The organism is Cloacibacterium sp. (assembly GCF_047601505.1).
Classification (GTDB): domain Bacteria; phylum Bacteroidota; class Bacteroidia; order Flavobacteriales; family Weeksellaceae; genus Cloacibacterium.
Map to the genome: position 1 here is coordinate 2,593,409 of NZ_JASGJD010000001.1, position 57,671 is coordinate 2,651,079.

The window sequence follows — 57,671 nt, forward strand, 5'->3', positions numbered from 1 at the left end:
TAAAGAGAATGAAACCATCCTAGATTGCTCTTTGTGAGATATTTTAATTTCTGTATTATTAAAATAGCTCGTTGCTTTGTAAGGACTTGTATAAAAAATATCACTAAACGAAACTTTTGCAGTGAACTGATTTTTCAAGAATTTTTTTTGAAAACCTACATCTACGCTGGCAATGCTCTTGGTAAGAATATTTCCACTTACCATTTGCGGAGTATAAAAAGCATTAAGACTCATAGAATACTCTTTTCCTAAATCTATTTCCTGCTCTGTTTGAAGAACAAACGAAGGTTTTTCAATTTTAAAATAAGGAGATTTAGAAATGGTATATGTCAACAGAAGGTTATTACTTGTAGTCCACCATTTAGCAATTTTCAAAGGAGCACTCAATGTTGCGGTGTAAACACCAGAATTACCTGCATTCGCTTTTATTATGGTAAGTAATTCTTCTCCGTTATTTTGAATAATTTGTGAAATAACATCTTCTGTATAAGAATATCCTAAAGCAGTATAATATTTACCACTCCATAATCCTGATATTTCAAAAGAATTGGTGTATTGCGGTTTTAGATAAGGATTTCCTGTGGTTACCGAATAATTGTCTATATAATATTTGTACGGATTCAAATCAAAATAAGAAGGTCTCTTAATTCTTCTATTATAAGAAAAGCCCAGATAATTGCTTCCTTCTTCATTCAAATTTCTTTTCAAAAAAAGTGAAGGGAAAAAGCTAAAATAGTTTTGTGAGATTTCACCTTGTTGACTGCCGTACAAACTTGCATCTACTACTGTTTGCTCGCCTCTCGTTCCTAATTGGTATTCTGTTTTTCCCCAATTTCCACTAAAATTTACAAATCCAGCATATACTTTTTCTCGATAATCAAAATTAAAATCTAATTCTGGCGTAGAACTCCAAACAGAATCAAACGCTTCATAAGAATTGGTATTGTCTATTTGAGTAGAAGTAGCTTTAGCACCAAATGCTAAATTTTTACCCGACTTAAAATTCCAACTGTATTTTCCTTCCGCCGTCAGTATTTTTGCTTCACTTGGATAATGGAAACGAAACAAAGTATCGCTAACAATGTTATTGTAAATATCATAATTTTTACTACCACTATAGCTGTTTCCTTTTCTTTTATTGTAAGTATAATCTGCTATAAAAGTAAACTTAGAACCCAGAGTGTCTGTTTTTATACTATAATTAAGTCCTGTATTATGATATTGTGTATCCGAATCTGTAGGAAAACTTCCTATCGATTTAATGTTTTTAGAAACATCTGGATAAATAATCTGCGAATACGATTCTGAAGCACTTTTAAACTTACTAAACTGCCCAGTGTAAGAAATTCCTAAAAATTGTTTTGACGAAATATCATACGTTGCACCAATTTTTACTCGATTACTTTTATTTTTCTGTACATCATTAACCGATTGGTTATACTTACCATTTTCGGGGAAATCTCGTTGCTGTGTTAATTCTTCAAAATTTTTGCTATTGTTATAAGAATAGCTTGCTGCAAGCCCTAGTTTTCCTTTTTTGAAATTCAAAGAGGCATAAGGATTATAAGAGGGAAACTTTCCTAAACCCAAAGAATTATCTGCACCAATATAACCGTTTAATCCTTGCTTGGTATTTTTTTTCAATACAATATTAATAATTCCTCCTGAACCTTCTGCATCAAACTCTGCCGAAGGATGAGCTATAATTTCAATTGATGCTATTTCATTAGAACGAAGATTTTGTAAATAATTTTTAAGATCGTCACCACTTAAATTCAGCATTTTACCATCTACCATTACCCTTGTTCCCCAAACACCATTAATGGATACTTTTCCGCTACTTACAAAAACTCCTGATGCCATTTTAAATAAATCCAATGAACTCTTTCCTGCTGTGGAAGGGTGCTCTGAAACATTCAGCACTACTCTATCAATTTTACGTTGAATAATAGGTTTTGATTTTTTGATTACCACCTCGTTAATATCGATGGTTTTTTCTTTATAGAGCTCAATACTCACATTTTGCGTAGTTTCTGTAAAAGAAAAAGCTTTGGAATAAGTAGCAAACTTGTCAGCAGTCACATTTAATACAAATTGACCTGATTCTGGAATAAAAATCTGAAAATTACCATTTTCATCTGCTATTTTCTCAATGCTGATTGTTTTTTCTTTATCATTATTCACTGTTAAAACAGCAAATGCAATAGGCTTTCCCGAAGAATCTTTTACCGTCCCGTTTACAGTAGTCTGCGCTTGAAGGATAGCATTGCTCATCAAAAGCACCAATACCGAATAATATAATTTCTTCATTTTCTATATTTATTTTTCAGTAAAAATAGAATCATGACTTATCAATTTCAATTTCATTCGGTAGAATCTATAAAACTTTCGGTGAAAATTGATTTATGAAGGGTGAAAAAAACTTCGGGAATAATATTTTTATAAGCTACTAAATGATTATTTAGCTTTAAATCTAGATTTATTATTCTTTATCAATACTCTCAGTACATTTCTAAAATATTTTAACATTGAAAATATTTAAAACAACTATTAAAGGGATAAATACTACTAAAAAAGCTAACGAATAAGCAAAATATTTAATGAGAATATTACTTTCTTTTCTGAAAATTAAAGCAATAAGTCTAAATATATAGCAAAATAAAGAAATGATAAAATTAATTACAACAATCATACTTACACCTTTTGCAACTACACCAACTTCAGTCTTCGGAAATATTAGCAACAAAACCAATTCTGCAAATACACCATTCGGGTATTTCAGACTATCAGAAGTGGATATGAAAAATTATACAATACAATAATAGTTTCTCAATTTATATTGTAAAAGAGTGATTTTAAATTATCATTAGAATCACTCTTTCAATACATAAAAGTATATTTTACAAGCTAAAAAAAATAATTATTTACATCTAAAGACACATTATTTTCATTTTTGTTGACTCATAATCCAAATATTAATTAATCCCAGCTCAGCATTACTTTCCCTATATGCTCTCCTTTTTCAAGGCATCGATGAGCTTCTATTACATCCCAATAAGGAAACGTTTTATAAACAACCGGTTTGAAGCATCCAGATTCAATTAGCGACCATACATTTTGATAGACTGCATTTGCTAATTGAGTTTTGTACCTATAATCTCTATCTCTAAGGGTACTTCCTGTTATGGTCAATCTTTTAGTCATAATTTCCCAAATGCTAAGCTCCACCTTATCTCCTCCTTCCGAATTGATATGAATTAAGCGACCTTCTTTATTCAGAATATTCAGATTTTTTTGAAAATAATCTCCACCCCGCATATCAAGAATCACGTCTACACCTTCATTCTTCAATTCTCTTTCAAAATCCTGTATTTTGTAATTAATACATAAGTCTGCTCCAAGCTCATAACAAAAGTCTGCTTTACTTTTCGAGCCAACAGTTGTCACCACTTTGATACCTAAAGCATGTGCAATTTGAATAGCTGTAATACCAATTCCGCTGCTTCCACCATGTACTAGTAAAGTTTCTCCAGATTGAATATGACCTCTCTCAAAAACATTTGACCAAACTGTAAAAATGGTCTCCGGTAAACTTGCGGCTTCAATAAATCCTAATCCACTAGGAACAGATAAACATTGCCCTTCATTAACCGTTACAAACTGCGAGTATCCACCACCTGAAAGTAAGGCACATACTTTGTCTCCAATCTTAAAACGAGTAACTTCAGAGCCACAAGCTACTATTACACCTGCTACTTCTAAACCCGGAATAATAATTGAATTTTCTGCTGGAGCGGCATATTTACCTTCACGTTGCAATATATCACTACGATTAATACCTGAAGCCTTTACTTCAATGAGTACTTCATTTTTTAAAGTATCTAAATTAGGAACATTTACAACTTTTAAAACATCTGGCCCTCCGAATTGTGTAATGATAATTGATTTCATTATTTTTTATTTTATAGTGGTAAATTATATTTTCCATACAACGCTTTATTTTCAATACTCTTAGCAAAGAGTGGCGTTTCTTCATGATTATGCGCATCAGATGCTTCCTGACGAGCTTTTGCAGCATTCTCTAATGTAATATTATTTTCTCTAATAAATATCAAAAATTCAAGTGTAGCAGTAGCATGGATTGTATTGGTAAATTTGCAACTATTTCCATCAATCTTTTCAGCTCTCAGCTCCCACAGCACTTGCACTTTAGAACGACCATTAGAAGTAATAGTATCTGAAAGAGAAAGCATTCGACAATAATCTGAGCTATATTCAGTAGCTACATAATGCTGAATGACAAGTGCCGTTCCCACATATTCTACATTAATAGACATTGGCTTACCTTCAAAATTAGTAGTAATACCTGCACCAATATGATTAACCGAACAACGTTGATACTCAGCATCTGGGAGATTTAATAACCAATCAGCAATGTTTACTTTTTCAATCGGAGCATTTATAATTGCTGATACGACAGATGCAGATAAGGCATTTTCTTTAGTTTGTAAAATTTCCATTTTTCTTAAATTTTAAATATTAATAATTTGATATGACAAAGTAAAACAATATCTCTTAATCTAGTAAACGACATTTTTCGATATAATTAATCGTTAATTTCGATTTAGAAAACTATCTTTGTTAAAAAAATGGAGCTACGTCAATTAAAATATTTTATACGAGCCGCTGAGTTGTCAAATTTCACTAAAGCTTCGGAAGAACTTTTCATTACTCAAAGTACTCTTTCACAACAAATAAAGGAATTGGAGAACAGTTTGAATATCTCATTATTCGACCGTATTGGAAAGCGAGTAAAACTTACTGAAGCTGGTGAAATAATGCTTCAATATGCAAGAAAAACGATTTATCAATCTGAAGAAAGCAAACAAGTTTTAAGAGACCTAAACAATCTAAAAACAGGTAAATTAATTATAGGATCTACTTATGGATTGACGCATATATTAATTAATTCTCTAACTTCCTTTAGCCAAGAATACCCTGACATACAAATTCAAATAGTGTTTGGTTCAACTTTAGAACTATTAAAAAAACTAAGAAATTATGAATTAGATTGTATACTTTCATTCCTTTCAAAGTCTAACAATAATTCAGATATAGAAACTGTAACACTTTTTACTTCAACATTGTCTCTCATCGTTCACAAATCACATCCTTGGAGTAGATTAAAAAAAATTTCTTTAAAAATGATAAAAGAAGTTCCCCTAGTAATTGCTTCTCAAAGCTATAGTATCCGTAATTATTTAGACGAAATTCTTACACAAAACAATGTAAGGTTAAATATACAAATGGAGATAAATGATATTCACAGTTTATTGAAACTTACCAATACCAAACGATGGAATACAATATTGATGAGTAGCTCTTTATTTGATTTTTCGGAGTTGAGAGCCATTCCTTTGGAAGAAAGAAATACCGAAAGAGAAGCTACAATCACTTTCTTGAAAGATATATATCATAAAAAGGCTATGCTAGCATTTCAGAAAGTTATATTAGAGAAAATTTAATAAAAACCCTCACTCATTTTAAGCAAAAAAACAGTTTCCAATAAAATAATAATTGCAGTCTTATTAACAAGAAGCAATTATTAAATATATCCCCTAAAAAAGGAAAACCCTTCTTCTGCAAACTTCTGCATTAGAAAGGTTTTTAATATAATATTTTAAAGAGTACTTAAATTATATTTTCTTTCCGATGAAAAAGACATAACCATAATATTCTTTAAATCGATCGTATAATTCTGATTCGTATCGTTGAGAGGTTATAAATTCTTCTACAGTTTTATTATTCTTATACTTCTCCAGAAAAACCTTTTGTAAACGTCTGGTTACAGCATAATAATTTGTCCAAACAGATTCAGGTAAAACAAATATTGCAATGGGTAAATATCCTGCTTTCTGCATTAGTCTTACTTTATTTGAAATAGTATCTATTTCAGGATAAGCTTTTTCCCAAAACTCTTGAATTTCAATAGGTCTTTCATCTGTAAACCACGTATTTTCTGTTACTGCAATATAGCCACCTTTTTTAAGATATTTCTTCCATTCATTCATTCCTCGCTCAAAACCTATATTATAAATAGCTCCTTCAGACCAAATTAAATCCAGCTCTTCTTCTTCAAAAGGCAAGCTTTCCATTGTTCCGACAATACCTTTTACCCTATTTTGAAGATTTTTATCTAATGCATTTTGGTTAAATTGTTCAATAAAATTATTCCAAATGTCGACACCAATAATTTGACAAGATATATTTTGTCCTAACACCATTGTTTGTCCTCCTGTCCCACAGCCAATATCAGCTATCTTAGAATGATCTGTTAAACCTTCAATAAAGCTCAATGCTTTAATTGTTATATTTGAGTTTCCAGGACCTTGTCTTTCGGTGCTTGAAAAATATTCATAGATTATATTTAAGTCAAAATCGTGAATTGTATGTATTTCGTTACTCATTGTTTCATTTTTTTTGTATTGCAGTAATACATTATTACCGCACGCTGATTATACTTTAATTATTACAATTGAAAACTTCTCGAATGAATGATCCGAGAATAAACGAATGAACAATCTATACTAGATGTATAAATTGTTTACAATACAATATCCAAGTTATTGGTTAACATTTTGCTAAATTACAAAAACATTAGTAAATTTAAGTATTACTTGTAACACATTTAAGCAACTATGATTTATAGTTGTTTATGTTCGACAAAAATGTAAATTCAAAATTTATAACTTTTTAATAGTTAATAAATATTTTGTAATTTTAATCATTAACAAAACAATAAACCATGAATTTCAAAATTGAACTCAACACACAAAAACGAGGCTCTAACATTGTTTTTCACAATATTATTTTTGACTTTTTTAAAATAAATATTGTAGAAAGACATAAAAAATCAAAACAATCACAATCCTCATTAGAATTTGCATTATTTAAAATCAGGACTATAAATAACAACATCATCAATACCAAAGAAGGCAATGCCAGATTCAAAATTAAAAAAAATCATTTAGAAACATACAAAAAATTAATTCAAATATTAAATTCTTACGAATATAAAAATAGACTTATTGATAGAAAAAATGCTGATCAAAAATTAGTTGACTTTATTTTAAGTTTAGTTATTTCTAATTATACGATATAATAAATTAAAATAGAGCTCATTGTTTTTAGAAATAATAAGTTAAGTTTACTATAATCACAAACAAAAAAAGCTAATTCTAAGCGAATTAGCTTCCATTCTTATTGAGCATTAAAATAAGTCAATTAATTTCTATATTCCTAAGAATTGATAAATTCAAGAATATCTTTATTAATCGTCTCAGCTTCTGTAGTTGGCATTCCATGAGGAAATCCTGGATAAATTATAAGTTTACCATTTTTTAATAATTCCGCAGCTTTTACCGCTGTTGTAGCATAAGGTACAATTTGGTCATCATCGCCATGTAAAACTAATACAGGAATATCTACAGTTTTAAGGTCATCTGTAAAATCTGTTTCTGAAAAAACTTTTATACAATCAAACTGAGCTTTTATTCCTCCCATCATTCCTTGTCTCCACCAATTCTCTTGAATTCCTTTTTTAACATCAGCTCCTTCCCTATTATATCCAAAAAATGGGAAAGTTATATCTTGATAAAATTGAGCTCTATGATGCTTTGTATTAAATCGAATATCATCAAAAACTGCCAAAGGAACACCATCAGGATTATTTTCATTTTGAATCATATAAGGTGTAATTGCGCTAACTAAAACAACTTTAGCCACTCGGTCTTTACCAAACTTTGCGGCATATCTTATTGCCTCTCCACCACCTGTAGAATGTCCAATATGAATAGTATTTTTTAAGTCTAAGAATTCTACTAACTCTGCTACATCTGCTGCATAGGTATCCATATCATTCCCTTTAAAAGTTTGAGTAGATCTTCCATGCCCTCTTCTATCATGTGCAATTACTCTAAATCCTTTTTCTAAGAAAAACATCATTTGAGCATCCCAATCATCAGATGTTAAAGGCCAGCCATGATGAAAAAAAATGGGTTGACCGGTTCCTAAATCTTTGAAATAAATTTCTGCTCCGTCTTTTACTGTAAACTTGTTCATAATTTTTAAATTTTAAATTGTTAATAATATTTTGATATGGCAAAATTGAGCTAAAAAAACAAAGGCATCAATGGACACTTTTCTCTTTGTATTGTACTTTTTTCCTAGTGATATAAAAATAAAAGCACAGCTTATAGCTATGCTTTATAATTAATTTATCAAATTTTAGAATTTTTTCTAAATGAGGCCGGCGACAAACCAGCATTTTTAGTAAAAAAGCGAACAAAGTATGCATCATCGTCATAATTTAAGTTATAGGCAATTTCTTTCACTGACATGCTTGTATAAAACAAAAGGCGTTTACTTTCCAGAATAAGCCTATCTTTAATTATATCATTAGGTGTTTTTTTACTGATAAGACTAATTTTTTTACCTAAATTTTTTGGGGTCATAAATAGCATATCAGCATAATCGGACACTTTATGATGAGTTTTATAATGTCGTTCTACTAACAAACTAAATTTTCTTAAAAAATTAACTTCTGTTTGCAAGTCATCATTTTCTAAATAATGTTGTTTTTTCCAAATTCTAGTAGATTTTAAAATAATTATTTTCAACAAAATTCTCAGCATTTCTTCAGTACTAGAATCTTCACTTTTCATTTCATTTTTTATTTCATTAATAATATTTTTAATCTCTTGAGATTGATTATCATTTAAAGAAATAAAAAGAATTTCAAAAACGTTATTATATAATATTCCATCACAGGCTACTTCATGATCATGAATTTCAATACAATAAAAATCTCTATTAAAATGCATTAAAGTAGCTTCTATGGCTTCACATGGCTTTATTACTATTTTAGGATTAACAAATAACAACGAATCTACATCCAACATAAATTCCTGAAAATCAACTTGTACAATTGAGCCTCTTGGAAAAAACAATATTTTTATGTCATTTTCAATAGAATTCCAAAATTCTTCATCTAAAGATTCTTTTGTAAAAGATATATTCCCAAAACGTTTATATGAAAATTGCTTAATCATAAAGTGAAATAATTAATAAAAATTTCAATTCATCTAACACTTGTTAACTTATTAATATTGAAACCTGAGCAAATATAAACTAAAGCAATCTTATTATAATATTAATTTATTGTCAATAAACATAAAATTGCTATAGAAATAATAAATAAAAATTTTATAGAATTGAACGTCTGTAATTTTTATCTTTGTTTATATTAATATTCAATATGGACTCTCTTTTTAGTAATACTTCTTGGGGTATAATTTTCATAATAGTTTTTTTGCTCACTACAATTATCTATTTAATTTATAACAACAATTCTCTTAAAAAACAAAAACATATTCTTACCGAGGAAAAAAAAGCATTAAAGAACCGTTTAAATACTATAAGATTAGATTATATAGAAACTAAATTAAGCCCGCATCTTTTTAAAAACATTCTCAACTCTGTACAATCTCATGCGTATCAAACTTATGTTTCACTTGATAAATTGTCTGGAGTTTTAGATTATATTTTATATGAAAGCAGTGAAAGATTTGTTTCTCCAAAAAATGAACTAGAATTCACTATTAATCTTATTGAGATTAACAAAATAAAGATGAATCCCCTTTTTAATTTCAGAATAAAAAATCATATTGATAAAGAAGATCCTACATATAATGAAAAAGTTTTAGCCCCGTTATTAACGGTAGATTTTATAGAAAACGCCTTTAAACACACCGATTTTTTAGCAGAAGATGCTTTTATTTATGTTTTACTTTCTCTTAAAAACGGGATTATTGAAATTAAAGTTCAAAACAGCATCTCCTTAAAATCTCCTTTAAGCAAAGACAACTCGGGTTTTGGAAGTGAATCTCTAGACCAAAGGCTGAAAATGATTTACAAAAAAAAATTCACTATTACCAAAGAAATCCACAACAATATTTTTACAGCACACTTAAAAATAGACCTTAATGACAAGTACAATCAAGTGCGTTATACTAGATGATGAGCTTTTAGCTATAAGTTATCTAAAGCTATTATGCGAGCAAATAGAAGATGTAGAAGTAATAAAGGTTTTTAATAATCCTTTAAACTTTCTGGCAGAAATAGAGCAATTGGATTGCGACTTGTGTTTTCTTGATATTGAGATGCCTGGAATAAATGGCTTGCAGGTTGCAGAAAAATTATTTGATAAGAATATAGTGTTCACTACAGCTTATAAAGAATATGCAGCAGAAGCTTTTGATTTAAATGTGATAGATTACATAAGAAAGCCCATCAAAAGAGAGAGACTTTTGCAAACAATAGAGAAAGTAAAAATTTTGCTCGAAAATTCTAAAAACAATTTTATTGAGTGGAATACCAATCTTGGAAAAAGCAGAATTTTCACCAACCAAATTTCTTATATTAAAGCTTCTGAAATTGATAGCAGGGATAAAGAAATTATTATGAAAGACCATTCTCATATTTTTTTAAAAAACATCAATTTCAAAACATTGTTAGAATTATTACCATCAAACGATTTTGCCCAAATAAACAAAAAAGAAATTATTGCTCTCAGATGCATTAAAGCATTTTCTTCAAACGAAGTTCTCACCAATATACCACAGCATGATGGAGAACAACTTCTAAAACTACATTTGAGCGAAGTATATAAAAAAAATCTCATAGAAAAATTTGAAAAATAAATTTCATTACATAAAAAAGCATCTTTATTGCATTTCACATTTCAAAATTTTACTGTCATTTTATTTCTTTTCACATTTGTATAGAAAAACAAGACGAAACAATGGAAAAGTACAGAAACTTCATTTTTTACATCCTAACAATAGCAATATTTTCAGGAGTAATTTATTGGTTTTTTATTCAAGGTAAAACTTTGGAATTAGGAGAAAATATTGTAATCAACGTTAAAGAGGGTTCTATGTGGAACAACTTTACAGAATCTTTCATGACGAACCTTCATCATCCGTTAGCATTATTACTTGCACAAATTGTTACCATTATTTTAACAGCTAGACTATTTGGATGGATTTGTATGAAATTAAAACAACCAGCGGTAATTGGAGAAATGATTGCTGGCATCGTTCTTGGCCCATCATTAGTAGGATTATATTTCCCAGAGTTTTCAGCTTTTCTTTTCCCAAAAGAATCACTTGGTAATTTACAATTTTTAAGTCAAATTGGGCTTATTCTTTTCATGTACATTGTTGGAATGGAATTAGACCTGAGCGTTCTGCGTAAAAAAGCCCATGATGCAGTAGTAATCAGTCATGCAAGTATCATTATTCCCTTTGCTTTAGGAGTTGGATTATCATATTACATCTATAAAGAGTTCGCCCCAAATGGAATTCAATTCAGCTCTTTTGCACTATTCATAGCTATAGCAATGAGCATTACAGCATTCCCTGTATTAGCAAGAATTGTTCAAGAGCGTAACTTACAAAAAACAAAATTAGGAACTATTGTAATTACATGTGCTGCAGCTGATGACATTACGGCATGGTGTATATTAGCTGCTGTAATAGCAATTGTAAAAGCAGGTTCTTTCGCTAGTTCTATTTATGTGATATTAATGGCTATTGCCTATGTATTTTTAATGATAAAAGTAGTGAGACCATTTTTAAAAAGAATAGGAGAATTACAATCTGGAAAAGGCATAATTAGTAAATCTATTGTAGCAATATTTTTCTTAACGTTAATTATTTCAGCTTATACTACAGAAGTTATTGGCATTCATGCATTATTTGGAGCTTTCATGGCAGGAGCAATTATGCCCGAAAACACTAAATTCAGAAATCTTTTTATAGAGAAAGTTGAAGATGTAGCTTTAGTTCTTCTTTTGCCTTTGTTCTTTGTTTTTACAGGACTCAGAACTCAAATTGGTTTACTAAACGATAGTCATCTTTGGATTATTACAGGCTTAATTATTATGGTAGCTGTAACTGGAAAATTTATAGGAAGTGCCCTTACTGCAAAATTCCTAAGAATAAATTGGAAAGATAGCCTTACCATTGGTGCATTAATGAATACTCGTGGTTTAATGGAATTGATTGTTCTAAATATTGGTTATGATTTGGGAGTATTAAGTCCAGAAATCTTTGCAATGATGGTAATAATGGCACTTTTCACTACTTTTATGACAGGACCTTCATTAGATTTTATTAATTACATATTTAAAGGTAAAAAATCGAGTATAGAAGAAAATGAAGATGAGAACAACGGCAAGTATAAAGTATTGCTTTCTTTTGACAAATCAGAATCTGGAGCTACCCTACTTAAGCTCGCTGACAATCTTACTCATAAAATGAATGGAAACAAAAGTATTACAGCAATGAATATAGCTCCTGTAGAAGAGCTACATCCTTTTGATATAGATAACTATGAAAAAGAACATTTTTATGAAGTAATAGAAACATCGCATCAATTAAAATTACAAGTAACTACTCTTTTTAAAGCATCTAATGATATAGAAGCTGAATTGGTAGATGCTACCAATAAAGGAAATTATGATTTTCTTCTCATTATGCTGGGAAAATCTATTTACGAAGGTACATTACTAGGAAAATTATTAGGATTCACAACTAAGATTATAAACCCTGAAAAACTTCTTAATACCGTAAAAGGCAAATCATACATCTTTGATAACTCTCCTTTTGATGATTTTACTTTAAGAATTTTGGATAAAACTAATATTCCTGTAGGGGTAATGGTAGATAAAAATTTTGAATCTGCTGATAAAATTTTTATCCCAATCTTCGATCTCAACGATTTTTACCTTATAGAATATGCAAAAAGGTTTATCAATAACAATGATTCACAAGTCATTATATTAGATGCCGCAGGGCAAATAAAAAAGAACATTGAAATTAGAGAACTCATCAGAAATATTGAACATATTGCACCAAACCACATCAGTCTTCATAACGAAAAGTCTATTGAAAAAGAATTCTTAAAATCTCAAGATTTAATGTTAATAAGCAGTAAAAGTTGGAAAAACCTTATTGATAGTAAAAGTTTATGGCTTTCTGACGTACCTTCTACCCTTATTATTTCTAATCCTTAATTAAAAATAATTCTTTTAAATTTCCAAAATATATTAAATTATTATTAATTAAAAAACGTAGTGCATTTATGCAAAAGAGATTTTTAAATTGTTAATATTATGGTTACTTTGTTTGTTAATCAACTGTATTACGGTTAAAGCTGTTATTTTCGCCAAAATTCTGATTTTAAAACTTTCAAAGTTTTAGCATAATTATTTCAATGCACTACGGCAATAACCTATAAATTTTCTTTTCAAAACATGAGAATAGCAATTACTGGAGCTCATCTAGTTGGAAAAACTACTTTAGCTGAAAAACTACAAGAATCTCTTCTTCATTATGAATTATATGCAGAACCCTATCATGAATTAGTAGAAATGGGATATATTTTTTCTGAATCTCCAACTTCTGATGAATATATAATACAACTAGAACATTCTATAAAACAAATTGAAAATAGTGAGAATGATGCTATTTTCGATAGATGCCCTCTAGATTTTTTAGCATATGCTCAAGCTGTAGATTACACATACAATTCCCAATCTATATTTAGTAAGGTTCAAAAAACCATGAGTAAGATTGATCTTCTTGTTTTTGTTCCTATTGAAATACCTGATGTAATTAATTGCTCAAACTTTGATTTGTTAGAACTCAGAGAGGATGTAAACGATATAATTAGAGACAATATCAATGATTTTGATATTGAAACATTAGAAGTTATAGGAAATCTACCCGAACGTTTAAACCTAATCCAAAAGAAAATTCAATCACTAAAATCGCAGTAATAAATTATCTATCTTAACCACAAAGCACAATAAAAAAGATTTCTTCTACTCCCCTACTTCGAGCCATTCTTTGAATTGAGTAACTTTCAATCGACTAACAATTGGTTGAGCTTCTGGTTCTACTTTAAGTTCTAAAATAACTTTTCTATTGAAATAAGGTTGAATGGTATTTATAGCATTCCTATTGATAAGCATTTGACGATTTATTCTGAAAAATAGACGTGGATTACATACGCTTTCAACATAATCCATTTTTTTAAAAACAGGATATCTCTTTTTATCAAATGTGTACAAATACAAAATATCTTGTTCTATCGCAAACATCGCAATATTTTCTATGAAAATTACAATTGTTTTATCTTTTTGTTGTGTAAGAAAACTATTTTGAAATAAAGAATTTTTATTGGAATTAATTGGTAAATCAAAGGTCACTTTAGATTTAAATCTTCCAGCAAGTTTCTTAAATTTTTGAAGTGCTCTTAGAATTTCTTCATCCTGAAAAGGTTTAAGTATATATTCTATTCCGTTATTTTTTATTGCTTGAAGCGCATATTCATCATAAGCAGTACAAAATATTATTGGTATATTAATATCTATATGTCTAAAGATTTCAAAACTATGACCGTCTGATAAATGAATATCAAGAAATATCAAATCTATATTTTGGTTATATTTTGCAAGATAAGAAACAGCCTCAGAAATAGAATCTATGGTTTTAATCACGATAAAATCTTTATCTGTTTCAATAATGTCTTGTAAAATTCGTGCAGTATGAAGCTCATCCTCAATTAATAAAACATTCATAAATTAAATAAGTTTTAGTTTTACTTCAAAAAAATCATCAGTTTCAAGCTTAATAATTCCATTAGAGATTTTGAGCAGCTCATAACGTTGTGCAATATTATGAAGTCCAAATCCTGAAGACTCTTCAATAGTAAGCTTAGGGAGTTTATTATTTTTTACAGAGATATAATTATTTGAATCTGAAGTAATTGTTATCTCCAATGGATTAGACAAACTTGTCTTATTATGTTTAAAACAGTTCTCTGCTAAAATTTGCAAACTCAGTGTTGGAAGTTGTCTTTTTAACAGCTCTTCATCAATGTCTATCATTATATTAATACCACCTCCATATCTTGTTTGTATCAAAAACAAATATGATTTAAGAACATCAATCTCCTCTTTAAGTAAAGTAGTTGACGTATTATTCAGAGTCAATGTCATGCGGTAAAAATTAGATAAATTCATCACAAATTGCTCAGAAAAAGGATTATTATTTCTAATCATTGTCCTCAAAGTATTGAAAGAGTTGAATAAAAAATGAGGATCTACTTTTGTGCGAAGTTCTTGAAGCTGAACTTTATAAATTTCTGATTTTATCTGTTCTTTTTCCAATTCTAGTTTAGAAATATTTTCATTAGCCTTAAGAGCATATTGAATAATTAAGAACAATACAGCCGCAAAAAATAATTTAGTAATAAAAGCCCATTTTATAGTATTGGGAATTTTGAATACAAAAAATACAAAAAGTGTATATACAATTATCGCAAATAAAAAAACAATTCCAGAGATTATCCAATTTCTATATTTTGTCTTAATTCTTGAGCCCCATAATAATAAATACCAAAGGATGTATATTACAAAAGATGCATAGAACCAACGCTCATAAAAAGTATAAAAATGGACTCCATTTGCCTCCGAATTAGAAAAAAAATTAAGCCCAGGCAATATTATTGCCAAAGCAATGGGTAAAATAGTATTGATTCTTCTTTTCATTCTTGGATTTGGAATAATGAATTATTGCAAAAGTATTATTCAAAGCTAATGAACATTTCTTTAAAATTAATCTTCATTTTTTGAAACTTCTGAATAAAATCCTGACCAATATTTCCATAAATTTTCCCTTTCTTTTCAGATTTATTAATCAATAAGAATACATTATCAAGATTCGTCTTTTTACCCGAAACTTCGAATTCTCTATTTATACGATATCCTTTTTGCTTATCATTTCCGCCAGCGCCGCCAAAATCTATTTCTGAAAGTTGATAATTTTGTTCAATAGTTTTTTGATTTTCAAAAAAATAAGGTCTGTACAGCAAAGTCGTATTTGCTCCAGTATCAAAAGTATAAGGATTTTCATCAAAAAAAATCAAAGGAATTAATCCGTCCAAAGCCATATTTTTAGATTTTTCAACATTAGCTTTTGTATTTTTTGAAACGATAAAATGATTATCTCTTGTAATTACAATCTCGTTCATTGCTTCAATAATTGGGAAACCTATAATTCCATTGATTTGATAAGCAATCTGTGGAAAAGCCAAATCAGCATCCTCAAAAACCAAAAAGACCACATTTTTTATCACTATTTTTCCAATTTTCAGTTCTTTACAAACCGCAGAGTGAGCCGTAACAACTTTTCCTGTAATGGCATTCACTTCTATTTTTGATGGGAAAATCTCTAACCCAAATTTCTTTGCCAAAGAATTTGTAATCACAGAAATATTGGCTCCCGTATCAAACACAAAATCTACAGAATCTTGCTTTACAGAGATATTGATGTTTTTTAAACCCGCTTTATCCTGTTTTAAAAGTAAATTGGTATCGTTATGAACAAAAACTTCTTGCTGAGGAACATTTTTAAGAGAATACCAAAGATTAAAATCATTTTCAAGGTCTTTCATTTGCTCTGTAGAAAGCTTTTTTGAGAATTTTTGTTGAATAATTTTAATAGTTTCAGCTGCTTTTCCGTATTGATAGAGTTTGATGAGATTGTCTTTTTTAGTGTAATATAATTTCTGCAACAAAGAATCTGGTACATTTTTCTGATTTAAAAGAATTTGTATATTTTTTTCGGAATCTTCCAGTTTATTAAAAACATTATCGAGAATCGCTTTGGAATAAGTTTGTTCTTCTTTACTAAATTCATTTTTATTTTCATCAAATAAATATTGAGCTTTCAGATAATTCTTTTGCTCTAACAATTGATAAATCACAGAAAAAGAATCCTCTTTTTGCTGTGCCGATATTGGCACTAAAGAAAAAAACAATATAATGAACAAAATTTTTTTCATACCTATTTTTTATTATTCATTATCATTTGGATTAACTACCGCTCTTACTTCCACATTACCACCAATCATTAAAATAGGACATTCTTTTGCTATGGAAACTGCTTCTTCAACGTTACCAACTTTTACAACAATATAACCATTAATAAATTCCTTAATTTCGGTAAAAGGCCCATCTATAATTACGTCATTTGATTTTACAGTCTTTGCTACAGATATGGATAAGCGGTTTCCTTGATTCGCCAGTTTTTCATGTGCAGCGATGCTTCCCATCCAATTCATCCAGTCAGTTTGTACTTTTTGTATTTGTTCTTTTGATGGTTTTAGTTCGGGATTTGCACTGTTTCTGAAAATTAAAACAAATTCTTTCATGATATAAAAATTTAAAGTTTAGTTTTATTATGATTAAAAATACTTATTAGAAACATTCTCAAAAAATCACTTCAAAGCTTCCATTCTTTCTGAAGCCAAAGTTGGTAATTCTAAATTTCCATATTGTTTATCAAAATTAAATTTTAGTGATGAAATTAACCATTTTTCATTCTCTAAAATTAATTTGACATTGTAAAAGCCTTCTAATACCCAAATATCTTGCTTTATAAAATGTTCTGCTTTTCCTCCAAAATAGATTTCTGCATCATTTTCATTTTTTGTTTCTTTAAAATAAAAAATTTGATGATTTGTGCGTTCAAAACCTGGTAAAAAAGAAGCCCAAGAGGAGACTACCTCAGAAGAACTTAATTCTGTTGCAGGATTACCGTTTATAGAAGAATAGTCAAGAAGAATCGTATCTCTCATCAATTTCTTAACGATTTCCCAATCTCTTTTGTCAACATTCTCAAAGAATGTTTTGATAATATTAATAATATTTTCCATTTTTTATTCTAAGACTAATTGTTTTTCAAAAAAACAGTAATAAACAATAACATATTTTATTTTTTCACAATTTTATGAGTACTAATTTTCCCATCAGATTCAACTATTTTCATCATATAAATACCTAAAGGAAGTTTTCTTAGGTCAACTTCAGTAATAGACATTTGTTTAAAAACAATCTGACCGTTAACATTATAAACTGTTACTTCTTTTACTTTTTGATTTGATTTGATATAAACTTTATCAGATGTGGGATTCGGATAAATATTTACTGATTTTTTATTAGAATTTATATCATCTGTTGCTAAGTTAACCGTACAAGATGCATCAAAAATATCGTCCTCTATTGTCCATCCTTTATTGGTTATTAATTGGTTTCTATACGTTTGACCTTCGCTACCATATTTTAAATTATTCGCACCAAGCGTTTTGTTGATTGGCATGGCAGAATTTTGCGCCCAACTTTTAAGGGTTTTACTATAATTTTCACAATTTAGACCAGAAACATTTAACATACTATTTAAATCTACGGCTGAATTATATTTCCAATTCCAACTCCCTATATTTTGATTGAATGCCGTACTATTAAAAAACATATAACTCATGTTTACCACATTAGATACGTTCCAATTGCTTAAATTTTGGTTGAAAGCCAATGCTCCAGCAAACATGGAATACATAGATGTTACTTTGGAAGTATTCCAATTGCTTATGTTTTGATTGAATTTATAGGCGCCAGAAAACATAGAACTCATCTCGGTTATATTTGATGTATCCCAATTCCCAATGTCTTGGTTGAATGATTCTGCATCCTGAAACATCTGATTCATTTTGGTTAATTTCGTGGTAACCCAACCGCTAATATTTCCATTGAATGCTGTGGCATTCAAAAACATTAAATTCATGTGGGTGACATTTGAAGTATTCCAATTTAAATTCTGATTGAATGCAATAGCATTGTTGAACATGTAAGACATATCTATAACTTTTGACGTGTCCCAATCCCCTATATATTGGTTAAAATTATCAGTAGCAGCAAACATATCAACCATTGTTGTAACGTTTCCTGTATTCCAATTGGCAATATTTTGGTTGAATGATTTTGCGGCCAAGAACATAGCAGACATATCGGTTACTTGAGAAGTGTCCCAATTTCCAACCGCTCCATTAAAATTTCTTGCTTTGTTAAACATTGCTCTCATTGATGTAACTTTAGAAGTTTTCCAACTATTTAAATTTTGGTTAAATTCAAATGCACTGCTGAATATCTGATCCATATCCGTTACATTTAATGTATTCCATGTATCTATATTTTGGTTGAATTTTTGTGCATTATAGAATAATGAGTTCATACTTTTCACCTTGGAAGTATTCCAGTTGCTAATGTTTTCATTAAAATTTATAGCTCCGTTGAACATTTGGTCCATATAAAGGACATTAGAAGTATTCCAACTGTTCATATTAGGAACCGCATCCAAACTTTGACATTTACGAAACATAGCAAAAAAATCAGTCACCCCTGAAAAATCAGGAATATCAGTAGCCGTAATTTTAAGATTTGTACAACCGTCGAACATATATCCCAAATTGGAATTCCAATTGACAGTTCCCCACTGGCTGAATTCAATTAATTTTTTAGCATCGTCTCCAGGAGAATCCGTCCCTCCCAATTTGAAAACTCCTGTAGGCGAAATTTTAACGATATAAATTCCTGCCTGTGGCATTACAACCGTGGTATTGTTTAATCCTGAGCCACTTCCTGTTATTGAGGAGTTCGTGGTGTTTTGATAAGTGTAATTAAACGCTCCCAATGCAAAGATTTTTATCTCCTTGGAGTCATCATTAAGAATATTTGTATTCCATTTTGTGATAATTGGATTTTGGGCATTTACAATTATCACTAGTGCAAATGCTAAAAAAAGAAAGATTTTTCGTGACATATTTTAAATTTTATTAGTATTTATATAACTCAACGATTAACTATTATAAATAGGGATATTTTAATTCTTTTTGGAAATTTATTTCAATTTTTCATTTTAATCATTTTAATTCTTTCCGAAATGAACAAATTAAAACTTTAGATGAACATTTTCAGAAGGCAGTTTTTTTGTCCAAACCAGAAAATGGTCAACAATCCCCAAATCGTAATAAGAATTCCCATATAATTGGTAATATTTTGATTTTTGAAATCTGTGAGGAAAACAATATCAATCGTAGAATGGAAAATAGCACAGATAAAAAGACTTCCTTTTGATGAGTTATAAAGCCAAGTGAGCAATACACTTCCTGTAAAAAGACTTAAAAGCCAACCCAATACTCCAAAAATATTCATCGATAAATATCCAGGTCTGTAGAGAAATAATGGTAAATGCCAAACTGCCCAAAAAATGGTAAGCAAAAAAGTAGAAAACAAAGCGCCAAATTTTTTCTGAAAACGAGGCAAAGCAAAACCTCGCCATCCTACTTCTTCTCCAAAACCGAAAAACACCAGATTATAAATAGAAAAAACTAAAAAATTAAACTGTGAAAATTCTTTAGAAAGCGTAATTTCAGAAAACTCTATAGGTTTTGAATCTATTAAAAAAGCGATAAATAAACTTAATAAAACCAAAACAAAAGGACTAAAAACAGCAATGAAAAGATAAAGCATAGGTTTAACTTTCCACATCGATTTCCAAAGTATTGCAACACCTTTCTTTTTCTCAAAAATCCAAGTACAAACAAATGAAGAAAGCAAAGGTCCTAATCCTCCTAAAGCATGCTGAAAAGAAAATTTCGGCAAATATTGAATTCCAAAAATAGGAGAATACAATGGAAACCAAATAAGCCAACTAAAAAAGTACGCCATTGTAAAATAAGTAACTAATGCTTTCATTCTCGCAAATTTCAGAGACAAAAATCTGTTATTTGAAGAAGAAATCCATTTACATTTGGCAAGATTTTTAATTATTTTTTACCTCTAATTCGGCTAAGGGAAGTTGGCGTAATTCCTAGAAAAGAGGCAATGTAATAATGTTGAATTTGGTTTTCAAGATTAGGGAAGTTTTTCCTGAACCATTCTAATTTCCCCTCAGCTGTTTCTTTCAAAAGAGTAATTTCTCTTTCTACTCGTCTCAAACTATCCATCATTACAACTGTATTTCCAAACATTTCGAGGTCTTTGTATTTGGGCATTTCCTGCTCCATCCTCATATTATTAAAAACCAAAATGCTTGCTTTTTCTGAAATAATTTGAAAATTATAAATAGACTGATGCTGATGTCCTCTCATTATTGCTGGAGTAATTGCACAACCATCGGTATAAAAATTCACCGTAATATCGTCACCTCTATTATTGTAAATAAAGCCTCTTACAATACCGTCTAAAACCACAAATTCAGAAATAATTTTTTGATTTTCTTTTTCTAAAAAATCATTTTCGGTATATCCAACAATTTCTGCGGTGTGAGATAAAGCTTTTGCTGTCTGTTCAGAAATTGGAAAATAAGCAGATAAAACTTTTTGAATTGTTTTAGTCATATTTGTTTTTATATGAAAGCAAAATTATCAAAAAGATTTTGAGATTCAAGAAATTAATTTAAAGTTGAAAATTATATCCAATTTCAAACCTCATCCCTTTAGAATTAACTTCCTGAATAGGCTTCGATTTTTTATTCAAGTCAAATGTAAAAATGCTCCAATTATTTCCCATTCCGTCTTCATAAAGTTTTATATTATTACGAAAATTATAACCTAAACCAACGGAGAATTGGTGATGTTTTGCCAAGGTATATTCTAACCTGCTCATTCCATACCAATTATTAATTCTTACAAAACGGCTATTTTCTTCTGTTGCTGATAATCTATAACTTGCTGCGTTTCCAAATATTTCATTGGTCCAAGAAAAATTTTCATTAATTGTATAAATTAGTTTTGGACGAATTGGCAATAAACCAGTCAGTTGAAGTTTTGATGTAATTTGATAATCTACAGAAACAAAAGGATTGAGTTGATGTCCGAAAAACTGTTTGCTGTAGGATACTCCCCAACCTGTAGAAAATTTATCATTATGCCTAATTGTATATCTCGCTCCTAAAGAATAGCGAAAATCTTCTCCACTAATATCTTTAAAATCTGAATAAACACCAACTTGACCAAAAAGATAAATCTTATACCTATCTTTAATTTGCTTTTGCCAGAAAAGATTGATATCTGTACCGTACAAACTTTTATCAAGTTCAGAATCTAATCCCGAAATATTCTGAGATTTGATATGCAATCTTCCACCTATCGTTTTTTGTTCACCTTTAAAAATTGGAAAGTTCAGAAAAGCATCTACGTTTTTTATATTTCCTCTTGCTGAATCATTCTTTATTTTATCATAACTGTATTCAACTCCAAAGAGGTCTGATTTCTTTTCCTGCGCTTGAATTTCAAAAATTGAAAATACACAAAGTAAAAAGAAGATGTTTTTTTTCATTGACTATTAATCTAAACTGTTATACATGACAAATATGAAAATTGTATAAACAAAGATTAGTTTTAATTGAATGAAATGAACAATTTAAAGACTGAAATGAACCTTCATAAAGAAAAGTTTATTCTTTTTCGAAAATAATTCCCCCTTGTAAATCCATTACAAGTTCTTTAACTTCACCATTATACCCAAGATTGAATTTGAAATCAAATTCTGGATTCATTTGCTGAGGAACTTCATTGATAAGTCTTGAAACAAAACTGTCATATTTCTGATGTTCTAAAACAAATTTAAAAGTTGGAAATATCGCAAATAGGTTGCCATCTTCCTGAGTTATTTTTATTGTTCCATAACCCTTGTTGCTATATTCTCCACAGTAATCATCCAAAGTATGTGTTGGTTTGAACTGCTGATTAATTGATTTTATAGCTACAGGTTTATAAACATCATAAACTTCCTTTTCATACTTATAAGGTTTACTTTCGTCTAGTCCCAACATTCGGATAGAAATCATATTGGCAATTGTATATGGCAAATCACTATTTTGTTGATTAGACAATACAACAATTCCGAAATTTTCTGCAGGAAAAAGAACTACGTTAGATGAAAATCCAGAGACAGAACCACCATGATCTACTTTAAAATGACCTTTAAATATTTTGGTATTCCATCCATAACCATAACCAAAAAGATAATTTTTTTGTTCTGGTTCTACAGGAGGATTCCCATTGATTAAAGCTCTAGCGCTCATTGCATTTCTAGCAAAATCTTTTGTCAAAATATCAATACCATCAAACTTTCCATAATTCAACCACATTTTCAACCAATTCGTCATATCATTTGCAGAACTATTGATAGCCGCGCCTGGTTTATCATTATTAGGAATTTGAAATTGAATCTTTTCAGGATTACCGTTATACATTCCGTAAGGATATGAAAAGTCTTTTTGTTTCAACATTTCATTAATGGAAGTATTGCTATTATCCATTTTTAAAGGATTCAACAATTTTTCTTTTATTATATCATCCCAACTTTTTTGCGACACTTGTTCAATAATAGCTCCCAACACAATGTATCCAAAATTACTGTATCTCCAACTGTCTTTTGGCTCAGCATTCTGTTTTAAATAAGGAAGTTTATTCAAAAGTTGAAGCCTATTTTCGGCAGGAAACAAAATATAAGAACCATCCAGACTTCCTAGCCCACTTCTATGGTCAAGTAAATCTTCAACAGTAATAATATTATTCATTTTGTCTGTTGAAAATTCTAAATGAGGTATATATTTTGAAGGCTTCTCATTGAGCTTTAATTTATCATCTTTTTCTAATATTCCTATAAGAGCTGCTGTAAAAGCCTTTGTATTACTACCAATCCCAAATATAGTTTGTGGTGTAACGGGGAGCTTATTCTCAAGATTTCTGTACCCAAAACCTTTTGAATAGATTACTTTATCATTTTTAACAATAGCAACAGATAATCCTACCGCTTTGTAATCAGTCATAATTTTTTCAATTTCTGAGTCCAAACCCTTTAAATTTTCTTTTGGAAGCTGAGCAAAATTCAGATTAGCAAAAATCAGAATCAAAAGATAAAATACTTTTTTCATTTTTATTTTTTTAGTAATGACAGTTAAATAGACTAATCTATTACATTATTCATAATCAAATCCAAGTTACAAATTTTGAATGAATAGACAATTTTCAATCATACAAACTCATTGAAATGAACATTTTAAAAAATGAATTGAACACTTTCGAAATAAATAAATGATAACTTTGAAAAATGAATAAAAGAAAAAAAAATATTATTTTAGTAGTCATTATTTTATTTATTTTGGGAATAGTATATATCCATTTAACAATTTATGCAACGCCAAAAACAAGACTACAATTGAAAGAAGATTATTCTGAAATGAAAGAAAGTCGTTTTCGTTATTATATCAATCTTCCTATAGATTATCAAAATCCCAAAGCTGGAAAATACAAAGGCTTCTACTTGCTGAGTCCACATTTCTTTGAAAATAAAAATATTACTTTTTTTCTTACAGATGGACAAATGGAACTTGTAAATACCAATACAAATTTTAGCTTTTTTGAAGAAATTTTAGGAGGAAGCTCCTATGTTTTGATGAGTGTACGTGGACAATCACCTACATTTTTTCCAGAAATATATAAAAATGGAAACACTGATCTTCTAATGGCAATGAAATTGTTAAATTCCGACCAACAAGTAGAAGATATAGAACAAATAAGATTAGAAATGATAAGAAAAAAATTACTCACTAAAGAGGACAAAATTAATATTTTTGGAGCGTCAGGTGCTGGTATTTTGGCTCAGCAATATGTTTCCAAATACGGTAAAAATGTGAATCGTGCTATTTTGGAATCAACAGGAGCTCCTGACATTTCACAAAAAATGCATATTCAATACTCCCCTAACTTTAAAGAGTTTAATCCTCAAGCTAATATTTTATTGGAAACTATTTTAGAAAAAAGAAAATTAAATTTGGCATCACTTTCTAATATTCTTTATCAAATTGGAAGAAACAAAACAAATCCAAAAACCGAACAGTTGAAAATACTACAAGATTTACAAAACAATGGATGTTTTCTCTCCTATCAATTCAAGCCTATGATGAACCTTTCATTTCTTAATTATCTGATAAAGTCTCCCAAAGAAATTGCTCCTCGAGTACGTTGGTTTGAACTTGTTGGGTACGATTTATTGAGATATAATCCAAAAAAAGGAATTAATCTTCTTTATGAAATCTCAGACAAAACGTTATCAGATTTTGTAAATCACTGTAAATTAAACCAATATCAACCAAAGAAATTTTCAATCAAAAGAAATTTTGATGGAGAAGTTCTTATTATAAAAGGAACAGAAGATGTAGTTTTTGGGGACTCTATAAATAAAGAAATCCAGAAATCATACCCTAATGCAAAATTAATTTTCTTTAAAGACGGGCATCGTATGCAAGAAAACAAGAATTTATACAAGAAAGCGCGTCTTGATTTTTTACAAAATGGTTTCAAAAATGTGAAGTAAAAAGTGAAATAATTTTTTAAACAATAATTTTTCCGTCTGCCATTTCAATAATTCTGTCACAATTGGCAGCAAACTCATCATCGTGTGTAACAGCAATAATAGTTTGACCTCTTTCTTTTGCCAAATCACGAAAAATATCAAAAACAATTTTGGTATTTTTAGAATCCAAATTTCCGGTAGGCTCGTCTCCCATAATAATGGCAGGATCATTAATTAAAGCTCTTGCAATAGCTACACGTTGCTGTTGCCCGCCAGATATTTTGGATGCTTTTTTATGTTCGTGACCTTTAATGTCTAATAATTTAAGTAAATCCATTGCTTTTTGCTCAATTTCTTCCTTAGAATATTTTTTCAGTTTCAATGCAGGGAGCATAACATTATCTAATACCGTAAACTCTGGCAAAAGATAATGGAACTGAAATACAAAACCGATATGCTCATTTCTAAAAGTGGACAGTTGATTTTGTTTGAGACCTGTAACCAGAGTATCATTGATGATAATTTGCCCTTCATAATCTGTATCCATTGTAGAAAGAAGATATAATAAAGTAGATTTCCCAGAACCAGATTTTCCTACCACCGCAACAAATTCTCCTTGTTCCACATCAAAAGAAACATCCTTTAAAACTTGAAATTTTTTGGGTTCGTAAAAATATTTGTTGATTTTATTTACAGATAAAGCTTTCATTTTATTTTAATAATAAAGAAAATAGTAATAGAGTAATTCGCACGAGCAATTATTAACACAATACGTATAAAACACCCAAACATTACGACACAATTTGGCATAGAAAAAAAGAAACAATACCATTACAAATAGTTTGAAATAAAAATTTTCTTGAACACTATTTTTATTGTTTGACATTTCCATCATCCTCTTAAAATTTCTACAGGGTCAACTTTTGATGCATTTCTTGCTGGCAAATATCCTGCGATAATCGTGATTATTAATCCGAAGAAAAATGCCAAAACGTAATCTTTAGGATTATAATCTATTGGCAATGTGGAAAAAGAAGCGATCTTGAAAGGAATCTTATCTACGATTGCCGAAATAAAATATCCCAAAATAAGTCCTACAAAACCTCCTATAAGACCAATAATAACTGATTGAGTAAGAAAAATCTCAACAATATCAATCCCATTAAAACCCATTGCTTTAAGAATGGCTATTTCTTTTATTTTCTCATTTACCGTCATATTCATGATGTTGTAAATCCCAAAACCAGCAACAATAAGAATGGTAAGAGAAACTGCAATTGCTACAATATCACGAAGGACATTAGCAGAATCTAATTGAGCGTTACCTTCTTGCCACGCTTCTACTTTATAATCTGTTATTGCAGATATTTTTTTTGAAACCTCTTTAGCTTTGTTATAATCTTTCAGATTCACCAAAATATCTGTAGCATAACTTCTGTTTTTTGAAAAAAGCTGTCGTGCCGTATGAATGGAAACTATAGCTCTGGTTTTATCTGCGCTAGAAGATCCGGTTTCAATAATTCCTATGATTTTAAAAATTCTAGAAATCCCATCAGATGTAATTACCGTAATATTGTCATCCATCCCAACTCCAAGATTTTGAGCTAGTTTAACTCCCAGAATAATACCATCTGAACGTTTTTCGAGGTCAAAAAAATTACCTTCCTTCATATATTTCGAAGTCTGAAACAATTGATCTTCACTCTCCACATCTACACCAGATAACGATGCATTAACTTTTGTAACTCCGTTTCTGATAAAAACATTCTGATTGAGCTGTTCTGATACTGCCGAAACTTCTTTCAGTTTAGAGATTGCCTCTTTTATTGTTGATGTATTTTTTATACCATCTGTGTATCGTATATTTTTGGCATTGTTTACAATAACCAAGGCATTTTTATCTTTTTCTGTAGGTTGCAGAATATTCTTTACTTCCGTAGGCAAATCATTATAAATCCTGATATGAGGCATAGAAGTAAAAGATATTTCAGTCTGCGCACTATTAACACCTGACATAAAACTATTCATAAAAACATACATCGAAATACCAAATGTAACACTCAACACAGCAACAACAAGCTGCTTGACTTTCGAGGTAAGATGTACCCAAGAAATTCTTCTATTCGTATTCATCTTATTAGTTTTTAGGTTTTATAAGCACCGTATTTTCAGAAATTCCACTGCGTATTTCTGTCCATTCATTATCTTTAGAACCAATCACAACAGCTTTTTGCTCTCCATTTTCTAATGTCACAAATTTTCCTTTTGAAATATAAGATGTTGGAATTACCAAAGCATTTTTTCTTTTAGATGTTTCTATATTTGCCTGAAGTTGCGTGCCGGAAAAAATAACTTCTGGAACTTTATCAAATTTTGCTTCAACAATATAAGATTGCTCCGTTTCATCAAAAGCTGGGAAAATTTTAGTAACAGTCGCCATAAAATTTTCATCAGGATAAGTATTGAGGTGAATGGCTGTTTTTTGCCCTAGTTTTATTTTGGCTATATCATCTTCCGAAACATAAAGTTTTATTTTAAAATCTCCACTTCCAATTTTTGCAATATTTTCTCCCTGTTTTACGAGTTCTCCTTTCTTTTTAAGAACATTCAAAACTTCGCCATTTTCTATTGCTTTGATGGTATAATCTTTCAATATGTCTTGTTGTTGGACAACTTGTATTCCGCTTCTTTTTTCTGAGAGTTCGAGTGCATTTTTTGCATCTTGATAGTTTTTTTGAAGTGCAATCAAATTATTCTGAGAAGCTTGATACTGGAGCTGTACTTTTTCCAAATCCAACTGAGAAACAGAGTTTTTTGTTCTCAAATCTTTGTATCGCAGAAAGTTTGTTTTATCTTGCTCTACCTGATGCAAAGCCTGATTAATCTGTGACTGAATCTGCAATAATTGCGGAGAACTTGCCATTGCATTTTTTTTGGACTGAGAAAGAACAGCTTCTGCATCTTTCAATTGCTCTGTCTGCACACTGTTTTCAATAGTGGCAATCAGATTATTCTCTGTTACTAATTCTCCTTCTTTTATAGGGATTTTCAAAATTGTACCACTTATATTTGCAGAAATCATGTACTCATCTTCTCTTTCGATATATCCGCTTGCAAATACGGCATCTTCTATATCTTTTCTTATGACTGATGTTTTTTCTGTTTTTTTACAAGAAAAAAGCATTAGTGTAATTAATAAAAAACTGATTTTGATAATTTTGTTTCTCATAACGCGCTATGGTTTCTGAAAATCTATTTTGCGGATGTAGATTTTGTATTTTGCCAAAGAAAAATCGGCAAGACTTTGTAAATAATTGTATTGTGCAGAAAGAAGGTCCGAATATCTATCCAAACGCTCATCCAGACTTATGATTCCGCTCTCGTATTTGTTTTGGATATGAATGTCGTTTTTTTCCTGAAGCGATAATATTTCTTTATTTTTTTCAAGATTCGTTACCGATTGGCTGTATTGCAATTTTAGAATTTCGTCTTCTTTATTCTTTGTCATTTGAATATTTTCTAATTGCAATTGCTGAATTTTAAGCTCTGACTGAGATTCTTTTACCTTTTGATTGATAGAAAATCCGTTAAAAACAGGAACATTCAGTTTTACTCCAAAAAACTGCTGAGGAAGATTGTTGGCATTAGAAAAATCCATAAAATAGTCTGTTGCCCAATTGTAATTGTATTGATAAACAAAACCCAATGAAGGATAGCGCAATGCCTCGTTCTGTTTTACGAGTGTTTTGGAAATCTCGATTTGCTTTTTCTGCAAAAGGATTTCTGGATGAATAGTATATAAATCAAAATCAATACTACAATCATTATCATTTCCATCATCTGAGATTTTCACTTCCTCACGAAGATTAAGAATGCTCTGCAATTGTTGATAAAGTTGTTCGATATTATTTTCTGCTGTTTTAACGTTTTTCTCATTTTGTAGATTTTGTATTGAAACCCTGTTAAAATCAGCTTCACTAATTATCCCTTTTTTGTATTTTTCCGAAGCATTATTGAGCATTTTTTTAGTAACACTTGCATTATCTTCATCAATTTTCAATGCTTTCTGAGCCAACAAAATAGAGTAATACAGAGAGGCCAACTGATTGTAAATATTAAACCTACTCAATTTTGTGTTTATTTCTCCAGCTTCAGATTGAAGTTTAGAAGTTTTAAGAGTAAAAATTTTCTGAAAATCAAGAACATTCCACTGCGCTTGTAAAGAAGTGGTATAAAGATAAGGTTTGCCAAATGTCATCTCTTCAAAACTACCTTCTGGAGCATTAGGATTAAGAATTTTTGCAGGAACCAAAGTTGGTTGTAAAGTAATATTGTCATTAAAACCTGCAGACATATTCACAGAAGGATAAAGAAAAGATTTTGCCTGTTTTTTTCGTATCGTGTTTATTTCCTGCTGTGTTTCGGAGATGCGGATGGTTATGTTGTGATTATCTGCATAACTCATCACCTCTTGAAAAGAGCCAAGAACAATCTGGCTCTTTACAAAAAGGCAAGACATCATAACAAAAACTACTAAAATAAATTTCTTCATTGATTTATAATCTTGTCCAGACTTGTGTTTTTGCCATCATTCCATAAGATGCCTTAATATTCAATAAATCATCTTTAGTAATCTGAGCTGAACATGAAGCTGTACTTGATTTTTTAATAATATATACTGTCCCGTTTACATAGTTATTTTCTCCACTTGGCTTCAATCCAGAGATTTGTTTTTTTCCAATGACACCCCCATTTTCAGCCTTTCTGATAATTGCATCATAAGAAGTACCATTTTTCACAAACTCTATTACTCTGGTCTTGTATTCATTTGTCCATTTTCCTAAGATTTTATATTCAGATGTTTGGGCTTTCATGCTCATTCCGAAGACAACTAATGCTAATGCAAAAAGTGTTTTTGTTGTTTTAAAAAAATATGTCATATTTTTATGCTTAATATTGATTAATAAATTACAACTCTTCTTGGTGTACGTTTTACAAAATATACTCTCGGTACTGGCTCTACAACCACTACTCTTCTAGGTGGTGGCACAACTACGTTAACGCTTACAACTGGAGAAACAACCGTAGGAATAGGTTCTACAAATACAACTTTAGGAGCAGGTACAACAACAATGTTAACAGAAACAGGTCTTCTTTTTGCAGAAACAAAGACCTGCGAATTGGCTGTATTAGATAACATCCCAAAAACTCCAATTAAGAAGAGTTTATAAAAATTAATTGTTTTCATTTTTAAATATTTTTATGAGTTATTGACAACAAAAATATTATCATAATGAAACAAACTTTTTCAAAATAATATTAAACTGAACATTAACAAGAATGAATTGACCATTTTAGTTGTTAAATATAATTATCATTAGGATATTTTCATAAAGAATTGTGATAAAACTCAAGCTATTTTTTGAAGGAAATTGAAAAAAAGAGTATTAATAAAATAACTAAATCCGCCACAAAATATATTGTAGCGGACTAGACAAATAAAAATATAATAATTTTAAAATATTTTTTTACAAAATAATCAAGTATAATAAACGCAGTAATTGCAAAATAGAATCTTATAAATTATTTACCTAAAACTTTCTTTGTTACAAATTCATTAAAAAAAGAATCTCGATAAATATTACCAATTGGAATTTCGTTTTCACCAATATAAACCGTATTATTATCCAATGAATCGATACATTTTGAATTAATGATGTAAGATTTACTCACCCTTACAAAAATACCTTTTGGTAATTGATCCTGAATGGTTTTAATATTCATTGCTGTAATTATTTTTTGTTTATGGGTGTGTAAAATCACATAGTCTTTCAGACCTTGAATAAAATAAATGTCCATAAAATGTATTTTAAACATTCTCCTTTCAGCTTTTACAAATAAATAATCATCTGCTGTTGTTTCTATATTTGTTGTATAATCATGTAATTTTATAAGATTAGAATAGCTTTTAGCTTTTTCAACAGCTTTTTGAAAACGTTCTAGCTTTATGGGTTTTATAAGATAGTCAACAGCATCAACTTCATAACTATCGACTGCATACTCAGAAAAAGCAGTAGTAAAAACGACAAGAGTTTCCTTTGGAATAGTACTAGAAAATTCTATCCCATTTGTACCAGGCATTTGAATATCCAAAAATATTAAATCTATTATGCTAGGATTATTTTTTAAAAACACTCCTGCCGACTCTGCACCATTAAAGGTTTGAATTAATTCTAAATCATCAGTTTTATCAACCAACATCTCTACGGCTTCTCTTGCCAAAGGTTCGTCATCTATAATAATACATTTTATTTTCATAAAATTTTAACTGTATAAAATATCAACATTTTCTAGACTCTAAATAACAAAATAATCATCAAAGATAACATGATTATTTTTCTCAACTAAATTCAGAAAAATTTGTGCTTCGTGAATTCCACTACAAAAGCGCTTTGGAATTTGAGATTCCAAATGCTTTTCAGAATTAATTCTAGAAGTTCTATTTACAAAAGGAGAAAATTCTGGAATATAAATTACAAAAGTATTTTTGGGAATAATTTGTAACAATTCTATACAATTTACGTCATTCATCTCAATATCAAAAAACACAATATCGATTTTATTATTTTTCAAAAAAAAGAAGCTTCTAAAATTGAATTGAATGTAGAAACTAATTGCATATTGTCTGTTTGAATAATTAATTTTTCTATAGACCTTTTCATGGAAAAGTCATCATTTACGATAATACATTTCATATTTTAAGAGTTAAAATAACAGAAAAAGTATCAACATCATTATTTATTTTTAATGAATGACTTAATGGAAATAAAAGTTCTAATCTTCTTTTAATATTACCAAGCCCAAGTCCTCCAGAAGTAGAGACTGCTTTTTGTATTGGCTTAGAATTTATACATCGAAAAATAAGTTCATTATCCTTTACCTCAAAAAAAACATTAACATATGATGACTTAGCAGAATCATTGTTATGCTTCACAGCATTTTCCACAAAAGAAATAAACAATAATGGTGGAATCTGTACTCCACTGAGATTTCCTTCTTTAGAAATGAAAAAACTGAAATTATCACGACGGACTTTTTCAAGATTAAGAAAGTCTTCTAAAAAACGAATATCCGAGGTTAATAAAACATATTCTCTAGCACTATCATACAACTGATAACGTAGTAAATCGCTCAATTTCATCAATATTTCTGAAGCTTTTTCTGGATCTTTCTGAGTTAGAACATAAGCGCTATTCAACATATTAAACAAAAAATGGGGATTAATTTGATTTTTTAATTGCTCCAATTCTACTAAAGCTTTTGATTTTTCCAATTCAAAAATCAACTGCTTATCTATTACCCATTTTTGAAATAATTTTATAGATGTTGATGCTGCAATAAGAATAAGAATAAGAATAAGAATGGAAAAAAGAGGTATATTAAGTCCCTCGTCATCAAATTTTTTCCCCTCATAATACGTTAAAAATATCTTTGTTAGAATGATTACAACTCCCAAAACACTTATAATAGTAAAGAAATACCATACATATTTATTCTTAAATAAGAGTTTCGGAACCAGTACATACATATTACTATAGAATAACAAAAAAAATAAAAGTAACACCAATGTAGGTTCAGGAATTTCTGGTGTACTATTATATAGAACGGCACTAATAAAAATAATAAGCAGTAAATGTCTTAAAATTCTATACTTAGAAGAAATCAAAAACTGAAATATCCAATTTTCGTTCATCAATTCATTATGTAAATCTTTATGCATATTCAATATATTAATTGATGAAACAAAGTTAACTTTTAAGAAAAAAAAATCTCCTTTTTTATACAAAAAGCACTTTTTTTTATACAAAACAATAATAAAAATTATGTCCTCTTACTTTAAAAACACCATAGTCAGGCTATTTACATCCTACAAATAATTTTTTTGTAGTCAAAAAATGCAATTTCATATAAAAACCAATTGCTTTTGTATAATTAAAAATAAATAAATCCTCTTAAAAAATAGTTTTGCTAAAAGAATTTTAACTTAATCCGAAACTAGAATGAAAAACAACCTTTTTGTCCCCTTGTTCGTAACGATTTCAGCACTTGTTTTTGCACAGGAAAAAGTAACCCTTAGCGGAACGATTGCCAACAAATCGAACAACGAAACACTTATTGGTGCAACTATTTCAATTCCAGAAGCAAATATATCTGCCTCAACTAATTCCTACGGATTTTATTCCATCAGTTTACCAAAGGGAGATTACACTATTATTATCAATTATCCAGATTTTGAACAAGTAGAAGAAAAAATATCTTTAACAGAAAGCCTCAGAAGAATTTTTTTAATTACAGAAAGCAGTCGTACAAAGTCAATTGATGAAGTGGTGATTACTAAATCCTCTACCAAAACCAACATCCGAACTCCAGAAATGAGCGTTAACAAACTCTCAATTTCTACCATCAAAAAAATGCCAGCAGTAATGGGAGAAGTAGATATTTTGAAATCTATCCTACAGCTTCCAGGTGTTGCCAATGCTCAAGAAGGCGCTTCTGGCTTTAACGTAAGAGGAGGAGCAACAGACGGAAATTTGGTGCTTTTGGATGAAGCAATTGTCTATAATACTTCACATTTATTTGGATTTTTCTCGGTTTTTAATTCTGACGTTATTAAAGATTTAAAACTCTATAAAGGGGGTATTCCTGCTAATTTCGGAGGGCGTATTTCTTCTGTTTTAGATATTTATCAAAAAGAAGGTAACAACAAAGAGCTTCACGCAACAGGAGGAATTGGAGCTGTTTCTAGTAAATTATTGATAGAAGGACCAATTGTAAAAGAAAAAAGTTCTTTTGTTATTGGAGGTAGAGCTTCTTATGCCCATCTTTTTCTGAAATTGGCGGACGAGCCTAATTCTGCATATTTCTATGATTTGAATGCCAAATTGAATTACAAAATTAACGATAAAAACAGCCTTTATTTATCTGGATACTTCGGTAAAGACGACATGAATTTCAACAATTCTTTGAAGAATAATTATGGAAACACTCTCTTTAACGTAAGATGGAATCATATTTTCTCGGATAAATTATTCTCTAATATCTCTGCAATTTACAGCAATTACGACTACGGATTACAAATAAAAGCAGCTGGAATAGATTGGAAATCAACCATTAAAAATTACAATTTCAAATACGATTTAAAACATTATTTGTCTGATAAACTGAATTTGAGCTATGGCGTTAATTCTATATATTATCAATTTAATCCAGGAACGATAAAACCTTTTGGTGAAAACTCTCCTGTACATGCGGATCAGATTGCAAAGAAAAACGCAATGGAAAATGCAATCTACGTGAGTGCCGAGCACAAATTTTCGGATAAACTTTCTGCAACTTACGGTTTACGATACAGTAATTTCATGCGGTTGGGAGCACAAGAAATAAATACTTATGCCAATAATGAAGCCGTGGTTTACAATCCTGAGTTAAAAATTTATGAAGAAGGAACACCTACAGGAAGTATCCTTTATGGTAAAAACAAAAAAATAGCGAGCTACGGAAATATAGAACCACGTATAGGTATTGCTTATATTTTGGATGAAAAGCAATCCATAAAAGCAAGCTACAACCGAATGGCACAATATATTCATCTGATTTCCAATACAGCTTCTGTTTCACCATTAGATATTTGGGCGCCAAGTGACAAATTTTTAAAGCCGCAAATACTAGATCAGGTTGCATTGGGATATTTTAGAAATTTTAATAACGGAAAATACTCTTTGGAGGTTGAAACCTTTTATAAAAAAATTAAAAACAGAGCAGATTATATAGATGGAGCCGAGCTCATTGCTAACAAAAACATAGAACAAGTAATGCTAAATGGAGAAAGCAGAGCTTATGGACTAGAAATTATGGCAAAGAAAAACACTGGAAGATTGACTGGTTGGTTATCTTACACACTTTCCAGAGCAGAACAGAGAACACCTGGAAGAAATGCTAGCGAACCAGGAATCAACAATGGAAAGTGGTACAGAGCTAATTATGATAAAACCCATAATCTGTCTCTTACTGCAGCCTATCAACTGACCAAAAAATGGAGTTTTGGAGGAATTTTCACTTATCAGACAGGAAAAGCAGCAACGTATCCTAACGGAAAATACCAATACCAAGGAATTACCATTGCGAGTTATGGAGAAAGAAATGCAAACTCAATACCTGCATATCATCACTTAGATTTATCTGCAACTTGGACTCCAAAGCCAGATACTACAAAACGTTGGAAAGGAGAATGGGTTTTCAGTATCTATAATGTCTATGGAAGAAGCAATGCTGCTGCCGTTACCTTCGGGCAAAATCTGGATACAGGTGTAAGCGAAGCAAAACAAATGTCGATTTTCGAAATTATCCCTAGTGTAACGTATAATTTTAAGTTTTGATGGATGACTGAAATTAGAAGTAAAAAATTTGATTGGAACACGCACTTGCAGCCCGCCCTCCGTTCCCGCTGTCATTGCGATGAACGGAGCAATCCACCTTCAAATTTCACAGATTGCTTCGTTCATCGCAATGACAGCGGGAACGGAGGGCGGAATAGCTGCCCAAATCTAATGAATTGGTTAGGTAGAGATAAATAAAATTAATAAACTTTATAAATTTTTAAAAAATGAAAAAATTTAAAAAATATATCATTATCGCTTTAGGAATAGTCCTTATTTCTTGCGAAAAGGTCATAGATGTTGATTTGGATACAGCCCCTCCTAAATTAGTGGTAGATGCTTCAATAGATTGGGTAAAAAATACAACAGGTAATCAGCAAAAAATAAAACTTTCCACAAGCACAGGTTATTATAGTACAGAATTCCCAAGCGTATCGGGAGCTACTATAACCATTTCCAATTCAGAAAATACGGTATTCATTTTTACTGAAAATCAGGGAACTGGAGAATATGTTTGTAACAATTTTGTTCCGTCAATTGGAGAAACTTACACGCTTACCATTAATCTGAACGGAGAAACTTATACCGCAACAGATAAAATGATTGCAGCCCCAAAAATAGAAGACAATATTTTGCAAAATAACGAAGGAGGAATGGCAGGAGACGAAGTGGAAATCACCTATTATTATCAGGACAATCCTGCGGAAACAAATTATTATGTTTTCAGTAACAAAAATCCGCACATTGCCTTTCCACAATATCAGGCAGAAAATGATGAGAATAATAATGGTGGATTTACGCCTGTTTTTTATTCAGATAAAGACTTAAAACAGGGAGACATTGTTAGCATTAAACTCTATGGAATTTCTAAGAGATATTACGATTATTTCAGAAAAATCCTAAATGCTTCAGGTGCAGATACAGGTCCTTTTGCAACTACACCAACTTCAGTCTTCGGAAATATTAGCAACAAAACCAATTCTGCAAATACACCATTCGGGTATTTCAGACTATCAGAAGTGGATATGAAAAATTATACAATACAATAATAGTTTCTCAATTTATATTGTAAAAGAGTGATTTTAAATTATCATTAGAACCACTCTTTCAATACATAAAAGTATATTTTACAAGCTAAAAAAAATAATTATTTACATCTAAACAATCTAAAAACAGATAAACTAATTATTGGATCTACTTATGGATTGACGCATATATTAATTAATTCTCTAACTTCCTTTAGCCAAGAATACCCTGACATACAAATTCAAATAGTGTTTGGTTCAACTTTAGAACTATTAAAAAAACTAAGAAATTATGAATTAGATTGTATACTTTCATTCCTTTCAAAGTCTAACAATAATTCAGATACAGAAACTGTAACACTTTTTACTTCAACATTGTCTCTCATCGTTCACAAATCACATCCTTGGAGTAGATTAAAAAAAATTTCTTTAAAAATGATAAAAGAAGTTCCCCTAGTAATTGCTTCTCAAAGCTATAGTATCCGTAATTATTTAGACGAAATTCTTACTCAAAAAAATGGAATTTTAAATATACAAAAGGAAGTAAATGATATTCACAGTTTATTGAAACTTACCAATACCAAACAATGGAATACAATCAATACCGTCCTAAACGATTAAAATAAAATTCAAAAAAAGAGGGTTGACTCTTGTGTCTCAAATTATCTTTGAGTTGCAGAACAAAAAGATTCCCTCTTATGGCAAATCAGTTGTATTGGTCTGCTAACACCATCGCAGAATTGTACAAAAGCAGATGTCAAGTAGAAATATTTTTCCAAGACATCAAGCAATTACTACATATAAAATCGTTTATCGGAATCTCTGAAAATATAGTAATGATTCAAATCTGGATAGCTTTAATTACCATAATTATCTTGAAAGCACTAAAAGCACAATCAAAATTTGATTGGTATTTATCTAATTTAGTAGCTTTTATAAGCCTAAATCTCTTTGTTAAGATTGACTTGCAAAAATGGTTAGATAAACCATTTGGAGAACACATAAATCCTCCTCCAGAAAGCACAAAAAGGGTTCCGTTAAAAAAAAATAATCTTTTCAAAGCTTAAAACCAACGAAATGGTCTATTTTTTATGTCATCGTTTTATTTAGGACAGGATTGGAAAAACACCACATAAATTGAATAGATTTTCTTAATTTTATCGAAAATTATTTTGAAATAAATCGATATGAAGAAAGCCATTTTATTATTTGGGTTTATCAGTTCTTTTGCTTTTGGGCAAACATATACCAAAACTGATACCCTTAAAGGTTCAGACACCGCTTACAGAAATTTTTGGGATGTAAAAAAATACAAACTTTCTGTAGAACCTAATTTCCAAGACAAATCTTTGAAAGGAAGCAACAAAATTGAATTCACCATTACTAAAGACATTAGCAATCCTACTTTTCAAATAGACTTACAAGAACCTATGAAAGTAGAAAAACTTACCGCCAATTTCCCAACGGTAGATGGTTTCAAAAGAGATGGAGATTTCATCTTTGTAACAGCGAAAAAGAAATTCAAAAAAGGAGAAAAATACACTTTTGATATTGATTATTCTGGAAATCCTAGAATTGCAAAACACGCTCCTTGGGAAGGCGGTTGGGTTTTTGTAGAAGACGAACAAGGAAATCCTTGGATTACAGTGGCTCAGGAAGGAGACGGAACCAGCCTTTGGTTGCCATCAAAAGACATTTGGAATGACGAACCAGAAGATGGAATCATTATGAAAATTATTACACCTACTGATTTAACTGGTGTTGGAAATGGTAAATTAATTGGTGATCATATTCTTGTAGGTGATACAGACAATAAAAGAGAGTGGACTTGGGAAGTAAAAAATCCTATCAACCTTTATAGTTTAGCACCAGTAATTGGAAAATTTGCTCATTTTTCTGAAATTTATAACGGAGAAAAAGGGAAATTAGATTGCGATTATTATGTTTTAGATTATAATCTAGGAAAAGCAAAAGTTCAGTTTCAACAAGCTAAATCAATGCTAAAATCTTTTGAATATTGGTTTGGTCCTTATCCATTTTACGAAGACGGTTACAAATTGGTAGAAACTCCGCATCTTGGGATGGAACATCAATCTAACGTTGCTTACGGAAATCATTATTTAAACGGTTATCTTGGTAGAGATTTATCAGGAACAGGAATTGGCTTGGAATGGGATTTTATTATCATCCACGAAAGTGGTCACGAATGGTTTGCCAACAATATTACGGCTAAAGACCAAGCTGACATGTGGATTCACGAAAGTTTTACTAATTACTCAGAAACGCTTTATACAGAGAGTTTGCTTGGAAAAGAAAAAGCTCAAAAATATGTAATTGGAACAAGAAGAGGCATCAAAAACGACATTCCAATTATTGGGAAATACGGCGTAAGAAACGAAGGAAGTGGAGACATGTACCCAAAAGGTGGAAACATGATTCATACCATTAGAACGGTTATCAACAACGACGAAAAATTTAGACAAATTTTAAGAGGATTGAATAAAGATTTCTATCATCAAACGGTAACTACAAAACAAATTGAAGATTATATTTCTGCAAAATCTGGAATTAATTTTTCTAAAGTTTTCGACCAATATCTTAGAACAACTCAAATTCCTACTTTAGAATATTCTCAAGACGGAAACACCTTCAAATACAGATGGACAAATACTATTGATGGTTTTGATTTACCTATTAGAATTAACGGAACAGAAACCATTTCGCCATCTAAAGATTGGAAAACGACTACTTTAAAAGACAGTTCTGAAGTAAAATTTGATGAAAATTATTACGTAAAATATCAGAAAATATAATGTAAATATTATTAAAAATCAAAAAAGTTCGGCTCCTACGGAGCCGAACTTTTTATTTAATTTTAAGATTTTAACACAACTCTAAAAGTAGTTCCCTTTCCTACTTCTGATTCTGCAATTTTAATATCCCCATTGTGAAAATCGTTAATTACTCTTTTTGCCAAAGACAAACCTAAACCCCAACCTCGTTTTTTGGTAGAATAGCCTGGTTTAAAAGCATTTCTAATTTGAGCAATCGTCATCCCAGAGCCAGAATCTTTTACATCAATCAAAATATTTTTGTTTTTTTGATAGAGATTTATAGATAGATTTCCTTCGCCTTTCATTGCATCTACGGCGTTTTTAACCAAATTTTCAATCACCCAACTCATCAAAATTCTATTGTGAGGAATTAAAATTTCAGCTTTAGAAATTCTCAAATCAAAAACCACTTTTTTGGAAATTCTAGACTTCAAATAATCAAAATTTAATTGAACAGTTTCTTTCAAATTCAAATCATTCAATTCTGGCACAGAGCCAATTTTTGAGAAACGCTCAGAGATAGTTTTCAAACGATTAATGTCTTTATTTATTTCTACCAAACCATCATCAATTCTGCTTTTATCCAATTTCATCACTTCAATCCAACCAATCATGGAAGACAGAGGTGTACCAATTTGATGCGCCGTTTCCTTTGCCAAACCTGCCCAAAGCATAGATTCATCAGATTTTTTTATGGTTCTCAAAAACCAAAAAGAAAACAACAAATAAGCCCCAATAAACAAGCCCAAACCGTAAGGATAATATCTAAGATAATTTAGCAAATCGGAATTGTCATAAAACACAAACTGATTGTTAAAATTGGGCAACTGAATTTCAAACGGAGGATATTTGTCTTCCATTTCATTGATTTTTCGCTTCAGTTTTTCAGGATTTTTCAGAATTTTTTCCGAGATATTTTTACTTTGAATTAAATTCCTTTGTTTGTCTGTAACGATAATCGGAATATTTTCGTTTTCGTTAATTACGTACAACGAAAGTTCGTTCAATCGAGAGTCAAAATCATCATTATCTTGCAAGTATTTCATTGCGGTAGCAAGAGATTTTATCCTTTCAGATTCTTTTTCTCTAAGATGATTGATTAGAAAATTAGAAGAAACCGCCAAACCAATTACAATGATGGTAAGGAGCGAAAAAACAAACCAATTATTAACTTTTGAAAGAAGATTTTTTCTCAAAACAACTTATATTTTTACGATTTTGGATTTATTTTTTTTTTTTTAAATTCCCAACTTTCTATCATTTTAAAACATTCAAAACATTATACAAAGCATTGCTAAGGTCGTTTGCCTGATAATTGTTCATAATGATTGAAAAAACATAATTTTTACCTGTTGCAGAAGTATGAAAACCAGCAAAAGCTCGGCTGTCTTTTATGCTGCCACTTTTCATTTTCATGCCATTTGCCATTACCGGAAAACCATCATAATACGCATCAAACCAAGGTTGTTTTTTCGCCCAAAGTAACGCTTGAACTTCCGCTTTGGAAGAAGCATAACTCTGTGGCGAAAGTCCGCTTCCGTCAACAAAATTAATCATTCTTTGGTCAATTCCTTTGTCTTTCCAAAAGTTTTTCAGGTATTTCACTCCGCTTTCGAAACTAGGATTTTCTGTTTTTTCTTTTGCTATTGTTTTGATAAAAGTTTCACCAAAAAGATTGATGCTTTTCTTTAAAAACCAATATACAATTTTATCTAAAGTAGGCGATTTGTATTCTAAAATTACTTTATTTTCAGGAAAAACTACTGGTTTTTCACCATTGATAATTTTTTCAGAATTGATGATAATTTTCCCTTTAAAATCAATATTCTGTTTTTTCAATTCTTCTGCCAATTCTATTGCCAATTGTTTTGGTGGATTCGGCATTGCGCCAGAAACTTTCATCTCTTTTGCCGGCAAACTTCCGTTGATGTGAGCCACATCAGAATAAGGCGCAGTATAAATGATACTTTTATCAGAATTGCCTTCCGTTCTAAGTTCATTTACCCATTTTACGTCATTAATATTTGAAAAACTTTTAATTTCTTTCCCAAAAGTATAAATTTCAAAAACGTTTTCTCGCCAATTTACGCCCCAAACTCCTGCTCCGTAATAATTTCCCATATCGTTCCAAGGCCAACCGCCAGGGATTTTCTGAAAATCAAAACACGTATCATCAATAATTAAATCTCCGGAGATTTTAGAAATTTTATTTTGTTTGAGCGTTTCTATTACTTTTTGTTTGAAATTATCGGCTTTATAACCTTCAAATCTATCATTTCCGAGTGTAGGATCTCCATTTGAAGTTACATATAAATTACCATCAAAAGCAATTTTAGTTTTATATTGATAATCTTTTCCTAAAGTTTCTAAAGCTGCAGCTGCAGTAAAAATTTTCATGGTAGAAGCCGTAGAAAGACCTTTGTTAGCTTGATATTCGTAGATTTTGTTACCATTTTCATCAGAAACATAAAAAGATAAACTACCAGAATACATTGGCTCTGAGGCTAAAAGTTGATTTACTTTTACATCTAATTGTTCTTGAATTGTTTTTTGAGCAAAAAATGATTGAAAAACACTAAAAAAAAATAAAAAAAAGCGAGTTTTCATTTTGAAGAATTTCAGTTAAAAAAACTATTATTTACATCAAAGATAAATAAAAATATCTTCGTCTTATTCTAATAAAACAAATAGTATTTAATAATGTCATTTAAAGAGATATTTACAATTATGAAATAATCAAAAAAAACTCTGATTTTTATCAATTTTTCAATAAAAATAAAAACATTAACAAATATTTAAGAAAAATACATGTATATTTGCAGAGTAAAAACATTAAAAATTAAAAGTCATGGCATACACAATTGTAGGGCTTTTTCCAAGCCAAGAGTATTCAAAAGCAGTTTCTGCAGGTTTAGAAAACAATGGTTTCAAAAATGAAAATTACATTATTTATCTAGAAGAGAAAAAACATTCTCCGAAGTCTTTTTGGAGCAAGTTTTTCACAGAAGAGATAGATGAAGAAGCAGTAGCAGTAGATTCTCTTATTGTAAGTGTGGCAGTTAATAATACAGAAGATTTAGAAAACGCGAAAAAAGTTTTTAAAGAAAATAGCGTTGTAAACATCTACACATTAGAAGAATTAGACTTTGAAAAAGCAGCAGACTTAGATTATTTGAAAAAAGTAGTTGCCTTGAAAGCAAAAAGTTTAATCTATGCAATGCCACAAGCAAAAACCTCAAGTTCAGACATGCACACAGGCATTTCTTCTGAAGTTGGAGGCGTAAGTAAATAAAATTCATATCAAAATTTTTTCATATCAAATTAATTTTTTCCATAAAAACCCGAGACGATGTTTCGGGTTTTTATTATTAAGATGATTTCGGTTTCTTTTTTCGTCTTTTTTTTGTATATTCGTTAAGTTAAAATCACTTCTGAAGATGGTATATGATTTAGAAAAAGAAAATAAAGAAATACAGCAACGCTACAGAGACCTTATTGCCAATACATACAGAACATTAGACGAAGAGCAAAATAAAACAATAAGAAAAGCTTTCGATATTGCTCTGGATGCGCACAAAGACCAACGTAGAAAAACAGGCGAACCTTACATCTATCACCCGATAGAAGTAGCCAAAATTGTTGCCAACGAAATAGGCTTAGGAACCACTTCTATTGCCTGTGCTTTGTTGCATGACGTGATAGAAGATTCTGATTATACTTATGAAGATTTAAAAAAGATTTTCGGTAAAAAAATTGCGGATATCGTAAACGGACTTACCAAAATTTCGGTAATGAACCATCAAAACATTTCCGTTCAATCTGAAAATTATAGAAAACTTTTACTAACGCTTTCCGAAGATTTCAGAGTAATTTTGATTAAAATTGCAGACCGTCTTCACAACATGAGAACTCTGGAAAGTATGGCTCCGGATAAGCAGAAAAAAATTGCTTCGGAAACCATTTACATTTACGCTCCACTGGCTCACCGTTTAGGACTTTACAACATAAAATCAGAATTAGAAGACCTTTCTTTAAAATACAATAATCCTGATGTTTATTATGACATTGCCAATAAATTAGCTGTAGCAAAAGACCAAAGGGAAAAATATGTTGAAGAATTTAAAAAGGAAGTTTCTGAGCAATTAAAAGAAGAAAAACTCAACTTTACCATCAAAGGAAGAGCAAAAGCTATTTCTTCAATTTATAGGAAAATGCTAAAACAGAATGTTCCTTTTGAAGAAGTTTTTGACAATTATGCAATAAGAATTATTTATAAATCTGATGCAAGAAACGAAAAATTTATCGCTTGGAAAATTTATTCCATCGTAACAGATTTATACCACAGCAATCCGCAGAGAATGCGAGATTGGATTACCAATCCTCGTTCTACAGGTTATGAAAGCTTACACTTAACCGTTCTTGGACCAGACAAAAAATGGATTGAAGTGCAAATTCGCTCTGAAAGAATGGACGAAATTGCCGAAAAAGGCGTTGCAGCACACTACAAATACAAAGAAGGTTTTAAACAAAATAGCGACGATAGAAATTTTGAACAGTGGGTTACACAGATTAGAGAAGTTATAGAACAACAGCAAAACCTCTCTACAACAGAACTTTTAGACAATATTAAACTCAATCTTTACTCAAAAGAAGTTTTTGTATTTACTCCAAAAGGTGAAATTAAAATTCTACCTGTTGGCTCTACTGCTTTAGACTTTGCTTTTTCGGTGCATTCGGATCTTGGCATGAAATGTCTTGGAGCAAAAGTGAATGGTAAATTAGTTCCTATTTCTTACGTTTTACAAAACGGAGACCAAATAGATATTCTTTCTTCTCAAAACCAAAAACCAAAACAAGACTGGCTAGATATTGTGATTACTTCTAAAGCAAAATCTAGAATAAAAGCGGCTTTAAATTCAGAAAAAAACAACCAAGTTGCAGAAGGAAAAGAGATTTTCCAAAGAAAACTGAGACACGCAAAAATTAATTTCACCGAAGAAGAAGTAAACAACGTTCAAAGGTATTTTAACTTAAAAACGTCTCAAGATTTATTTTTGAAATTTTACGATGGAACTTACGATACTACAGACCTCAAAAAATATGTAGATTCTAAGAGTGCTATCAAATCATTTTTACAAAAATTTAGAAAATCTACTCCTACCGCTTTCGAAGAAACGCCAACTACAGATTTAGATTTAATTGTATTTGGAAAAGACGAAGAAAAACTCAATTACAGTTTCGCAAAATGTTGCACCGTAATTCCGGGAGACAAAATTTTTGGTTTTATCACTATTTCTGACGGAATAAAAGTTCATAACGACAATTGCCCGAATGCGATAAACCTTAGAGCAAATTACGATTACAGAGTAATGCCTGCAAAATGGGTAAACGAACAAAGATATAGCAGCAGAGTGAAAATTGAAATTGAAGGAATCGATAGAAAAGGTTTGGTAAATGATATTACAGAAGTGATTAGTAATGCCATGAATATTGACATGAGAAGCATCTCTATCGAAAGTCACAACGGTATTTTCTTAGGCACAATTACTCTGGAAGTTAAAAACAAAAATCAATTAGAAGAAACACTAAAACAATTGAAAGGTGTTTTCAGTGTAACCACAGTAAAAAGAACATAATGATTATTACAGACTATTTTAAGAAATTTTTTCAAATTGCGCAATCATCCGGAAATCTTCTCATTATATGTGTTATTTTATCATTAATGATAGCCAATTCTTCGCTAGGAGAAGGTTTTCAAGATGTTCTAAATTACAAATTAGGAAGTTACAGCATCAGCCTTTGGATTAATGACGGATTAATGACTGTTTTTTTCTTATTAGTTGGTTTAGAGATTAAACGTGAAATATTAGAAGGTGAATTATCTAGTTTCAAAAACGCAACACTTCCTATATTCGCTGCATTAGGCGGAATGTTGGTTCCGGCATTAATTTTTTATTTTTTCAACCAAGGTTCAAAATACGAAAACGGCTGGGGAATCCCTATGGCAACAGACATTGCATTCTCTCTAGCCATAATCTCAATGCTTGGAAAGAGAGTTCCTGTTTCTGTAAAAATATTTCTTACCGCTTTGGCAATTGTAGATGATTTGGGAGCGATTGTAGTAATCGCCATTTTCTACACCGAAAAACTAGAAACCACTTATCTATTGCTATCTGGCTTGGTAATGTTAGTTTTAATGCTTTTGAATTTTCTAAAAGTTAAAAAACATATTTTTTATTTAATTCCAGGAATATTTCTTTGGTATTTTATGCACCATTCTGGCATTCATGCTACAATTGCTGGGGTTTTATTGGCTTTCACCATTCCTACAAACGAAAGCAAAACCAAGATTTCTCCATTAGAAAAATTAGAAGAACTTCTTCATACACCAGTTAACTATTTCATTATGCCATTATTTGCTTTAGCTAATACTAACATAAAATTTCATAGCGGAATGGTTGATGGTTTATTTACCAATTTTGGTTACGGAATTATTCTTGGTTTAGTTTTAGGAAAAGTTATTGGCATTAATTTATTTTCATTTATTGCTATAAAATTAAAACTAAGCGATTTACCGAATAACAGCCAGTGGTCTCAGATGCTGGGAGCTGGTTTATTAGCAGGAATTGGCTTTACCATGTCCATTTTTATTGCATTATTATCATACAAAGGAAATACAGAAATTCAAGATGAAGCTAAATTTGCAATTTTGGTAGCTTCAGCAATTTCGGGTTTTTTAGGATATTTTTTATTGAAACTAATTTCGAAAAAAACTCATTCTCTAGAACACGATTAATGCAAAAATTGATTATCAACACTAGATTTAGAAAAAATTTGTATCTTTACTCTCCGATTTTTTAAAATGGAAAAAGAATTAAGAATTAAGTTTACTCAGATAGAATTTAAGGACTTATCAGAAATCGAAAGACAACTCTTTGATGCGTCTAAAAAAGCCAGAGAAAATGCTTACGCTCCGTACTCTCATTTCAATGTAGGATGTGCAGCACTTCTAGAAAATGGCGAAATTATCACAGGAAACAATCAAGAAAACGCAGCTTATCCTTCTGGTCTTTGCGCAGAAAGAGTAACAATTTTTCACATAGGAGCAAATTATCCTCACCTTAAAATCAAAAAATTATTTGTGATAGGAGGACCTTCCAGATTAGCAACTTTCAGCACAGCAACACCACCTTGTGGAGCGTGCAGACAAAGCATGTTTGAGTATGAAACCAAACAAGAACAAGCTATAGAAATTTATTTTTCTGGCTTAGAAGGAAGTGTTTTCAAATGCAATTCGGTAAAAGATTTACTTCCGTTTTCATTTGACGCAAGTTTTTTATAAAAAACTATAAATCAGCCACAAAAAAGGCTAAAACTATAATTTATTAAAAATATTTTCTTAAATCATAAATTAAGAATTATATTTGCATTGCTTTTGGTTAAGGGAATTTGGTGAAAATCCAGAACTGTCCCCGCAACTGTAAATCACTTTAACAAAGGAATTTAAAAGTTCAAAGTTTAAAATTTTTCTGCAAAACAGAGCCATTGTTTAACTAAATGAGAAGGCGCAGAGAAAGTGAAAGTCAGGAGACCTGCCAAAAACAATCCATAAAATCAATACTTTCGGAGGAAAAGTAAGGAAATCTATTAGAATTCATTTATAATAACATGAATTCTTATATTCCTATTTACATTTTTCTCTCAAATGATTGATTTTTTAGAACGTTTAACTAAAAAATTAAAAAATGAAGAAAAACCTCGTGTTTGCAAGTTTAATCCTTGTGGCGGGCGTATCGCAAGTAAATGCACAAGAAAAAGAAGGAGAAATCCCTGAAATTACTATTGCTGCAAAAACTACTCAACAACTGTACAAAACCGGAAAAAACGTACAACTTATTAGTTCTAAAGATTTAGAAAAGTACAAAGGACAAAACTTAAGCGAAGTTTTAGAACAAGTTTCAGGGTTTCAGATTACCGGAAATTTCAACAACAATAGTGAGCCAAAAACCATGAGAATAAGAGGTGGTAAAATGGCTAATGTACTCATTTTAATAGATGGCGTTCCGTTCAAAGATGTTACAGGAAACGATTATAACGCTGCAGACCTTAGACTTTTTGCTTCTGAAAACATCGAAAGTATAGAAATTTTAAGTGGAGCTTCTTCTGTTTTATACGGGTCTAATGCTACGGTTTCGGTTATAAATATCAAAACTAAGAAAATTTCTCAAAAAACAATTGAAGGAAGAATTGGAGCTAGAATTGGTAGCTTCGGAACTTTTTCTCAAAATGGTATAGTTAACGGAAAAATTGACAAATTCACTTATCAAGTAAGTGCGTCTAACGAAAAATCTGACGGTATTTCTTCGGCTGAAGGACCAGATTCTTTTGACAAAGATGGCTACGAAAAACAAAATATCAATACTATTATTGGTGTACAATTAGGAAAAATAAATCTTAATTTCAATGGTGGTTATCAACATCATTTTTATGATTATGACAATGACGCTTTTTCTGACGGAACTTACAGAAATAACGACGAGCAAATTTTTGGTGGACTAAACGCTAATTACCAATATAAAAATGGTAGTTTGGTTTTCAACAGCAGATTATCTTCCAATGATAGATTAACACAAGACCTTTCTGGAAAATCTTATCAAGATGTAAGAAAGTATAAAGGAAGAAATATTTTTACTGAATTATACAATCAATACAAAATTTCAGAAAACATCAGTTTTGTTGGAGGTATTCAATACGAAGTTCAGAATTTAGGTTCAAAAAATTTACCTTGGGGAGGAACTTCTATGGAAGATGTACAAGGTTTTGATAACACCAGAGTCTCTACTTTTGATACTTATCTTAATGCTAATTTGCAACTATCAGATTTTCATTTGGATTTAGGCGGAAGATGGAATTATCATTCTAAATACAATAATCATTTCATTTACAGCGTTAATCCTTATTACCTTAAAACTTTAGATAACGTTTACTATAAATTAGGATTCTCTGTAGCTTCAGCATATATTGCTCCTACATTGTATCAATCTTATGGTTCTTTACCTTATACATTGTCTAATTTTGATTTGAAACCAGAAACCAATACTTCTTATGAAATTGATTTAAGCGTTGGTAAACCAGATCAAAGTTTGGTGGTAAACGCAACAGCATTTTTAAGAGAAGAAAAAGATGTTTTTGCTTACGAAACCGTAGATTTCGTTACTTATGCTGGTAGATTTTTCAATGTAAATAGAAACAACATAAGAGGTTTAGAATTTGGTTTAAAATATAAAATAAACGAAATTTTCAACTTTGGAGGCAATTTCAGTTTTGCCGAAAAAAGCAATGTTGCAACTACTCTTAGAGCCCCAAAACAAAGAGCTAACGCTTATTTAGAAGTATTACCTTTCAAAAATAACAGAATTAATTTTTCGTATCAATATGTTGCTAAAAGAAGTGATGCATATTACGACAGCAGCACTTTTTCTACAAAAAATGTTGACTTAGATGCGTTTAATTTATTCAATATTAATATTAATCAAAAGTTTGGAAAAAACATAGAAGCATTTGCTAATGTCAGTAATTTATTTAATACCAGTTATGTAGATGTGGCAGGTTACAAAACCAAACCAAGAGCTTTCACTTTAGGAATTGATTACAAATTCTAAAGTATTTTCATCATTTGTGTTTGTGTTAAGCTTCAATAGGCAATTGTCTATTGAAGCTTTTTTTATGATTTTTTTTATAAAAAAGCCCAAAATATTATTTTTAATACTTTGGGCTATTTTCTAGATTTTTAGATTATTTTACAACCAATGATTTTGTAATTTATCTTGAGAAACAAAAAGAGCAGAAGCTTCTTTTGCTGCCTCCACCATTTCTTTTAAAGCTTTTTCGGTTTCTTCCCAATGTCTAGTTTTCAAGCCACAATCTGGATTTACCCACAATTGATGCGCCGGAATTACCTTTTCAGCTTTCAACAATAAATCTACCATTTCTGCCTTAGAAGGAACTCTTGGCGAATGAATATCATAAACTCCGGGTCCTATTTCGTTTGGATATTTAAAATCTCCAAAAGCATTTAGCAACTCCATTTGAGAGCGAGAGCATTCTATCGTGATAACATCAGCATCCATATCAGCAATATTTTGAATAATATCATTAAATTCAGAATAACACATGTGCGTATGAATTTGTGTAGCATCTTCTACTCCACTTGCCGAAATTCTAAAACTTTCTACTGCCCAATTTAGATAATTTTGCCAGTCAGATTTTCTAAGAGGCAAACCTTCTCTAATGGCAGGTTCGTCTATTTGGATAATTCTAATTCCCGCTTTTTCTAAATCATTCACTTCATCTCTTATGGCAAGAGCAATTTGTTTACATGTTGTAGAACGAGATTGGTCATCTCTTACAAAAGACCATTGCAGAATAGTAACAGGACCTGTAAGCATTCCTTTCACCCATTTTTCTGTTAAAGATTGTGCATATTGAGACCAATAAACCGTCATAGGATTAGGTCTGAAAACATCACCAAAAATAATTGGAGGCTTCACACAACGGCTTCCGTAACTTTGCACCCAACCATTTTTTGTAAAAACAAAACCTTCTAATTGTTCGCCAAAATACTCTACCATGTCATTACGTTCAAATTCGCCATGAACCAAAACATCTATTCCTATTTCTTCTTGCCAACGAATAGTTCTTTCGGTTTCTTTTTTAAGCAAAGTATCATATTCTTGAGCAGATAATTCTCCTTTTTTGAATTTTGCTCGCCAAGTTCTCACTTCTTTCGTTTGAGGAAAAGAACCAATAGTGGTAGTTGGAAAAAGAGGCAAATTCAGTATATTTTGTTGAGCATTTTTACGAATTCCGAAAGTGTTTTTTCTTTGAGAATCTTTTTCTGTAATTGCAGAAACTCTCTGTTTTACTTGTTGATTATGAATGAGAGAAGAATTATTTCTGCTTTCTACCGCTTTTTTATTTTCTTCAAAATCATTCAAAAATTTTTCCTCTGGATTATCTTCTGATAATTCTTTTAAAGCGTTTACTTCATTCACTTTTTGTTTTGCAAAAGCCAACCAATTTTTAATTTCAGAATGGAGTTGAGTTTCATTATCCAAATCACAAGGCGTGTGCAAAAGTGAACAAGAAGGAGCAATAAAAACTCTTTCAGAACCTATTTTTTCTTTTGCTTTTTGAATAAATTCCAGTGATTTTTCATAATTATTTTTCCAAATATTTCTACCATCTACAACTCCTAAAGAAATACTAAGACGCTCTGGAATCACATTTAAAACCTCATCTAATTGTTCTGGATTTCTCACCAAATCAACGTGTAAAACATCCACAGAAAGCTGAGTTGCTAAAGCTAAATTGTCTTTCAATCCTTCAAAATAGGTAGTCAAAATAAATTTAAGCTTTGGAAACTTTTCTTTAATTTGCTTATAAACAAATTGATACGTTTCTTTTGCTTTTTCAGACAAATCTAAAGCTAAAAAAGGCTCATCAAACTGAATATATTCTGCTCCTTGTTCTTGAAGTTTTTCTAAAATTTCAAAATAAACAGGCAACAAAGCATTTGCTAAATCTAATTTATCAAAACCTTCTTCTTTTTCTTTTCCTAATAACAAATACGTTACCAAACCAATGATAACTGGTTTCGCATTAATCCCAGAATTTTTTGCTTCTTCAAATTCATTAAAAATTTTAGAAGAATTAAGCTTGAAGACTTGATTTTTATAAAACTCTGGCACTATGTAATGATAATTGGTATCGAACCATTTCGTCATTTCCATGGCGGTAATGTCTAGACCCTCTTTTTGATAGCCTCTTGCCATTGCAAAATACAAATCCAATTCAGATTTTGTAGTATCTTCTGCAATAGGATTATACCTTTTAGGAATTGCTCCAAGTGTAAGAGATAAATCTAAAACTTGGTCGTAAAAAGAAAAATCGTTGCAAGGAATTAAATCTATTCCTGCTTCTTTTTGAATATTCCAATTCTGTTTACAAATTTCTTTTCCTGTTTTTAGAAGTTCGTCTAAAACAATTTTGCCCGTCCAATATTGCTCGCAGGCTTTTTTGAGTTCTCTGTTGCTACCAATACGCGGATAGCCTAGAAGGTGCGTTTGCATTTTCTTAAAAACTTTTAAATAATTAAACAATAATTTTAAAAGCTCTTTAGATGCTTCGCAATGTTACACGATAAAGATTTTCTGGAAAAATAATGACACACCAAAAAGACACAATTTCCCTAAGAAAAAAGTGTGATGCATCATCTGTAAGACCGAAAGCTTCATACCGCGAAAGCATTGTCCAATCAAAAAAGGCAGGTCTCCTGACTTGTAACAATTTTCATCGTCCTTCCCATTTATAAAAAACAGTGGACCTATAAATTGACAAAAATCTTTTTGCGTTACTTACAGTTGCGCGACAGCTCGTGATTTGCACACGATTCCCTATTAATCTACGTTAAGTAAAACCTTTTCCGTTTGATGAAGTATATTAAAGAACTATTTCGAAGGGCAAATATAGAAATTAAATTTGGTCTTTATTCTTCAAAAAAGAAAAGGATTTTTCCATTCTACCATTTTATTTGTTTTCAAAGATTCCTTAACATTAATAATTCTTTGGTTGCTGCTTCCAACAAATGGCAGATTAGCAACTTTCTTTTTCTCGATAAATTGTCCATCTACCAAAACATCAATATAAGGAAGAATAGCTGATAATATGGGATTTCTGAGTATTTTTTGAAACGTAAAACCCGTGTAACACCAAATATTTTTTTGGGTTTCTGATTTTATTCTTCGGGCTAATTCTGTAAAAGCTTCAGGCTGAAAAAGTGGGTCTCCTCCAGAAAAAGAAACCTGAGCAAGAAAATTACGTTCAATAATTTTCAAAATTTCATCAATATCCATCCATTTTCCGTTAGAAATATCCCAAGATTCTGGGTTATGACAACCTTTGCAGCCATGTTCGCAACCTGCAGCATAAATAGACGTTCTGAAACCTGGTCCATCAACCGTAGTATCTTCTACAATTTTGAGAACAGATATTTTATTGGTGAACAACACGGTCTTTTAATTCTGCTAATTTTGAGCCGTTCCAACGGTTGGTAGTTCCTACTAAATATCCTGTAATTCTTTGCAAGCAATCAATATCTTCGCTGCCACAAGAAGGGCATTTTTCTAGATGTTCTTCGGCGTTTTCAAAACCACAATCCATACATCTGTTTCTATTGTGATTTACTGAAACATATCCCATTGCTAATCTATCCATTAGATCCACCACATTCATAATAGATTCAGGATTGTGTGTTGCATCTCCATCTATTTCTACATAAAAAATATGTCCGCCTCTTGTTAAATTATGGTAAGGAGCTTCCACTTTTGCTTTGTGATGAGCGCTGCATTTGTAATAAACCGGAACGTGATTAGAATTGGTGTAATACTCTTTGTCTGTAACGCCAGCAATTTCGCCAAAATCTTTTTTGTCTTTTTTGGTAAATTTCCCCGAAAGTCCTTCCGCCGGAGTTGCCAAAACACTAAAATTAAGCCCAGTTTCTTCTGCAAAACCAGTTACTTTATCTCGAATGTAAGTAATAATTTTTAATCCTAATTCTTGAGATTCTTCACTTTCGCCGTGGTGTTTTCCTGTTAAAGCGACCAAAGCTTCTGCCAAACCAATAAAACCAACTCCTAAAGTACCTTGTTTTATCACTTTTTCAATGCTATCGTTGGTTTGTAAACTTTCGCTATTGTTCCATAAAACCGACATCAACAAAGGAAATTGTTTTGCTTCGGCAGTTTTTTGAAAATCGAACCTGTTTTTCAATTGTTCTGCTGTAAGGTCTAAAACATGATTCAATTTTTCAAAATATTTTTCAATTCTCACATTTTTATCTTCATTTTGCATTAATTCAATAGCAATTCTTACCAAATTAATGGTAGAAAAAGACAAATTACCTCGTCCCACAGAAGTTTTTTCTCCATTTCTATTTTCAAAAACACGAGTTCGGCAGCCCATTGTTGCTACTTCATACTGAAATCTTTCCGGGTCTTTTGCATTCCATTTTTCATGTTGATTAAAAGGTGCATCCAAATTCAAAAAATTCGGAAAAAATCTTTTAGCACTTACTTTACACGCATATTGATACAAATCGTAATTAGCATCATCAGGATGGTAATTTACACCTCTTTTTTTCTTCCAAATTTGAATTGGGAAAATAGCAGTTCCACCGTTACCAACGCCTTCGTAAGTAGATGTAAGAAGCTCTCTTATGACACATCTTCCTTCTGCTGAAGTATCTGTACCATAATTTACAGAGCTGAAAACTACCTGATTGCCACCTCTGGAATGAATGGTATTCATGTTATGTATAAAAGCTTCCATAGATTGATGTACACGGCGAACTGTCATATTGATGGCGTGTTGCAAAACTCTTTCCTCGCCTTTGAGAGGAGACAAATCTTGATGTACAAAATCTTTAATTTCAGCATGATAGAGATGCGTGTAATCTTCTCCACTTAGGTTTTCTATTTCTTTAATTTCTTCGATGAAACTTTTTCTAACGTAAGGCGCTAAATAAAAATCGAAAGCAGGGATTGCCTGTCCACCGTGCATTTCGTTTTGAGCAGTTTCTAAAGATATGCAAGCCAGCATAGAAGCGGTTTCTATTCTTTTGGCAGGTCTAGATTCGCCGTGACCAGCAAGAAATCCGTTTTTTAGAATTTTATCTAACGGATGCTGCACACAAGTTAAACTTTTAGTAGGATAATAATCTTTATCGTGAATATGAATGTAATTATTTCTTACGGCATCTTTTATTTCTTCGTTTATCAAATAATCATCTACGAAAGGTTTTGTAGTTTCGCTGGCAAATTTCATCATCATTCCCGCAGGCGTGTCTGCATTCATGTTGGCATTTTCGCGAGTAACTTCATTAGCTTTGGTTTCAATGATTTCTAGAAAAATATCTTTAGTTTTTGCCTTTCTGGCAATGCTTCTTTGATCTCTGTAAGCAATATATTTTTTAGCAACTTCTTTTCTGGTACTTTTCATCAATTCCATTTCTACCATGTCCTGAATTTCTTCTACAGACATTTGCGAACTTCCTTTACAAGTAATAAAATCGGTAATTCTTTTTATAAGAGCGGCATCTTCTCCTTTATCCGTATGAAGCATTGCTTTTCTAATAGCCGCCATTATTTTATCTTCATTAAAACCTACGATACGCCCGTCCCTTTTTATTACTGTTTGAATCATGATTAAGATGTTTTTTAAGGTAAATTCTAGAATAAGAAATGAAAATTCCGCATCATTACTGATGAAAAATATCCAATGATATTTTCACAAAAATAAAAGATAATAGAAACTATTTTAGACTAAATGAGCATGATAAATTTCATGAAAACAACATTTATCAATTAACAAAAAGAAAATCAAGAAAATAAAAAGGAACAATAATTTAAAAATAAATTTTCACAAAAAAACAAGGAAAAATTTAATCAATTTTTTAGTATTGAGAATCATTAAAAATAAAACACTTTATTGATTGTCAGAAACTTTACAAAACATCAGGATGATATTCTTCAATTTCTTTTTTCAGCTCGTCTGCCAAGAGTTTTTCTATTCTCAATTTTCTGATAGCAAGATTTAATTCGTTCCCTAAAAGCAAAAGAACTACATTAAAATTAACCCAAATCATCAATAGTATTATAGAACCAATAGAACCATACAAAACGTTATATTTGGCAATTTTGCTTACATAAAAAGCGAAAAAATAAGTAGTGATAATAAATAAAACTGTAGAAAAAACGGCACCCGGAATTGCATATCTAAATCTGGTAATTCTGGCGGTTCCAATCCAATAAAAAAGGGCTAAAAGAAAAAAATAAAACAATGGAAAAGAGATAAATCCAATAATTTTGGTAAGATTTTCTACGAGCCAACTAATGTCATACTCTGGCGTGAAAAGTTTCAACACCACTTCAGAATAATAAATTCCCAATAATGAAAGAAAAATAATGCTGATAAAACCAATAGTAATAAAAAAAGAAGTAATGTATTCTTTCACATCGCTTTTCTTTTCTTCAGTATGTTCATTAAATCCGTTAATTAAAGAAAAAGTACCATTTGTTGCGAAAATAAGAGCAAAAACAATAGAAAAATTGCTAATACTCTTCATATTTGGGATAATATTGTTTTGAATATAATTAGAAACATCTGACTGCATGTGCGCCGGAAAAACCTTATGCATCATTACATCAAAAATATAAAATTGAAGCTTATCATAATGTGGCAAATAAGGCAAAACGGAAAGCAAAAAGAGAATAAAAGGAAACAAACTAAGAAAAAAACTCCAAGAAATGGCTGCTGCTTGCCTCAGAATCTTATTCCTGAAAATACCTTCACCGTAGATTTCGAACATTTTCCAGAGAGAAATCCCTAAAATAGGGATGTGCAATGCATCTAGAAAACGATGAATTTTTAAGATAAAAGTAGGTGTTTTGAAACGCATTATTTTATATTTGCAATACACAAACTTACATAATTTTTTTATTTTAGGTTTTATATCAAATCAAAAAAAACATTACTATTATTCCATTTTGTTAATTTTTATCTTACAAAATTTTACATGAAAATAAATCTACTTTGCATAGGAAAAACAGACGACAAGAAAATTGCCGAACTTATTTCTTACTACATCATCAGAATGCCAAAACATTGGAATTTTGAAATGACAGAAATTCCCGATGCCAAAAATGCGAGAAATCTAAGCGTAGATTTACTAAAAAAAGAAGAAGCAAAACTGTTTTTCAATCAGATAGAAAACACAGATATTGTAGTACTTTTAGACGAAAAAGGAAAAGAATTTACCAGCCGAGAATTTGCCCAAAAACTTAACAATTGGCAGAATAATTCCATTAAAAGAATTTGTTTTTTGGTAGGTGGAGCTTACGGTTTTTCTGAGGAAATATACAACAGAGCCAACGAAAAATTATCTCTTTCTAAAATGACTTTCACACATCAGATGATTCGTCTTTTCTTTGTAGAACAAATTTATAGAGCAGACCAAATTCTGCAAGGAAAACCTTATCACAACGATTAAAAAAAAAGAGTCAGACTTATAAAAAATCTGACTCAAAAATATATTGTTAAAGACTCAAAAAATTTTCTTGTGAAAGTGTTTTTTGTTCTCCCGAAATTAAATTTTTAATGGTAATATTACCTTCCGAAATTTCTTGTTCGCCAAGGAAAATTAGATTTTCAATTCCTTTTTTCTCAGCATACGTAAATTGTTTCTTCAACTTCGTATTTTCAGGATAAATTTCCGCTGCAACACCTTTATCACGAAGTTTTGCTAAAATTTTCATTGCTTCCGAAGCTTCTTTTTCTCCGTAATTGGCAAAAAGATATTCTATTTTTCTTTCAGAATTTTGCGGAAAAAGATTCAATTCTTCCATCACAAGATAAATTCTATCCAAACCGAAAGAAATTCCAATTCCAGGAATATTTTTCACACCAAAAACTTCCGTAAGATTGTTATATCTACCGCCACCGCCAATAGAACCCATTTCTACACCTTGCGCTTTTACTTCAAAAATAGCTCCAGTATAATAATCTAAACCACGTGCTAAAGTTATATTGAAAACCAATCCGTCTTCAATTCCTAAATTTTTACAATTTTCTAAAACAAATTCCAGCTCTTCTACTCCATTTTTACCTATTTCTACATTGGCAAAATTGGTTTTTAGAATTTCTAAAACTTCCGCTTGAGATTTATTATCGAAAAGGAAACTTAGTTTTTCAATAGCTTCATCAGAAATATTTTTCTCTTGAAGTTCTTTCATCACGCCATCTTTTCCAATTTTATCTAGTTTATCTAAAGCTACCGTAAAATCTATCAATTGCTCAGAAATATTGGCAAATTCTGCCAAACCAGAAAGAATTTTACGATTGTTGATGTGAATTTTTACAGGAATTTGCAATTCTTTGAAAGACTTCAAATACAGTTGCACCAATTCTACTTCTTGCCAAAGACTTTCGC

At 30.6% G+C, this 57,671-nt stretch carries 51 protein-coding genes and 2 riboswitches (2 of these 53 running past the window's edge); of the genes, 19 read left to right on the forward strand and 32 right to left on the reverse strand.

What is annotated here, in order from left to right; genetic code table 11:
• A protein-coding gene (locus QM746_RS11825; protein ID WP_414984414.1) for an outer membrane beta-barrel protein crosses the window boundary here: on the reverse strand, positions 1 to 2,310 show its 5' portion. Its footprint begins 81 nt before the window's first position; 2,310 of the gene's 2,391 nt are visible here — the first part of the coding sequence; the start codon lies at positions 2,308 to 2,310; its stop codon lies off the left edge, out of view.
• A 356-nt stretch (positions 2,311 to 2,666) separates the two neighbouring features.
• Between QM746_RS11825 and QM746_RS11830 the strand changes: the two genes are divergently transcribed.
• Complete coding sequence (locus tag QM746_RS11830) at positions 2,667 to 2,822, forward strand: hypothetical protein (RefSeq protein ID WP_414984415.1); 156 nt, start codon at positions 2,667 to 2,669, stop codon at positions 2,820 to 2,822.
• A 157-nt stretch (positions 2,823 to 2,979) separates the two neighbouring features.
• Here the strand turns inward: QM746_RS11830 and QM746_RS11835 are convergent, their stop codons facing one another.
• The gene (locus QM746_RS11835) at positions 2,980 to 3,951 is read right to left on the reverse strand and encodes an NAD(P)H-quinone oxidoreductase (RefSeq protein ID WP_414984416.1); all 972 of its coding nucleotides are present in this window, start codon (positions 3,949 to 3,951) and stop codon (positions 2,980 to 2,982) included.
• Between the two features lie 11 nt (positions 3,952 to 3,962).
• Positions 3,963 to 4,520 (reverse strand): hypothetical protein, encoded by a 558-nt coding sequence (locus QM746_RS11840; protein ID WP_414984417.1) that lies wholly within the window; start codon positions 4,518 to 4,520, stop codon positions 3,963 to 3,965.
• Positions 4,521 to 4,649: 129 nt separating this feature from the next.
• On the opposite strand from QM746_RS11840, the gene QM746_RS11845 reads away from it, so the two are divergent.
• Positions 4,650 to 5,525 (forward strand): LysR substrate-binding domain-containing protein, encoded by an 876-nt coding sequence (locus tag QM746_RS11845; RefSeq protein ID WP_414984418.1) that lies wholly within the window; start codon positions 4,650 to 4,652, stop codon positions 5,523 to 5,525.
• A 171-nt stretch (positions 5,526 to 5,696) separates the two neighbouring features.
• On the opposite strand, the gene QM746_RS11850 is transcribed toward QM746_RS11845, so the two are convergent.
• On the reverse strand, positions 5,697 to 6,467 hold the full coding sequence (locus QM746_RS11850) for a class I SAM-dependent methyltransferase (protein WP_414984419.1): 771 nt from the start codon (positions 6,465 to 6,467) through the stop codon (positions 5,697 to 5,699).
• 338 nt (positions 6,468 to 6,805) lie between these two features.
• Here QM746_RS11850 and QM746_RS11855 point away from each other — a divergent pair, with 338 nt between their 5' ends.
• Positions 6,806 to 7,162, forward strand: a complete 357-nt coding sequence (locus QM746_RS11855) for a prevent-host-death protein (RefSeq protein WP_414984420.1) — start codon at positions 6,806 to 6,808, stop codon at positions 7,160 to 7,162.
• Positions 7,163 to 7,299: 137 nt separating this feature from the next.
• Here the strand turns inward: QM746_RS11855 and QM746_RS11860 are convergent, their stop codons facing one another.
• Positions 7,300 to 8,121, reverse strand: a complete 822-nt coding sequence (locus QM746_RS11860; RefSeq protein ID WP_414984421.1) for an alpha/beta fold hydrolase — start codon at positions 8,119 to 8,121, stop codon at positions 7,300 to 7,302.
• A gap of 158 nt (positions 8,122 to 8,279) precedes the next feature.
• Positions 8,280 to 9,110 (reverse strand): helix-turn-helix domain-containing protein, encoded by an 831-nt coding sequence (locus QM746_RS11865; RefSeq protein WP_414984422.1) that lies wholly within the window; start codon positions 9,108 to 9,110, stop codon positions 8,280 to 8,282.
• A 206-nt stretch (positions 9,111 to 9,316) separates the two neighbouring features.
• On the opposite strand from QM746_RS11865, the gene QM746_RS11870 reads away from it, so the two are divergent.
• The 4 genes from QM746_RS11870 (at position 9,317) to QM746_RS11885 (ending at position 13,903) form a co-directional block, all read left to right on the forward strand.
• On the forward strand, positions 9,317 to 10,078 hold the full coding sequence (locus tag QM746_RS11870) for a histidine kinase (protein ID WP_414984423.1): 762 nt from the start codon (positions 9,317 to 9,319) through the stop codon (positions 10,076 to 10,078).
• Positions 10,044 to 10,760 (forward strand): LytR/AlgR family response regulator transcription factor, encoded by a 717-nt coding sequence (locus tag QM746_RS11875; RefSeq protein WP_414984424.1) that lies wholly within the window; start codon positions 10,044 to 10,046, stop codon positions 10,758 to 10,760. Before QM746_RS11870 ends, QM746_RS11875 begins: the two co-directional genes overlap by 35 nt.
• A 101-nt stretch (positions 10,761 to 10,861) precedes the next feature.
• Positions 10,862 to 13,138, forward strand: coding sequence for a cation:proton antiporter (locus tag QM746_RS11880; RefSeq protein WP_414984425.1), 2,277 nt, complete (start codon positions 10,862 to 10,864; stop codon positions 13,136 to 13,138).
• Between the two features lie 240 nt (positions 13,139 to 13,378).
• The gene (locus QM746_RS11885; RefSeq protein ID WP_414984426.1) at positions 13,379 to 13,903 is read left to right on the forward strand and encodes an AAA family ATPase; all 525 of its coding nucleotides are present in this window, start codon (positions 13,379 to 13,381) and stop codon (positions 13,901 to 13,903) included.
• Positions 13,904 to 13,948: 45 nt separating this feature from the next.
• Here the strand turns inward: QM746_RS11885 and QM746_RS11890 are convergent, their stop codons facing one another.
• From QM746_RS11890 to QM746_RS11935, 10 genes are all read right to left on the reverse strand, one after another.
• Entirely contained in the window at positions 13,949 to 14,707 is a 759-nt protein-coding gene (locus QM746_RS11890) for a LytR/AlgR family response regulator transcription factor (protein ID WP_414984427.1), read from the reverse strand.
• Positions 14,708 to 14,710: 3 nt separating this feature from the next.
• Positions 14,711 to 15,679, reverse strand: a complete 969-nt coding sequence (locus QM746_RS11895) for a sensor histidine kinase (protein WP_414984428.1) — start codon at positions 15,677 to 15,679, stop codon at positions 14,711 to 14,713.
• Between the two features lie 35 nt (positions 15,680 to 15,714).
• The gene (locus QM746_RS11900; RefSeq protein ID WP_414984429.1) at positions 15,715 to 16,974 is read right to left on the reverse strand and encodes a retropepsin-like aspartic protease; all 1,260 of its coding nucleotides are present in this window, start codon (positions 16,972 to 16,974) and stop codon (positions 15,715 to 15,717) included.
• A 12-nt stretch (positions 16,975 to 16,986) separates the two neighbouring features.
• Entirely contained in the window at positions 16,987 to 17,343 is a 357-nt protein-coding gene (locus QM746_RS11905; protein WP_414984430.1) for a YciI family protein, read from the reverse strand.
• Between the two features lie 66 nt (positions 17,344 to 17,409).
• The gene (locus QM746_RS11910; protein WP_414984431.1) at positions 17,410 to 17,847 is read right to left on the reverse strand and encodes a nuclear transport factor 2 family protein; all 438 of its coding nucleotides are present in this window, start codon (positions 17,845 to 17,847) and stop codon (positions 17,410 to 17,412) included.
• A 56-nt stretch (positions 17,848 to 17,903) separates the two neighbouring features.
• The gene (locus tag QM746_RS11915) at positions 17,904 to 19,787 is read right to left on the reverse strand and encodes a BspA family leucine-rich repeat surface protein (RefSeq protein WP_414984432.1); all 1,884 of its coding nucleotides are present in this window, start codon (positions 19,785 to 19,787) and stop codon (positions 17,904 to 17,906) included.
• 137 nt (positions 19,788 to 19,924) lie between these two features.
• The gene (locus tag QM746_RS11920) at positions 19,925 to 20,722 is read right to left on the reverse strand and encodes a CPBP family intramembrane glutamic endopeptidase (protein WP_414984433.1); all 798 of its coding nucleotides are present in this window, start codon (positions 20,720 to 20,722) and stop codon (positions 19,925 to 19,927) included.
• Between the two features lie 71 nt (positions 20,723 to 20,793).
• Positions 20,794 to 21,366 (reverse strand): Crp/Fnr family transcriptional regulator, encoded by a 573-nt coding sequence (locus tag QM746_RS11925; protein WP_414984434.1) that lies wholly within the window; start codon positions 21,364 to 21,366, stop codon positions 20,794 to 20,796.
• Between the two features lie 58 nt (positions 21,367 to 21,424).
• Positions 21,425 to 22,306, reverse strand: coding sequence for a DUF6268 family outer membrane beta-barrel protein (locus QM746_RS11930; protein ID WP_414984435.1), 882 nt, complete (start codon positions 22,304 to 22,306; stop codon positions 21,425 to 21,427).
• Positions 22,307 to 22,424: 118 nt separating this feature from the next.
• Positions 22,425 to 23,909 (reverse strand): serine hydrolase, encoded by a 1,485-nt coding sequence (locus QM746_RS11935; RefSeq protein ID WP_414984436.1) that lies wholly within the window; start codon positions 23,907 to 23,909, stop codon positions 22,425 to 22,427.
• A 176-nt stretch (positions 23,910 to 24,085) separates the two neighbouring features.
• Between QM746_RS11935 and QM746_RS11940 the strand changes: the two genes are divergently transcribed.
• Positions 24,086 to 25,351, forward strand: coding sequence for a hypothetical protein (locus QM746_RS11940; protein ID WP_414984437.1), 1,266 nt, complete (start codon positions 24,086 to 24,088; stop codon positions 25,349 to 25,351).
• 16 nt (positions 25,352 to 25,367) lie between these two features.
• On the opposite strand, the gene QM746_RS11945 is transcribed toward QM746_RS11940, so the two are convergent.
• From QM746_RS11945 to QM746_RS11985, 9 genes are all read right to left on the reverse strand, one after another.
• Positions 25,368 to 26,039 (reverse strand): ABC transporter ATP-binding protein, encoded by a 672-nt coding sequence (locus tag QM746_RS11945; protein ID WP_414984438.1) that lies wholly within the window; start codon positions 26,037 to 26,039, stop codon positions 25,368 to 25,370.
• 182 nt (positions 26,040 to 26,221) lie between these two features.
• The gene (locus tag QM746_RS11950; protein WP_414984439.1) at positions 26,222 to 27,463 is read right to left on the reverse strand and encodes an ABC transporter permease; all 1,242 of its coding nucleotides are present in this window, start codon (positions 27,461 to 27,463) and stop codon (positions 26,222 to 26,224) included.
• Positions 27,464 to 27,467: 4 nt separating this feature from the next.
• A complete protein-coding gene (locus tag QM746_RS11955) occupies positions 27,468 to 28,559 on the reverse strand; it encodes an efflux RND transporter periplasmic adaptor subunit (RefSeq protein ID WP_414984440.1) in 1,092 nt (363 codons plus the stop codon).
• 6 nt (positions 28,560 to 28,565) lie between these two features.
• Positions 28,566 to 29,882: a TolC family protein gene (locus QM746_RS11960; protein WP_414984441.1), complete on the reverse strand. Its 1,317-nt coding sequence runs from the start codon at positions 29,880 to 29,882 to the stop codon at positions 28,566 to 28,568.
• A 4-nt stretch (positions 29,883 to 29,886) separates the two neighbouring features.
• The gene (locus QM746_RS11965; protein WP_414984442.1) at positions 29,887 to 30,270 is read right to left on the reverse strand and encodes a DUF2147 domain-containing protein; all 384 of its coding nucleotides are present in this window, start codon (positions 30,268 to 30,270) and stop codon (positions 29,887 to 29,889) included.
• A 20-nt stretch (positions 30,271 to 30,290) separates the two neighbouring features.
• Entirely contained in the window at positions 30,291 to 30,578 is a 288-nt protein-coding gene (locus QM746_RS11970; RefSeq protein WP_414984443.1) for a hypothetical protein, read from the reverse strand.
• A 335-nt stretch (positions 30,579 to 30,913) separates the two neighbouring features.
• Complete coding sequence (locus tag QM746_RS11975; protein WP_414985150.1) at positions 30,914 to 31,642, reverse strand: LytR/AlgR family response regulator transcription factor; 729 nt, start codon at positions 31,640 to 31,642, stop codon at positions 30,914 to 30,916.
• Between the two features lie 45 nt (positions 31,643 to 31,687).
• Positions 31,688 to 31,963, reverse strand: coding sequence for a hypothetical protein (locus QM746_RS11980; RefSeq protein WP_414984444.1), 276 nt, complete (start codon positions 31,961 to 31,963; stop codon positions 31,688 to 31,690).
• Positions 31,964 to 32,081: 118 nt separating this feature from the next.
• Positions 32,082 to 33,110, reverse strand: a complete 1,029-nt coding sequence (locus QM746_RS11985) for a sensor histidine kinase (RefSeq protein WP_414984445.1) — start codon at positions 33,108 to 33,110, stop codon at positions 32,082 to 32,084.
• Between the two features lie 280 nt (positions 33,111 to 33,390).
• On the opposite strand from QM746_RS11985, the gene QM746_RS11990 reads away from it, so the two are divergent.
• From QM746_RS11990 to QM746_RS12010, 5 genes are all read left to right on the forward strand, one after another.
• Positions 33,391 to 35,766 carry a TonB-dependent receptor gene (locus tag QM746_RS11990; RefSeq protein WP_414984446.1) on the forward strand — a complete coding sequence of 792 codons (2,376 nt, stop codon included), beginning with the start codon at positions 33,391 to 33,393 and terminating at the stop codon, positions 35,764 to 35,766.
• 227 nt (positions 35,767 to 35,993) lie between these two features.
• On the forward strand, positions 35,994 to 36,815 hold the full coding sequence (locus tag QM746_RS11995; protein ID WP_414984447.1) for a DUF4249 domain-containing protein: 822 nt from the start codon (positions 35,994 to 35,996) through the stop codon (positions 36,813 to 36,815).
• A gap of 138 nt (positions 36,816 to 36,953) precedes the next feature.
• Entirely contained in the window at positions 36,954 to 37,412 is a 459-nt protein-coding gene (locus QM746_RS12000; RefSeq protein ID WP_414985151.1) for a LysR family transcriptional regulator substrate-binding protein, read from the forward strand.
• A gap of 77 nt (positions 37,413 to 37,489) precedes the next feature.
• A complete protein-coding gene (locus tag QM746_RS12005; protein WP_414984448.1) occupies positions 37,490 to 37,858 on the forward strand; it encodes a transposase in 369 nt (122 codons plus the stop codon).
• 120 nt (positions 37,859 to 37,978) lie between these two features.
• Positions 37,979 to 39,604, forward strand: a complete 1,626-nt coding sequence (locus tag QM746_RS12010) for a M1 family metallopeptidase (RefSeq protein WP_414984449.1) — start codon at positions 37,979 to 37,981, stop codon at positions 39,602 to 39,604.
• Between the two features lie 62 nt (positions 39,605 to 39,666).
• Here the strand turns inward: QM746_RS12010 and QM746_RS12015 are convergent, their stop codons facing one another.
• Positions 39,667 to 40,821 (reverse strand): sensor histidine kinase, encoded by a 1,155-nt coding sequence (locus tag QM746_RS12015; protein ID WP_414984450.1) that lies wholly within the window; start codon positions 40,819 to 40,821, stop codon positions 39,667 to 39,669.
• A gap of 61 nt (positions 40,822 to 40,882) precedes the next feature.
• On the reverse strand, positions 40,883 to 42,232 hold the full coding sequence (dacB, locus tag QM746_RS12020; protein WP_414984451.1) for a D-alanyl-D-alanine carboxypeptidase/D-alanyl-D-alanine-endopeptidase: 1,350 nt from the start codon (positions 42,230 to 42,232) through the stop codon (positions 40,883 to 40,885).
• Positions 42,233 to 42,473: 241 nt separating this feature from the next.
• Between dacB and QM746_RS12025 the strand changes: the two genes are divergently transcribed.
• The 5 genes from QM746_RS12025 to QM746_RS12045 all read left to right on the forward strand — a co-directional run bounded on the left by QM746_RS12025 (position 42,474) and on the right by QM746_RS12045 (position 49,287).
• Complete coding sequence (locus tag QM746_RS12025; protein WP_414984452.1) at positions 42,474 to 42,917, forward strand: hypothetical protein; 444 nt, start codon at positions 42,474 to 42,476, stop codon at positions 42,915 to 42,917.
• A 145-nt stretch (positions 42,918 to 43,062) separates the two neighbouring features.
• Positions 43,063 to 45,261: a RelA/SpoT family protein gene (locus tag QM746_RS12030; RefSeq protein WP_414984453.1), complete on the forward strand. Its 2,199-nt coding sequence runs from the start codon at positions 43,063 to 43,065 to the stop codon at positions 45,259 to 45,261.
• The gene (nhaA, locus tag QM746_RS12035) at positions 45,261 to 46,421 is read left to right on the forward strand and encodes a Na+/H+ antiporter NhaA (RefSeq protein WP_414984454.1); all 1,161 of its coding nucleotides are present in this window, start codon (positions 45,261 to 45,263) and stop codon (positions 46,419 to 46,421) included. Before QM746_RS12030 ends, nhaA begins: the two co-directional genes overlap by 1 nt.
• Positions 46,422 to 46,487: 66 nt before the next feature.
• Complete coding sequence (gene cdd, locus QM746_RS12040; RefSeq protein ID WP_374361441.1) at positions 46,488 to 46,967, forward strand: cytidine deaminase; 480 nt, start codon at positions 46,488 to 46,490, stop codon at positions 46,965 to 46,967.
• Positions 46,968 to 47,044: 77 nt separating this feature from the next.
• Positions 47,045 to 47,240: riboswitch (cobalamin riboswitch) on the forward strand.
• Positions 47,241 to 47,370: 130 nt separating this feature from the next.
• Entirely contained in the window at positions 47,371 to 49,287 is a 1,917-nt protein-coding gene (locus QM746_RS12045) for a TonB-dependent receptor plug domain-containing protein (protein WP_414984455.1), read from the forward strand.
• 138 nt (positions 49,288 to 49,425) lie between these two features.
• On the opposite strand, the gene metE is transcribed toward QM746_RS12045, so the two are convergent.
• The 4 genes from metE to QM746_RS12065 all read right to left on the reverse strand — a co-directional run bounded on the left by metE (position 49,426) and on the right by QM746_RS12065 (position 56,141).
• Entirely contained in the window at positions 49,426 to 51,756 is a 2,331-nt protein-coding gene (gene metE, locus QM746_RS12050; RefSeq protein ID WP_414984456.1) for a 5-methyltetrahydropteroyltriglutamate--homocysteine S-methyltransferase, read from the reverse strand.
• A gap of 175 nt (positions 51,757 to 51,931) precedes the next feature.
• Positions 51,932 to 52,123, reverse strand: a riboswitch (cobalamin riboswitch).
• A 56-nt stretch (positions 52,124 to 52,179) separates the two neighbouring features.
• Positions 52,180 to 52,692, reverse strand: a complete 513-nt coding sequence (nrdG, locus tag QM746_RS12055) for an anaerobic ribonucleoside-triphosphate reductase activating protein (RefSeq protein ID WP_414984457.1) — start codon at positions 52,690 to 52,692, stop codon at positions 52,180 to 52,182.
• The gene (locus tag QM746_RS12060) at positions 52,679 to 54,886 is read right to left on the reverse strand and encodes an anaerobic ribonucleoside triphosphate reductase (RefSeq protein ID WP_414984458.1); all 2,208 of its coding nucleotides are present in this window, start codon (positions 54,884 to 54,886) and stop codon (positions 52,679 to 52,681) included. The genes nrdG and QM746_RS12060 overlap by 14 nt, the downstream gene beginning before the upstream one ends.
• Before the next feature lie 301 nt (positions 54,887 to 55,187).
• Positions 55,188 to 56,141 carry a YihY/virulence factor BrkB family protein gene (locus QM746_RS12065; RefSeq protein WP_414984459.1) on the reverse strand — a complete coding sequence of 318 codons (954 nt, stop codon included), beginning with the start codon at positions 56,139 to 56,141 and terminating at the stop codon, positions 55,188 to 55,190.
• Positions 56,142 to 56,258: 117 nt separating this feature from the next.
• Here QM746_RS12065 and rlmH point away from each other — a divergent pair, with 117 nt between their 5' ends.
• A complete protein-coding gene (gene rlmH / locus QM746_RS12070) occupies positions 56,259 to 56,732 on the forward strand; it encodes a 23S rRNA (pseudouridine(1915)-N(3))-methyltransferase RlmH (RefSeq protein ID WP_414984460.1) in 474 nt (157 codons plus the stop codon).
• 46 nt (positions 56,733 to 56,778) lie between these two features.
• Here rlmH and hisS read toward each other — a convergent pair whose 3' ends face one another.
• Positions 56,779 to 57,671: the 3' portion of a histidine--tRNA ligase gene (hisS, locus tag QM746_RS12075; RefSeq protein ID WP_414984461.1), read on the reverse strand. It continues 454 nt past the right edge of the window; the window shows 893 of its 1,347 coding nt (coding positions 455-1,347); its start codon lies off the right edge, out of view — the gene reads right to left on this strand; the stop codon is at positions 56,779 to 56,781.

Excerpts from the sequence above, each read along its gene's own strand:
- rlmH (WP_414984460.1), top strand. The coding sequence starts at position 56,259 with ATGAAAATAAATCTACTTTGCATAGGAAAAACAGACGACAAGAAAATT.
- QM746_RS11930 (WP_414984435.1), bottom strand. The coding sequence starts at position 22,306 with ATGAAAAAAAACATCTTCTTTTTACTTTGTGTATTTTCAATTTTTGAA.
- QM746_RS11860 (WP_414984421.1), bottom strand. The coding sequence starts at position 8,121 with ATGAACAAGTTTACAGTAAAAGACGGAGCAGAAATTTATTTCAAAGAT.
- QM746_RS11905 (WP_414984430.1), bottom strand. The coding sequence starts at position 17,343 with ATGAAAGAATTTGTTTTAATTTTCAGAAACAGTGCAAATCCCGAACTA.
- QM746_RS11870 (WP_414984423.1), top strand. The coding sequence starts at position 9,317 with ATGGACTCTCTTTTTAGTAATACTTCTTGGGGTATAATTTTCATAATA.
- QM746_RS11995 (WP_414984447.1), top strand. The coding sequence starts at position 35,994 with ATGAAAAAATTTAAAAAATATATCATTATCGCTTTAGGAATAGTCCTT.
- QM746_RS12065 (WP_414984459.1), bottom strand. The coding sequence starts at position 56,141 with ATGCGTTTCAAAACACCTACTTTTATCTTAAAAATTCATCGTTTTCTA.
- QM746_RS11910 (WP_414984431.1), bottom strand. The coding sequence starts at position 17,847 with ATGGAAAATATTATTAATATTATCAAAACATTCTTTGAGAATGTTGAC.
- nhaA (WP_414984454.1), top strand. The coding sequence starts at position 45,261 with ATGATTATTACAGACTATTTTAAGAAATTTTTTCAAATTGCGCAATCA.
- QM746_RS11940 (WP_414984437.1), top strand. The coding sequence starts at position 24,086 with ATGAATAAAAGAAAAAAAAATATTATTTTAGTAGTCATTATTTTATTT.
- QM746_RS11955 (WP_414984440.1), bottom strand. The coding sequence starts at position 28,559 with ATGAGAAACAAAATTATCAAAATCAGTTTTTTATTAATTACACTAATG.
- QM746_RS11845 (WP_414984418.1), top strand. The coding sequence starts at position 4,650 with ATGGAGCTACGTCAATTAAAATATTTTATACGAGCCGCTGAGTTGTCA.
- QM746_RS11850 (WP_414984419.1), bottom strand. The coding sequence starts at position 6,467 with ATGAGTAACGAAATACATACAATTCACGATTTTGACTTAAATATAATC.
- QM746_RS11950 (WP_414984439.1), bottom strand. The coding sequence starts at position 27,463 with ATGAATACGAATAGAAGAATTTCTTGGGTACATCTTACCTCGAAAGTC.
- QM746_RS11920 (WP_414984433.1), bottom strand. The coding sequence starts at position 20,722 with ATGAAAGCATTAGTTACTTATTTTACAATGGCGTACTTTTTTAGTTGG.
- cdd (WP_374361441.1), top strand. The coding sequence starts at position 46,488 with ATGGAAAAAGAATTAAGAATTAAGTTTACTCAGATAGAATTTAAGGAC.
- QM746_RS12010 (WP_414984449.1), top strand. The coding sequence starts at position 37,979 with ATGAAGAAAGCCATTTTATTATTTGGGTTTATCAGTTCTTTTGCTTTT.
- QM746_RS11935 (WP_414984436.1), bottom strand. The coding sequence starts at position 23,909 with ATGAAAAAAGTATTTTATCTTTTGATTCTGATTTTTGCTAATCTGAAT.
- QM746_RS11990 (WP_414984446.1), top strand. The coding sequence starts at position 33,391 with ATGAAAAACAACCTTTTTGTCCCCTTGTTCGTAACGATTTCAGCACTT.
- QM746_RS11885 (WP_414984426.1), top strand. The coding sequence starts at position 13,379 with ATGAGAATAGCAATTACTGGAGCTCATCTAGTTGGAAAAACTACTTTA.
- QM746_RS12005 (WP_414984448.1), top strand. The coding sequence starts at position 37,490 with ATGGCAAATCAGTTGTATTGGTCTGCTAACACCATCGCAGAATTGTAC.
- QM746_RS11970 (WP_414984443.1), bottom strand. The coding sequence starts at position 30,578 with ATGAAAACAATTAATTTTTATAAACTCTTCTTAATTGGAGTTTTTGGG.
- QM746_RS11830 (WP_414984415.1), top strand. The coding sequence starts at position 2,667 with ATGATAAAATTAATTACAACAATCATACTTACACCTTTTGCAACTACA.
- QM746_RS11865 (WP_414984422.1), bottom strand. The coding sequence starts at position 9,110 with ATGATTAAGCAATTTTCATATAAACGTTTTGGGAATATATCTTTTACA.
- QM746_RS12060 (WP_414984458.1), bottom strand. The coding sequence starts at position 54,886 with ATGATTCAAACAGTAATAAAAAGGGACGGGCGTATCGTAGGTTTTAAT.
- QM746_RS11880 (WP_414984425.1), top strand. The coding sequence starts at position 10,862 with ATGGAAAAGTACAGAAACTTCATTTTTTACATCCTAACAATAGCAATA.
- QM746_RS12025 (WP_414984452.1), top strand. The coding sequence starts at position 42,474 with ATGGCATACACAATTGTAGGGCTTTTTCCAAGCCAAGAGTATTCAAAA.
- QM746_RS11875 (WP_414984424.1), top strand. The coding sequence starts at position 10,044 with ATGACAAGTACAATCAAGTGCGTTATACTAGATGATGAGCTTTTAGCT.
- dacB (WP_414984451.1), bottom strand. The coding sequence starts at position 42,232 with ATGAAAACTCGCTTTTTTTTATTTTTTTTTAGTGTTTTTCAATCATTT.
- QM746_RS11965 (WP_414984442.1), bottom strand. The coding sequence starts at position 30,270 with ATGACATATTTTTTTAAAACAACAAAAACACTTTTTGCATTAGCATTA.
- metE (WP_414984456.1), bottom strand. The coding sequence starts at position 51,756 with ATGCAAACGCACCTTCTAGGCTATCCGCGTATTGGTAGCAACAGAGAA.
- QM746_RS11900 (WP_414984429.1), bottom strand. The coding sequence starts at position 16,974 with ATGAAAAAAATTTTGTTCATTATATTGTTTTTTTCTTTAGTGCCAATA.
- QM746_RS11855 (WP_414984420.1), top strand. The coding sequence starts at position 6,806 with ATGAATTTCAAAATTGAACTCAACACACAAAAACGAGGCTCTAACATT.
- QM746_RS11960 (WP_414984441.1), bottom strand. The coding sequence starts at position 29,882 with ATGAAGAAATTTATTTTAGTAGTTTTTGTTATGATGTCTTGCCTTTTT.
- QM746_RS11925 (WP_414984434.1), bottom strand. The coding sequence starts at position 21,366 with ATGACTAAAACAATTCAAAAAGTTTTATCTGCTTATTTTCCAATTTCT.
- QM746_RS11840 (WP_414984417.1), bottom strand. The coding sequence starts at position 4,520 with ATGGAAATTTTACAAACTAAAGAAAATGCCTTATCTGCATCTGTCGTA.
- QM746_RS11895 (WP_414984428.1), bottom strand. The coding sequence starts at position 15,679 with ATGAAAAGAAGAATCAATACTATTTTACCCATTGCTTTGGCAATAATA.
- QM746_RS12045 (WP_414984455.1), top strand. The coding sequence starts at position 47,371 with ATGAAGAAAAACCTCGTGTTTGCAAGTTTAATCCTTGTGGCGGGCGTA.
- QM746_RS11945 (WP_414984438.1), bottom strand. The coding sequence starts at position 26,039 with ATGAAAGCTTTATCTGTAAATAAAATCAACAAATATTTTTACGAACCC.
- QM746_RS11985 (WP_414984445.1), bottom strand. The coding sequence starts at position 33,110 with ATGCATAAAGATTTACATAATGAATTGATGAACGAAAATTGGATATTT.
- QM746_RS11915 (WP_414984432.1), bottom strand. The coding sequence starts at position 19,787 with ATGTCACGAAAAATCTTTCTTTTTTTAGCATTTGCACTAGTGATAATT.
- QM746_RS11890 (WP_414984427.1), bottom strand. The coding sequence starts at position 14,707 with ATGAATGTTTTATTAATTGAGGATGAGCTTCATACTGCACGAATTTTA.
- QM746_RS12030 (WP_414984453.1), top strand. The coding sequence starts at position 43,063 with ATGGTATATGATTTAGAAAAAGAAAATAAAGAAATACAGCAACGCTAC.
- QM746_RS11835 (WP_414984416.1), bottom strand. The coding sequence starts at position 3,951 with ATGAAATCAATTATCATTACACAATTCGGAGGGCCAGATGTTTTAAAA.